At 70.9% G+C, this 55,192-nt stretch carries 53 protein-coding genes and 4 pseudogenes (1 of these 57 cut by a window edge); 33 read left to right on the plus strand and 24 right to left on the minus strand.

Features of this window, described 5'->3' with window-relative positions:
• The first annotated feature begins 105 nt into the window (after positions 1-105).
• The 8 genes from IG99_RS30545 to IG99_RS30580 all read left to right on the plus strand — a co-directional run bounded on the left by IG99_RS30545 (position 106) and on the right by IG99_RS30580 (position 6,242).
• A complete protein-coding gene (locus IG99_RS30545; RefSeq protein ID WP_037679594.1) occupies positions 106-660 on the plus strand; it encodes a hypothetical protein in 555 nt (184 codons plus the stop codon).
• Between the two features lie 278 nt (positions 661-938).
• Positions 939-2,084, plus strand: a complete 1,146-nt coding sequence (locus tag IG99_RS30550; protein WP_037679596.1) for a SchA/CurD-like domain-containing protein — start codon at positions 939-941, stop codon at positions 2,082-2,084.
• A gap of 68 nt (positions 2,085-2,152) precedes the next feature.
• Positions 2,153-2,590, plus strand: a complete 438-nt coding sequence (locus tag IG99_RS30555) for a cupin domain-containing protein (protein WP_037679598.1) — start codon at positions 2,153-2,155, stop codon at positions 2,588-2,590.
• Positions 2,587-3,855 (plus strand): beta-ketoacyl-[acyl-carrier-protein] synthase family protein, encoded by a 1,269-nt coding sequence (locus IG99_RS30560; protein WP_037679600.1) that lies wholly within the window; start codon positions 2,587-2,589, stop codon positions 3,853-3,855. The genes IG99_RS30555 and IG99_RS30560 overlap by 4 nt, the downstream gene beginning before the upstream one ends.
• Entirely contained in the window at positions 3,852-5,102 is a 1,251-nt protein-coding gene (locus IG99_RS30565) for a ketosynthase chain-length factor (RefSeq protein WP_037679602.1), read from the plus strand. The genes IG99_RS30560 and IG99_RS30565 overlap by 4 nt, the downstream gene beginning before the upstream one ends.
• 47 nt (positions 5,103-5,149) lie before the next feature.
• Complete coding sequence (locus IG99_RS30570; RefSeq protein ID WP_037679606.1) at positions 5,150-5,407, plus strand: acyl carrier protein; 258 nt, start codon at positions 5,150-5,152, stop codon at positions 5,405-5,407.
• Position 5,408: 1 nt separating this feature from the next.
• Positions 5,409-5,888, plus strand: a complete 480-nt coding sequence (locus IG99_RS30575; protein WP_037679608.1) for an SRPBCC family protein — start codon at positions 5,409-5,411, stop codon at positions 5,886-5,888.
• Between the two features lie 21 nt (positions 5,889-5,909).
• Entirely contained in the window at positions 5,910-6,242 is a 333-nt protein-coding gene (locus tag IG99_RS30580) for a TcmI family type II polyketide cyclase (protein ID WP_037679611.1), read from the plus strand.
• 75 nt (positions 6,243-6,317) lie between these two features.
• On the opposite strand, the gene IG99_RS30585 is transcribed toward IG99_RS30580, so the two are convergent.
• Positions 6,318-7,367 (minus strand): methyltransferase, encoded by a 1,050-nt coding sequence (locus IG99_RS30585; RefSeq protein WP_037679613.1) that lies wholly within the window; start codon positions 7,365-7,367, stop codon positions 6,318-6,320.
• A gap of 182 nt (positions 7,368-7,549) precedes the next feature.
• Positions 7,550-8,611 (minus strand): right-handed parallel beta-helix repeat-containing protein, encoded by a 1,062-nt coding sequence (locus IG99_RS30590; protein ID WP_037679616.1) that lies wholly within the window; start codon positions 8,609-8,611, stop codon positions 7,550-7,552.
• A 354-nt stretch (positions 8,612-8,965) separates the two neighbouring features.
• On the opposite strand from IG99_RS30590, the pseudogene IG99_RS30595 reads away from it, so the two are divergent.
• The 3 genes and pseudogenes from IG99_RS30595 to IG99_RS52070 all read left to right on the plus strand — a co-directional run.
• Positions 8,966-9,262, plus strand: a pseudogene (locus IG99_RS30595) (transposase); the annotation flags it as partial.
• A 503-nt stretch (positions 9,263-9,765) separates the two neighbouring features.
• Positions 9,766-10,848 carry a helix-turn-helix domain-containing protein gene (locus tag IG99_RS30600; RefSeq protein WP_078947997.1) on the plus strand — a complete coding sequence of 361 codons (1,083 nt, stop codon included), beginning with the start codon at positions 9,766-9,768 and terminating at the stop codon, positions 10,846-10,848.
• Entirely contained in the window at positions 10,737-11,213 is a 477-nt protein-coding gene (locus IG99_RS52070) for an SLATT domain-containing protein (RefSeq protein WP_158973270.1), read from the plus strand. The genes IG99_RS30600 and IG99_RS52070 overlap by 112 nt, the downstream gene beginning before the upstream one ends.
• Here the strand turns inward: IG99_RS52070 and IG99_RS46220 are convergent.
• The 5 genes and pseudogenes from IG99_RS46220 to IG99_RS49085 all read right to left on the minus strand — a co-directional run.
• Positions 11,140-11,793: pseudogene (locus IG99_RS46220) on the minus strand (S26 family signal peptidase); the annotation flags it as partial. The gene IG99_RS52070 and the pseudogene IG99_RS46220 sit on opposite strands and share 74 nt — an antisense overlap.
• Positions 11,790-13,541 carry an ABC transporter ATP-binding protein gene (locus IG99_RS30605; protein ID WP_078947999.1) on the minus strand — a complete coding sequence of 584 codons (1,752 nt, stop codon included), beginning with the start codon at positions 13,539-13,541 and terminating at the stop codon, positions 11,790-11,792. The gene IG99_RS30605 and the pseudogene IG99_RS46220, both read right to left, overlap by 4 nt.
• Positions 13,542-13,660: 119 nt before the next feature.
• Complete coding sequence (locus IG99_RS30610) at positions 13,661-14,212, minus strand: TlpA family protein disulfide reductase (RefSeq protein WP_037679618.1); 552 nt, start codon at positions 14,210-14,212, stop codon at positions 13,661-13,663.
• Between the two features lie 8 nt (positions 14,213-14,220).
• Complete coding sequence (locus tag IG99_RS46225) at positions 14,221-14,757, minus strand: MauE/DoxX family redox-associated membrane protein (protein ID WP_158973271.1); 537 nt, start codon at positions 14,755-14,757, stop codon at positions 14,221-14,223.
• Positions 14,758-14,858: 101 nt separating this feature from the next.
• Positions 14,859-15,059, minus strand: a complete 201-nt coding sequence (locus IG99_RS49085) for a hypothetical protein (RefSeq protein ID WP_037679621.1) — start codon at positions 15,057-15,059, stop codon at positions 14,859-14,861.
• Positions 15,060-15,643: 584 nt separating this feature from the next.
• On the opposite strand from IG99_RS49085, the gene IG99_RS46235 reads away from it, so the two are divergent.
• On the plus strand, positions 15,644-16,195 hold the full coding sequence (locus IG99_RS46235; protein WP_078948001.1) for a hypothetical protein: 552 nt from the start codon (positions 15,644-15,646) through the stop codon (positions 16,193-16,195).
• Positions 16,180-16,533, plus strand: coding sequence for a hypothetical protein (locus IG99_RS30630; RefSeq protein ID WP_158973272.1), 354 nt, complete (start codon positions 16,180-16,182; stop codon positions 16,531-16,533). Before IG99_RS46235 ends, IG99_RS30630 begins: the two co-directional genes overlap by 16 nt.
• An 80-nt stretch (positions 16,534-16,613) precedes the next feature.
• On the opposite strand, the gene IG99_RS46240 is transcribed toward IG99_RS30630, so the two are convergent.
• On the minus strand, positions 16,614-17,078 hold the full coding sequence (locus IG99_RS46240; RefSeq protein ID WP_234312024.1) for a hypothetical protein: 465 nt from the start codon (positions 17,076-17,078) through the stop codon (positions 16,614-16,616).
• On the opposite strand from IG99_RS46240, the gene IG99_RS51460 reads away from it, so the two are divergent.
• Positions 17,077-17,211 carry a hypothetical protein gene (locus tag IG99_RS51460; RefSeq protein WP_267882575.1) on the plus strand — a complete coding sequence of 45 codons (135 nt, stop codon included), beginning with the start codon at positions 17,077-17,079 and terminating at the stop codon, positions 17,209-17,211. The genes IG99_RS46240 and IG99_RS51460 overlap by 2 nt on opposite strands.
• Before the next feature lie 488 nt (positions 17,212-17,699).
• Positions 17,700-17,882: a hypothetical protein gene (locus tag IG99_RS49090; RefSeq protein ID WP_158973273.1), complete on the plus strand. Its 183-nt coding sequence runs from the start codon at positions 17,700-17,702 to the stop codon at positions 17,880-17,882.
• 36 nt (positions 17,883-17,918) lie between these two features.
• Here the strand turns inward: IG99_RS49090 and IG99_RS30640 are convergent, their stop codons facing one another.
• Positions 17,919-18,836: an SMP-30/gluconolactonase/LRE family protein gene (locus tag IG99_RS30640; RefSeq protein WP_037679630.1), complete on the minus strand. Its 918-nt coding sequence runs from the start codon at positions 18,834-18,836 to the stop codon at positions 17,919-17,921.
• An 86-nt stretch (positions 18,837-18,922) separates the two neighbouring features.
• On the opposite strand from IG99_RS30640, the gene IG99_RS30645 reads away from it, so the two are divergent.
• On the plus strand, positions 18,923-19,369 hold the full coding sequence (locus IG99_RS30645; RefSeq protein ID WP_037679632.1) for an Lrp/AsnC family transcriptional regulator: 447 nt from the start codon (positions 18,923-18,925) through the stop codon (positions 19,367-19,369).
• Between the two features lie 4 nt (positions 19,370-19,373).
• On the opposite strand, the gene IG99_RS30650 is transcribed toward IG99_RS30645, so the two are convergent.
• Complete coding sequence (locus tag IG99_RS30650) at positions 19,374-20,363, minus strand: helix-turn-helix transcriptional regulator (protein ID WP_199815641.1); 990 nt, start codon at positions 20,361-20,363, stop codon at positions 19,374-19,376.
• 103 nt (positions 20,364-20,466) lie between these two features.
• Here IG99_RS30650 and IG99_RS30655 point away from each other — a divergent pair, with 103 nt between their 5' ends.
• The gene (locus IG99_RS30655; protein ID WP_037679634.1) at positions 20,467-20,874 is read left to right on the plus strand and encodes a DUF3224 domain-containing protein; all 408 of its coding nucleotides are present in this window, start codon (positions 20,467-20,469) and stop codon (positions 20,872-20,874) included.
• 10 nt (positions 20,875-20,884) lie between these two features.
• Here the strand turns inward: IG99_RS30655 and IG99_RS30660 are convergent, their stop codons facing one another.
• The gene (locus IG99_RS30660; protein WP_037679635.1) at positions 20,885-21,373 is read right to left on the minus strand and encodes a hypothetical protein; all 489 of its coding nucleotides are present in this window, start codon (positions 21,371-21,373) and stop codon (positions 20,885-20,887) included.
• Positions 21,363-21,758 (minus strand): cupin domain-containing protein, encoded by a 396-nt coding sequence (locus IG99_RS30665; RefSeq protein ID WP_037679636.1) that lies wholly within the window; start codon positions 21,756-21,758, stop codon positions 21,363-21,365. Before IG99_RS30665 ends, IG99_RS30660 begins: the two co-directional genes overlap by 11 nt.
• 100 nt (positions 21,759-21,858) lie before the next feature.
• Here IG99_RS30665 and IG99_RS30670 point away from each other — a divergent pair, with 100 nt between their 5' ends.
• Complete coding sequence (locus tag IG99_RS30670; protein WP_037679637.1) at positions 21,859-22,782, plus strand: hypothetical protein; 924 nt, start codon at positions 21,859-21,861, stop codon at positions 22,780-22,782.
• 56 nt (positions 22,783-22,838) lie between these two features.
• Positions 22,839-23,324 (plus strand): carboxymuconolactone decarboxylase family protein, encoded by a 486-nt coding sequence (locus tag IG99_RS30675; protein WP_037679638.1) that lies wholly within the window; start codon positions 22,839-22,841, stop codon positions 23,322-23,324.
• Positions 23,325-23,413: 89 nt separating this feature from the next.
• On the opposite strand, the gene IG99_RS30680 is transcribed toward IG99_RS30675, so the two are convergent.
• The 8 genes and pseudogenes from IG99_RS30680 to IG99_RS30715 all read right to left on the minus strand — a co-directional run.
• The gene (locus IG99_RS30680) at positions 23,414-24,217 is read right to left on the minus strand and encodes an aminotransferase class IV (protein WP_037679639.1); all 804 of its coding nucleotides are present in this window, start codon (positions 24,215-24,217) and stop codon (positions 23,414-23,416) included.
• A gap of 12 nt (positions 24,218-24,229) precedes the next feature.
• A complete protein-coding gene (locus IG99_RS30685) occupies positions 24,230-25,408 on the minus strand; it encodes an FAD-dependent monooxygenase (protein WP_037679641.1) in 1,179 nt (392 codons plus the stop codon).
• Complete coding sequence (locus IG99_RS30690; protein ID WP_037679642.1) at positions 25,405-26,973, minus strand: class I adenylate-forming enzyme family protein; 1,569 nt, start codon at positions 26,971-26,973, stop codon at positions 25,405-25,407. The genes IG99_RS30685 and IG99_RS30690 overlap by 4 nt, the downstream gene beginning before the upstream one ends.
• A gap of 36 nt (positions 26,974-27,009) precedes the next feature.
• Positions 27,010-28,536 (minus strand): AMP-binding protein, encoded by a 1,527-nt coding sequence (locus IG99_RS30695; RefSeq protein WP_037679643.1) that lies wholly within the window; start codon positions 28,534-28,536, stop codon positions 27,010-27,012.
• Positions 28,533-30,650 carry an aminodeoxychorismate synthase component I gene (gene pabB / locus IG99_RS30700; protein ID WP_037679644.1) on the minus strand — a complete coding sequence of 706 codons (2,118 nt, stop codon included), beginning with the start codon at positions 30,648-30,650 and terminating at the stop codon, positions 28,533-28,535. Before pabB ends, IG99_RS30695 begins: the two co-directional genes overlap by 4 nt.
• A 30-nt stretch (positions 30,651-30,680) precedes the next feature.
• Positions 30,681-31,268, minus strand: coding sequence for a putative antibiotic biosynthesis monooxygenase (locus IG99_RS30705; protein ID WP_234312025.1), 588 nt, complete (start codon positions 31,266-31,268; stop codon positions 30,681-30,683).
• 389 nt (positions 31,269-31,657) lie between these two features.
• The gene (locus IG99_RS30710) at positions 31,658-32,668 is read right to left on the minus strand and encodes a helix-turn-helix domain-containing protein (RefSeq protein ID WP_037679648.1); all 1,011 of its coding nucleotides are present in this window, start codon (positions 32,666-32,668) and stop codon (positions 31,658-31,660) included.
• Positions 32,669-32,878: 210 nt separating this feature from the next.
• A pseudogene (locus IG99_RS30715) lies at positions 32,879-33,371 on the minus strand (transposase); the annotation flags it as partial.
• A gap of 210 nt (positions 33,372-33,581) precedes the next feature.
• Between IG99_RS30715 and IG99_RS30720 the strand changes: the two are divergent.
• From IG99_RS30720 to IG99_RS30730, 3 genes are all read left to right on the plus strand, one after another.
• Positions 33,582-33,950 carry a bleomycin resistance protein gene (locus tag IG99_RS30720; protein ID WP_037679650.1) on the plus strand — a complete coding sequence of 123 codons (369 nt, stop codon included), beginning with the start codon at positions 33,582-33,584 and terminating at the stop codon, positions 33,948-33,950.
• 283 nt (positions 33,951-34,233) lie between these two features.
• Complete coding sequence (locus tag IG99_RS30725) at positions 34,234-35,454, plus strand: MFS transporter (RefSeq protein ID WP_037679652.1); 1,221 nt, start codon at positions 34,234-34,236, stop codon at positions 35,452-35,454.
• Between the two features lie 223 nt (positions 35,455-35,677).
• A complete protein-coding gene (locus IG99_RS30730; RefSeq protein WP_037679767.1) occupies positions 35,678-38,620 on the plus strand; it encodes a glycosyl hydrolase 115 family protein in 2,943 nt (980 codons plus the stop codon).
• Positions 38,621-38,899: 279 nt separating this feature from the next.
• Here the strand turns inward: IG99_RS30730 and IG99_RS49095 are convergent, their stop codons facing one another.
• On the minus strand, positions 38,900-39,838 hold the full coding sequence (locus IG99_RS49095) for an RICIN domain-containing protein (RefSeq protein WP_037679654.1): 939 nt from the start codon (positions 39,836-39,838) through the stop codon (positions 38,900-38,902).
• A gap of 361 nt (positions 39,839-40,199) precedes the next feature.
• Here IG99_RS49095 and IG99_RS30740 point away from each other — a divergent pair, with 361 nt between their 5' ends.
• From IG99_RS30740 to IG99_RS30760, 5 genes are all read left to right on the plus strand, one after another.
• Entirely contained in the window at positions 40,200-41,270 is a 1,071-nt protein-coding gene (locus IG99_RS30740) for a LacI family DNA-binding transcriptional regulator (protein WP_078948008.1), read from the plus strand.
• Between the two features lie 309 nt (positions 41,271-41,579).
• Complete coding sequence (locus IG99_RS30745; RefSeq protein WP_037679658.1) at positions 41,580-42,971, plus strand: ABC transporter substrate-binding protein; 1,392 nt, start codon at positions 41,580-41,582, stop codon at positions 42,969-42,971.
• 1 nt (position 42,972) lies between these two features.
• Positions 42,973-43,854, plus strand: coding sequence for a carbohydrate ABC transporter permease (locus tag IG99_RS30750; protein ID WP_037679659.1), 882 nt, complete (start codon positions 42,973-42,975; stop codon positions 43,852-43,854).
• Positions 43,851-44,720 (plus strand): carbohydrate ABC transporter permease, encoded by an 870-nt coding sequence (locus tag IG99_RS30755; protein WP_051866088.1) that lies wholly within the window; start codon positions 43,851-43,853, stop codon positions 44,718-44,720. The genes IG99_RS30750 and IG99_RS30755 overlap by 4 nt, the downstream gene beginning before the upstream one ends.
• Positions 44,721-44,768: 48 nt before the next feature.
• On the plus strand, positions 44,769-46,910 hold the full coding sequence (locus IG99_RS30760) for a beta-galactosidase (RefSeq protein WP_037679661.1): 2,142 nt from the start codon (positions 44,769-44,771) through the stop codon (positions 46,908-46,910).
• 165 nt (positions 46,911-47,075) lie between these two features.
• On the opposite strand, the pseudogene IG99_RS30765 reads toward IG99_RS30760, so the two are convergent.
• The 3 genes and pseudogenes from IG99_RS30765 to IG99_RS30775 all read right to left on the minus strand — a co-directional run bounded on the left by IG99_RS30765 (position 47,076) and on the right by IG99_RS30775 (position 50,432).
• A pseudogene (locus IG99_RS30765) lies at positions 47,076-48,478 on the minus strand (NAD(P)/FAD-dependent oxidoreductase).
• A gap of 106 nt (positions 48,479-48,584) precedes the next feature.
• Entirely contained in the window at positions 48,585-48,821 is a 237-nt protein-coding gene (locus IG99_RS30770) for a hypothetical protein (RefSeq protein ID WP_037679771.1), read from the minus strand.
• 108 nt (positions 48,822-48,929) lie between these two features.
• Complete coding sequence (locus tag IG99_RS30775) at positions 48,930-50,432, minus strand: FG-GAP and VCBS repeat-containing protein (protein ID WP_037679662.1); 1,503 nt, start codon at positions 50,430-50,432, stop codon at positions 48,930-48,932.
• Between the two features lie 357 nt (positions 50,433-50,789).
• On the opposite strand from IG99_RS30775, the gene IG99_RS30780 reads away from it, so the two are divergent.
• The 6 genes from IG99_RS30780 to IG99_RS30805 form a co-directional block, all read left to right on the plus strand.
• Positions 50,790-51,254 carry a hypothetical protein gene (locus IG99_RS30780; RefSeq protein WP_037679664.1) on the plus strand — a complete coding sequence of 155 codons (465 nt, stop codon included), beginning with the start codon at positions 50,790-50,792 and terminating at the stop codon, positions 51,252-51,254.
• Positions 51,255-51,443: 189 nt separating this feature from the next.
• Positions 51,444-52,895 carry an ATP-binding protein gene (locus IG99_RS30785; RefSeq protein WP_037679665.1) on the plus strand — a complete coding sequence of 484 codons (1,452 nt, stop codon included), beginning with the start codon at positions 51,444-51,446 and terminating at the stop codon, positions 52,893-52,895.
• Positions 52,892-53,317: a roadblock/LC7 domain-containing protein gene (locus IG99_RS30790; protein ID WP_037679666.1), complete on the plus strand. Its 426-nt coding sequence runs from the start codon at positions 52,892-52,894 to the stop codon at positions 53,315-53,317. The genes IG99_RS30785 and IG99_RS30790 overlap by 4 nt, the downstream gene beginning before the upstream one ends.
• Entirely contained in the window at positions 53,314-53,676 is a 363-nt protein-coding gene (locus IG99_RS30795) for a DUF742 domain-containing protein (RefSeq protein WP_037679668.1), read from the plus strand. The genes IG99_RS30790 and IG99_RS30795 overlap by 4 nt, the downstream gene beginning before the upstream one ends.
• Positions 53,648-54,277: a GTP-binding protein gene (locus IG99_RS30800; protein WP_037679671.1), complete on the plus strand. Its 630-nt coding sequence runs from the start codon at positions 53,648-53,650 to the stop codon at positions 54,275-54,277. The genes IG99_RS30795 and IG99_RS30800 overlap by 29 nt, the downstream gene beginning before the upstream one ends.
• Positions 54,274-55,192 carry the 5' portion of a cytochrome P450 family protein gene (locus IG99_RS30805; protein ID WP_037679673.1) on the plus strand. Its footprint extends 335 nt past the window's final position, so 919 of the gene's 1,254 nt are visible here — the first part of the coding sequence; it begins with the start codon at positions 54,274-54,276; its stop codon lies beyond the right edge, outside the window. The genes IG99_RS30800 and IG99_RS30805 overlap by 4 nt, the downstream gene beginning before the upstream one ends.

Here is a 55,192-nt window from a genome sequence, read left to right on the forward strand (position 1 = left end):
CTGGAGTGGTGGGATCGGTGTGGCTGTTTGACGGTGGATCACGTCAAGACCGGGTCGTTCAGCTGACGAGGCGTCGGCTGCCCGGCCGTGACGGAAGGACTACCCATGCGTTCTGCCCGCCTGCTCCTGACCACCGCGGCGGCCTCAGCCGTCCTCGCCCTGGCCACCCCCGGCGCCTACGCCGGCGACTGGGACCACGACGACTCCTCCTCCTCGTACAGCAAGGAACACGGCAAGGAACACGACACGGCCAAGGAAGAAGACACCGAGCACGGCAAGCCCCACGGCGGCATGCACACCGGCGGCGGCGCCCTGACCGCCGTCACCGGCGACGACTGGGCCACCGCCAAGGACCCCAAGTACGACCCCGAGACCTACAAGGAGAAGGACTCCTCCTACAAGGACTCCGCCAAGGAGAAGGAGGACTGGAGCGGCAGCGGCGAGAAGGACAAGGGCGACTGGAGCGGCAGCGGCGAGAAGGACAAGGGCGACTGGAGCGGCAGCGGCGAGCACGACAAGCCCCACGGCGGCATGCACACCGGTGGCGGTGCCCTCGCCGGCACCACCGGCGTGACCGCCGGCGGCCTCGCCGTCCTGGCCGTCGCCGCCACCGGCGCCTACACCCTGCGCCGCAAGAAGACCGCGGCCGGCCTGGCCTGACCCGTGCCCGACGCGATACCCGACTGCGGCCGCCACCCGTGACCCACCGGCACGGCGTGGCGGCCCAGCCATGCCCGACATCGCCCGGACCGACCCCCTGCCTGTCATGCCTCGGTCACTCACGGGCTCTCTGAGAAGCACTCAGATCCGCACCCACGATCACCCGCGTAGTTCATACGAGTCGCGCGCTCGTGGGGACGGACACAGGATCGAGGAACGCTGACGTCGCCTCACGCGGTCGGCGTTCACCTCTGCCCCGCGAAGGAGATGTGCGCAGGATGACCACCACGTCCGCACGTGTTTCACCGCCCACCCATCAGGCGTCGCAACGTGTCTCCCAGTCCGTATTCGACGGCTCCCGGCTCCGGGTCGTGCTGCTGGTCGACGTCTACGACGGAGCCCAGCAGCAGTTCCTGGAGGCGTACGAGCAGCTGTGCAAGCAGGTCGCGTCCGTTCCCGGGCACGTCAGCGACCAGCTCTGCCAGTCGATCGAGAATCCCTCCCAGTGGCTCATCACCAGTGAGTGGGAGAGCGCCCCGCCGTTCCTCGCCTGGGTGAACAGCGAGGAGCACGTGCGGATGGTGGAGCCGCTGCACAGCTGCGTCCGCGACACCCGGTCACTGCGCTTCCACGTGGTCCGCGAGACCGGCGGCCCGGCGGCGGACGCCCACGGGGCCGCCAAGCGCCGGCTCCAGGCGTCCCCGCGGATCGGTGACGGCGTCATCCGTCACGCGCTCACCTTCACCGTCAAGCCGGGCAGCGAGGAGGCCGTCGCCAAGATCCTCGCCGACTACGCCTCGCCCGAGCCGCGGGTCGACGACACCACCCGGCTGTGCCGCACCTCGCTCTTCATGCACGGCAACCGGGTGGTGCGGGCCATCGAGGTGCGCGGCGACCTGCTCGCGGCGCTGCGCCACGTCTCCCGGCAGCCCGAGGTACGGGCCGTCGAGGAGGCCATCAACCCCTACCTGGAGCAGGACCGGGACCTCAACGACCCCGAGTCGGCCCGGGTCTTCTTCACAAGGGCGGCGCTGCCGGCCGTACACCACGTGACGGCGGACCAACAGGACCCGGCGGCGGAGCGGCACGCGCTGTACTACCCGGCCCTGCCGGGACGCGGTATGCGCCTGGCCGAGCTGCTCGCCCAGCAGGACGAGGCGGCGGCCGACGATCCGCGCAGCCCGGTGCTGCGCAGCACGATCTTCCAGCGCGACGACGTCGTGGTCCGGCTCATCGACGTACGCGGTGGTCTGGACGCCGCCGATCCCCTCCTGGCCCTCGGCCTCCCCGAGCCCGGTCGGGCGGGAGAGCCGGCGGAGCTCCTCGACACGGACGTCTCCGCACTCCAGGACGGCGACTTCGCGCGCTTCCTCGAACTCACCCGGATGGAACTCGTCACCGACCGCCGGTCGCCGGACGCCTGACCCACGGGCGCGCGGGCCGCGGCGGCCACGCCACTCATGTCGACGCAGCACACCATCGGAGGAACGTCGTGATCAAAACCCGTCCCAGAATCGTGGACTTCAGCGAGGTCGAGCCCAACACCCGGCGCGGCGGCGACCTGCGCGCCATGCTCACCCCCACCACGGTCGGCTCCACGAGCGGTTTCATGGGCGTGGCCGTCGTGCAGCCCGGCGACCGCATCGCCGAGCACTACCACCCGTACTCCGAGGAGTTCGTGTACGTGGTCTGCGGGCAGCTGGAGGTGGACCTGGACGGTGAGCCCCACCCGTTGCTGCCCGAGCAGGGACTGATGATCCCCGCCTACCTGCGGCACCGCTTCCGCAACGTCGGCAACGTGGAGGCACGTCTCGTCTTCCACCTCGGTCCGCTGGCCCCCGAGCCGCGCCTGGGTCATGTCGACACCGAGGGCGCGGACGCCGACGCGGTCGAGCCGCGTGCCGCCGAGCCCAGTGAGGTGCGCTCATGACCAGGCGCGTGGCAGTCACCGGCATAGGTGTCGTGGCCCCGGGCGGTATCGGCGTACCGGCGTTCTGGGACCTGCTCTCCCAGGGGCGTACCGCGACGCGGGGCATCACCTTCTTCGACCCGGCCGGTCTGCGGTCGCGGATCGCCGCCGAGTGCGACTTCGATCCCGCGGCGCACGGACTGGCCCCGGAGGACGTCGCGCGGGGCGACCGCTACATCCAGTTCGCCCTGGTCGCCGGGGCGGAGGCAGTGCGCGACTCCGGTCTCGACCTGGCCCGGGAGGACCCCTGGCGGGTCGGTGTCTCCCTGGGCACGGCGGTCGGTGGCACCACCCGGCTGGAGCACGACTACGTGCTGGTCAGCCATGGCGGTCAGCGGTGGGACGTGGACCACGCGGAGGCGGAGCCGCATCTGCACCGCGCGTTCTCGCCGAGCACGCTGGCCTCGACGGTGGCGGAGCGCTTCGGGGCGTGCGGGCCGGTGCAGACCGTGTCCACGGGCTGCACGTCGGGGCTCGACGCGGTCGGGTACGCCTTCCACACCGTGGAGGAGGGCCGGGCCGACATCTGCATCGCGGGTGCCTCGGACTCGCCGATCTCTCCGATCACCATGGCCTGCTTCGACGCCATCAAGGCCACGTCCCCGAACAACGACGACCCCGCCCACGCCTCCCGGCCGTTCGACAACGACCGGGACGGCTTCGTCATGGGCGAGGGCGGGGCGGTGCTGGTCCTGGAGGAGCTGGAGCACGCCCGGGCGCGCGGCGCCCATGTGTACTGCGAGCTCACCGGCTACGCCACCTTCGGCAACGCCTACCACATGACCGGTCTGACCAGCGAGGGCCTTGAGATGGCCCGGGCCATCGAGGTCGCCCTCGACCACGCCCGCCTCGACGGCTCGGCGATCGACTACGTCAACGCGCACGGCTCGGGCACACGGCAGAACGACCGCCACGAGACCGCCGCCGTGAAGCGGGCGCTGGGCCACCACGCCTACGACACGCCCATGAGTTCCATCAAGTCCATGGTGGGTCACTCCCTCGGAGCGATCGGGGCGATCGAGGTCGTGGCCTGTGTGCTGGCCCTGGCCCACCAGGTGGTACCGCCCACCGCGAACTACGAGACCCCGGACCCCGAGTGCGACCTGGACTACGTCCCGCGCGTCGCCCGCGAGCGCAAGCTGAACAGCGTGCTCTCCGTGGGCAGCGGGTTCGGCGGTTTCCAGTCCGCGGTGACCCTGACCCGGTCGAGGGAGAGGACACGATGAGCGAACCCCGTGCACGGCGCGCGGCCGTCACCGGCATCGGTGTGATCGCGCCCAACGGAACCAGCACCGAGACGTTCTGGAAGTCCACCCAGGAGGGCGTCAGCGTCCTCGACCGGATCACCCGCGAGGGCTGTGAGCACCTGCCCCTGCGGGTGGCCGGCGAGGTCCGTGACTTCGAGCCGGCCGACGCGGTCGAGGAGCGTTTCCTCGTCCAGACCGACCGGTTCACGCACTTCGCGATGGCCGCGGCCGACCTCGCGCTGGAGGACGCCCGCCTCGGCCGGGCCGACACCGGCGAGGAGCCGTTCTCGGTGGGCGTGGTCACCGCGGCCGGGTCCGGCGGCGGTGAGTTCGGACAGCGGGAGCTCCAGCAACTGTGGGGCAAGGGCAGCCGGTTCGTCGGCCCGTACCAGTCCATCGCCTGGTTCTACGCCGCCAGCACCGGCCAGATCTCCATCCGCCGGGGCTTCAAGGGCCCCTGCTCGGTCGTCGCCGCCGACGAGGCGGGCGGTCTCGACGCCCTGGCGCACGCCGCGCGCGCGGTGCGGCGCGGCACCGACCTGATCGTGGCCGGCTCGACCGAGGCACCGCTGGCGCCGTACTCGATGGTCTGCCAACTCGGTTACGAGGAGCTGAGCACCGTCGAGGACCCGGCGCACGCCTACCGGCCGTTCACCGACGGCGCGTGCGGCTTCGTCCCGGCCGAGGGCGGCGCCATGGTCGTCGTGGAGGAGGAGTACTCGGCCCGGGAGAGGGACGTACGGGTACGGGCGTACCTCGCCGGACACGCGGCGACCTTCACCGGCGCCTCTCGCTGGGACCGGTCCGGGGAGGGCCTCGCGCAGGCCATCCGCGCCGCCCTGGACGAGGCCGGGTGCGCGCCCGAGGAGATCGACGTGGTCTTCGCCGACGCGCTCGGCGTGCCGGAGGCGGACCGGGCCGAGGCGCTCGCGATCGCCGACGCCCTCGGCTCGCACGGCAAGCGGGTGCCCGTCACCGCGCCGAAGACGGGCACGGGGCGGGGTTACTGCGCGGCGCCCGTCCTGGACGCCGCGGCCGCCGTGCTCGCGATGGAGCACGGTCTGATCCCGCCCACCCCGAACGTCTTCGACGTCTGCCATGACCTCGACGTGGTGACCGTCCGCGCCCGTGCCGCCGAGCTGCGCACGGCGCTGGTCCTGAGTCGGGGGCTCATGGGCTCGAACTCGGCGCTGGTGCTCAGGCACGGCGCCGTCGACGCCTCGTAGCGAGGCGGTGCACAGCACGCAGGAAGCAGCACTAGGAGAGGATCCGCATGAGTGACCGCATCACCCTGGAAGAGCTGGCCGAGCTGATGAAGAAGGCCGCGGGGGTGACCGTGTCCCCGCAGCAGCTCCAGGAGCAGTACGACGCCGGTTTCGACACCCTCGGCATCGACTCGCTCGGTCTGCTGGGCATCGTCGGCGAGCTGGAGAATCGTTACAGCACGCCGATGCCGCCCGACGCGGAGCGCAGCAAGACCCCCCGTCAGTTCCTCGACCTCGTCAACAGTGCCTTCCTGGCAGGAGCGTGACATGTCCGGACACACCCAGAACGAGATCACCATCGCCGCGCCGCTGGACCTGGTCTGGGACATGACCAACGACCTGGCGAACTGGCCGCGGTTGTTCAGCGAGTACGCCTCGGTCGAGATCCTCGAGCAGGAGGGCCGCAAGACCACCTTCCGGCTGACCATGCACCCCGACGAGAACGGCACCGTGTGGAGCTGGGTCTCCGAGCGGGAGCCGGACCGCGACACGCTCACCGTCAAGGCCCGCCGGGTCGAGACGGGGCCCTTCTCCCACATGGACATCCGGTGGGAGTACGAGGAGGTCGCCCAGGGCACCAGGATGATCTGGACCCAGGACTTCGCGATGAAGCCCGACGCGCCGGTCGACGACGCCTGGATGACGGACAACATCAACCGCAACTCCAAGATCCAGTTGGCCCTGATCCGGGACCGGATCGAGAAGGCCGCCGCCGAGCGCGGGTCCGCCCCGGGCCTGACCGACTGAGCCGTACGGAGGACAGTCCCCATGCACCAAGCCCTGATCGTCGCCCGTATGGCGCCCGGCTCGGCCCCGGACATCGCCAAGATCTTCGACGAGTCGGACCGCGGTGAACTCCCCCACCTCGTGGGGGTCGCCCGGCGCAGCCTCTTCCAGTTCGGTGATGTGTACCTGCACCTCATCGAGTCCGAGCGGGACCCCGGCCCCGCCATCGCCAAGGTGGCCCGGCACCCCGAGTTCAGGGACATCAGCGAGCGTCTGTCGACGTACGTCAGCGCGTACGACCCGGCGACCTGGCGTTCCCCGAAGGACGCGATGGCACACCGCTTCTACCTCTGGGAGCGGGACTCCTCCGCCTGAGCCGCTCGTGCGGCCGCCGGTCGCCGGGTCCGCGGTGTCGCGGACCCGGCGACCGGCGGCTTTCTCAGCCGGTGCTCACGCGGGGACCATGCAGTCGAACGCGTGCAGGTAGGGGTTGACCGGGCTGATGTTGTCGATGACGAGGCCCGCCTCGGTCAGCCGGGAGACCATGCTCTGCGTGGTGTGCTTCGCGCCGCCGACGTTGAGGAGCAGCAGCAGGTCCATCGCGGTGCTGAACCGCATCGACGGCGTGTCGTCGACGAGGTTCTCGATGACCACGACCCTCGTCCCGGGGCCGCCCGCCTCGATGACGTTGCGCAGGGTCCGGGCGGTGCTCTCGTCGTCCCACTCCAGGATGTTCTTGATGACGTAGACGTCCGCATGGACCGGGACGGCCTCGCGGACGTCGCCGGGCACGATGCGCATCCGGTCCGCGAGCGCGCCCCCCTTCCGCAGCCGGGGGTCGGCGTTCTCCACCACGCGCGGCAGGTCGAGGAGACTGCCGTGCATCGTCGGGTACTTCTCCAGCAGGCTCGCCACCACGTGCCCCTGGCCGCCGCCGATGTCGGCGACCGACTTGCTCCCCGACAGGTCGAGGAGCTGGGCGACGTCCCGCGCGGACTGCATGCTCGAGGTCGTCATGGCCCGGTTGAAGACGTCGGCCGAGGCCGGGGCGTCCTCGTTCAGGTACTGGAAGAACTCCTTGCCGTAGAGGTCCTGCACGACGTTCCCGCCGGTGCGCACCGCCTCGTCCAGGAGCGGCCACGCGTCCCAGGTCCAGGGCTCGGTGCACCACAGGGTGATGTGGCGCAGGCTGTTCGGGTCGTCCTCGCGCAGCAGCCGGGACATGTCGGTGTGCGCGAACGCGCCGTCCTCGCGCTCGGCGAAGACGCCGTAGCAGGACAGGGCGCGCAACAGCCGTCGCAGCGGCTTGGGCTCGGTCTTCACCGCGGCCGCGAGGTCCGTCACGCTCAGGGGGCTGTCCCCCAGCGCGTCGGCGACGCCCAGTCGGGCGGCCGCGCGAAGGGCGGCGGCACACGCCGCCCCGAACACGAGTTCCCGCAACCGCATGGACGGCGGGGGCGCCGTCCGTGCGCTCGGGTCGGCAGTGCTAGCGGTCGTCATGTGCCGCCTTCCTCTTTCCGGTTCGGGATGGGCGGACCCGGTGGGTCCGGGTCTCGGGTTCTCCGGGTGCCCGGGTGTCCGGCTGGTCGGGTGTCCGGCTGGTCGGGTGTCCGGCTGGTCGGGCGTCCGGCTGGTCGGGCGTCCGGCTGGTCGGGCGTCCGGCTGGTCGGGTGCTCAGCTGTTCAGCACAGGCCCGTGGGCGAGGAGCTGTCGCAGGAGTTGTCCTGGAAGGTGTTGGTGGCCGTGGTGGTCTCCGTGTTGACCAGGTCCGCGGGCGCGTTGCGCTCCAGCGTGTTGTCGCTGATCAGGTTCCGCTCGTTCGTGGCACCGACCAGGCTCTTGAAGAGGACGACACCGCCGGACAGCGGCGAGGTGCCGGCGTTGTCCGTGATCAGGTTGCGGGTGACCAGGGTGTCCTCGGCGCCGGTCAGGACGATGCCGGAGCCCTGGAGGAAGGGCAGCCGGGCGGTCTTGGCGCAGTACTTGTTGTTGCCCACGACGCGGTTCTCGCGCACGGTGAGGGCGCCGGCCCGTGGGGGCGTCTCGTCGCCCACGACGAAGACCGCCGTGCAGTTGCCCGTGATGTCGTTGCGCGCGACGGTGAGGTTCCGCAGGCGCCGTACGGTGACGCCGGTCCGGTTGCCCTGGAGACGGTTGCGTTTGATCACCGCACCCTTGGTGTCGGTGGCTCCGCCCTCCTCCGTGACCGAGTTGGCGAGGAACAGGCCCGCGTCGCCGTTGTCCCGGGCGGTGTTCTCCACGAAGGCGCCGCGGGTGGAGCCCTGCTGGGCGATACCCCACTGGCCGTTCTTCTCGGCGGTCACCTTGCGCACGGTGAGCCGGTCGGTGTCCGTCGCCCACAGTCCGTTCTTGGCGAAGCCGGACAAGGTCAGCGAGGCGACGGTGGTGCCCACCACGGGGCTGCCCTTCGTGCCTTCCACGCAGATGCCGTTGCCGGCCCGACCGCAGCTGTCGGCGGCCTTCGTGGCCGCCGGCTTGATGACGGTGGCGCGGCCCACGCCGCGCAGGGTCAGCCCGGAGGTGGTGATCCGGACACTCTCCCGGAAGGTGCCGGGCATCAGCAGGACCGTGTCACCGGGCTGCGCCGCGTCCACCGCCTTCTGGATCGACTCCCCAGGGTCCACGAAGTGGACCATGGGACCGTAGGCGGGCGGGGCCGCGCCGAGAGCCGAGCCGACGAGGGCCGCGGTGCAGGCGAGATAGGCGAAGTGATGTTTCATCATATCCTGTACGTTATGACCTGATAAGCCGTATTACGGCCCGATGCGCCGTCCGGCGGCGTGTCATGTTCGGCCCGCCCGACGGGGCGCGGGGCCGGGGGCTCACTCGCCTCCACCGGGGCGGACCAGGGCGAGCCGGGCCGCGATCTGCGGCGACGGCGCGGCGAGCACACGGACGCCCTCGATCAGGGCCTCGGGCAGGCTGCGCTTTCATCAGAGAGCCGGCCGCGCCCGCGCGGACGGTGGCGAACACCTAGGCAGTTTTCGTTTGGATCAGTCGGTCGTTGGTCGGGGTGTGTCGTCAAGTGATGTGCAGAGGACGCGAATTGAGCCGTTACCCCCGGACCGGACGCCGAAGCGGGTGGCCGCTGGCGTGACCACCGGGAGGTGATCGACGCGATCGCCTTCATGTTCCAGACCGGAACGCAGTGGCTCCATCTGCCGGCGAAGTACGGCAATGGGAAGGCTGTCTACAACCACCTGCGGGTGTGGACCCTGGACGGCATGTTGGAGCGGGTCTTCACCGCGCTGATAGCCCAGGCCGAGGCCGACGAGGGCCTGCCCTGGGCGGTCTCGGTGGACTCCACGATCGTGCGCGCTCACCAGCATGCAGCGCGGACAGTACCCGCTGGCCGCCTGGCGCCAGTTTACTGATCAGCGGCTCCCCTTCGGCGATGTTGGTCACCAGATGCGACTGAGCGCTCCAGTGGGCACGAATCGCCAAGTCGGCCGCCGACATTCCTGACTGTCCGGGACAAAGGCCGGACACGGCGGTGACCTGCACCAATTGCCAAGGTCCTGTCCGGGACAACGAAGGAGCCTTGTGGCCCTGGCAGCCGCCCTCGGAGAGTGCGTGCTCCGAACTCAACGAAGGGACACCGAGTGAGATTACGACGCTCGATCACGGGGTCGGTCGCCGCCGTCGCGCTGCCGGCTGGATCCGTGGCCGCGCTGCCGGGGCACGCCGCGGCGCAAGACGTACAAGCCGTCCAGTATGTGGCTATGGGCGACTCCGTCGCAGCGGGAATTGGGGCGGGTTCCCCAACAGCGAACTCCGTCGACGGTTGCTGCGCCGATAAGGCTCACACCTTCAGGGTGACGAACTCCAACCTCGCCTATCCCAAACGGGTGACTTCCGCCCTCGGGGCACAGCTGGACTGCAAGGCGTTCTGTGGCGACGTCAGGACAACGCGCGTCCAGCAGACCCAGCCCCTCAATCGAGGCACAGACCTTCCAAAGTGCGCGTCTTGGAGCTAGGGGAATTACAGGTGTCCGCGCTGTCCTTCCCGCATCTGGAGAGCGCGCGGACGGCGAAGTGGATCCGCCAGTCCGATCCCGAGGTGTACATGATCAATTACATTCTCTGTGGGGAGGGGGTTTTCTCCCATGCCGGGAGTGACACGACATTGCATGCTGGCGACCTCATCATGCTGGACGGCAGTCGTCCCTTCGATGCCCACCGCCACGCCTTTCAAAGCAGCTGGTCACAACTGACCCTGCAGTTTCCTCGCCGGCTGTTGCCGCTGCCGGAGAAAACGGTGCAGCGCCTGCTCGCTGTCCCGATCGACGGGCGCAGGGGCATGGGTGGGGCGTTTACCCGCTGGCTGACCGACCTCAACGCTCGCGCCGGCGAGTTCACCCCCGCCGACATTTCCACACTCACCTCGGTCACCCTGAACCTTCTGGCGTCCGTCATCGCCCGCCGCCTGGCTGCTGACGATGCGCTGACCCCGGAGGCCCGCCGGACCGCCCTGCGGGCCAAGATCAACGCGTTCGTCGAGCAGCACCTTGCCGACCCGGTCATGAGTCCCCGGACGATCGCGGACGCCCACCACATTTCCCTTCGCTATCTCCAGCAGCTGCTCGCCGAGGACGACACCTCGCCGGCAGCCTGGATACGCCACCGCCGTCTGGAACGCTGCCGCCTCGACCTGGCCGACCCCCGCTTGAACGCCCGCTCAGTCCAGGCCATCGCCGAACGCTGGGGCTTCACCAATCCAGCGCACTTCAGCCGCCTGTTCCGGGCCACGTACGGGATGCCGCCACGGGACTACAGAAACCTGGCGTACGCGGTCTCGAACCCGCCGAGGAGCCGCGTCTCCTCTCGGCCGCCTATGTCGCGCGTCCTGTGCACGAGCGCCGCTATTCCTACCGCGACGCCATCCCCGCAGAGGTCGGGCGGCTCCGCGCCGAGGGGCGGCGATACAGCCGGTGGCACAACGGCTTCCAGTGGCTGCTAATCCTTTGCTCCGCCGCCATTCCCGCTGTTGCCGCCTTCTACGACCCGCCGCAGCCCGGCAAGGGCCGACTCATCGGCCTCGGTGCCAGCGTGTCTGTCATCATCTCCGCGATGGGCTACTACAGGTTCCGTGAGCGCAGCTTCAATCTGCAGCAGACCGCGGACTCCATAGAGCAGCACCGCGCGGCCGCCGTCCGGAGTACCGCCCCTACACCGCCCGCCGGGCCCGGCCCCGCCCACCGCTCGCAGAGGATCTCAGCGGACTGCCTGCTCGTGGCTGTGTGGCCGTCCCCAGGACACGTTCCACGGGGAGGTACCCCAGCGATCGCGAGTCGAGACTGTTGTCCGGATTGTCGCCGAGGATGACCAGCCCGCCAGGGGGTACCAGACCATCCGCAGTGTCGGGCAGACCGGGCACAGTGTCACGCGGTATCGGATCCCCCGCGACCGCGACCACTCGCTTGATGAGCCATTGGCGGCCCGCGATGGCATCGGCCCCGCCTGAACGGCTCACCGGCGGGGCGGTCCAGCGGGCACCCGGCGTCGGCCGTTCGATCACGATCACCCGGCCAGGAACGGGGCGCAGGTCCCGGCGTACTCGCACGTGGTCCCCGTCGCGGAAGGTCGGCCGCATGCTCTGTCCGCGGACGGTCACCGTGACCAGCATGCGCTCAAGTGTTGCCAGGACGGCGATACACGCGGTCAGAGCCGACGCGGCACAACCACAGACCAAGGCTGGATTGCGGGCGCCCGCGAGGAGAAGGCCTGGTACGCCGGTCCAGACGGCCGCGGCCGCCCACCGCAGCGCGGTGCGTGCGGCTCGCGGCGTGGAGGCGTCTACGGGTTCCCGGAGCATCTGGTTCCACAGGCGTGGCAGGACACGGCTGGGCACGATCGGGGAGGCTTCGCCGTCGGGCGTTCCAGCGCCACAGGGACCGGCGGTCATGACTGGCCTCCCAGAGAGACAGAGAGGTCGCCTCCGGTCCGGTAGCCGGAGGCCTGGAGCAGGAAGAGGCGCGCGTAGGCACCCCGGGCCGCCATCAGTGAGTCGTGGTCACCTTGTTCGGTGACGCGGCCGTTCGCGAGGACGACGATCGAATCCGCGTTCCTGACAGCGCCCAGACGGTGTGAGATGAGGAGGCTGGTCCGTCCGTTTCGGTACTTCGCGAGAGAGGCATGGATCTCCGCCTCGGCCTGCGCGTCCAGTCCCGCGGAAGGCTCGTCGAGGATCATCAAGTCACGCTGGTCACGGAGGAGCGCGCGGGCCAGCGCGAGCCGCTGCCACTGCCCACCGGACAAGGCGACGCCGGTCTTGGGATCGTCTTTCTCGGACTCCATGAAGAACACGCGCGACAGCAGGGTGTCGTAGCCGTGAGGCAGGGCGAGCAGGGCATCGTGGATACCGGCACGCCGGGCGGCGTCCTCCAGTCGGGCTCTGTCGCCGAACATGGAGAGATTGCCGACTCCGATGTTCTCAGCGGCTGTCATGTCGTACTGGACGTAGTCCTGGAACACCGTTCCGATCCGCTCTCTGAGTGCGGTCGGGTCGACGTCACGGAGGTCCACCCCGTCCCAGAGGATGGCTCCGCGCGTGGGATCGTAGAAGCGGCACATCATCTTGACGAGCGTCGACTTCCCCGTGCCGTTCAGACCGACCAGAGCCATGGACGTCCCGTGTGGAATGAACAGATTGACCCCACGCAGCACCCACGGGTGTTCGTCCGAGTAGCGGAACCAGACGTCGCGCAGTTCGATCCCGTGCCGGAGGGGACGAAGCGGGCACGGCGCGACGGCAAGAGGAAGATCAGGTTCTGCCGTGGTCACTGCGGCGTAGTGGTCGAACAGGAGCAGCGCCTGGTGTGTCCCCGCCACCTGCCCGGTAAGGGTGACCAGCGTTGCCTGCACACCCGCCACAGCGGCCACGAACATGGTGATGCCACCGACCGAGAAGGCCCCCGTGTTGGCGGCGCTCACCGCCCACAACAGACCCCCGCCGCTCACGAGCGCGGCTAGCACACCAAGCCCGGTCTGGACGAGCATCGTCCGCCGGTCCACGGCACGTTTGGCGGTGTCCGCGGCCCGCCGGTCGTTGAGCATGCGTCCACGCAGGAAGGCCCCCGTGCCGAAAAGCCGTACCTCCTTGGCCGAGTCGGCGCCGGTCATCAGGTGGCTGTAGAACAGCTCCCGGCGCTCGGCCGGGCCAATGGACAGCAACATCCGTGCCCGGCGCCGCGACAGACTGAGCTGGGCGAGCAGCATGGGCACCCCTGACAGCAGCACCAAGGCGGCCATCACCGGACTGAGCAGGAGCAGGGAGCCGAGAAAACCGGCGATGGTGATCGATGACCTGACGCTTCCCAGGAGGCAGTCGACCGTCTGGCTGGGCGTGCTGCGGCCGGCTTGGTCCGCTAGGCGCAGCTGGTCCACGAAGCGTGGGTCCTCAAACCTGCCCAGCCCGACGTAGGATCCGACGGCGGTGAACAATCGTTCCTGAGCCAGCAACGCCACCGCGCGGTCCAGTTCGGCGCGCACAAACTGCGTGAGATGCGGCAGGGTACCGGCGACGGCGGAGACACCGGCGAGTACCACCCCCAGGGTGACCAGCCGCCCCGCCGGAGCACCGGCGATCAGTTCATCCAGCACCGACTTGGTGAGCCATGCGGTGGCCACGGGCGCCACACCGCTGATCACCATGGTGATCGCGTAGAGTGCCGTGGCGCCGGGCGCCGCCGCACCTGTCAGCGCACAGACTGAGGCTGCGAGTCGTGCCGTCGCGCGCAGTCGGGTACGGCCTTCTGCCGCTGCCAGATGCCTCACGCCGCTGCCCGGTCCTGGGCGTGACCCATTGGCACGCTGTCGTCAGTGACCACCAGTACCCCTCTCGTGTCGCGGGCGACCTCGAGTAGGGACGGAAAACCAATGACGGAGAACGCTTGTGAAATCGGCCCACCGTGCTCCTCGACGACCACCCGGGCCACGGAGGCGAACTGAGCGGCATACGCCGCGGTCTTGTCCTCCTCGTCCCCGACGACCACCGCCACTGCCTGTCGGCGACCGCCGGGGAGGTCCTGCGCGTGCGCCAGGAATTCCGGCAGCTTTTCCCCGCACGCCTTGCAGCCGGGGGTGAAAAAGGCGACAACTGTTTCGTTCACGAGCTCCTCATGCGTCAGCCGCTCGCCCTGGACCGTGAGGGTTTCGAAAGGTGCCACCGCATCACCCCTGCTGATGGCGGGCCTCGGTCCCCGGTCGACACGGGCCAACTCCTCGGAGTGCTCACGGAGTCTCTTGATGACCCCCACTGTGAGGATCAGGTCCAGGGTGCAGACCAGCCCGACGAGAACGACGAGCCCGATCAGTAACGGCATTATGCCTCCTAGCGACGAGCAGGACGGAAAAGATCGACAAGGTCGTCAAGAACAACGGCCAGGCCACCGGTCAGCCCACCGGCACACGCGCAGACCAGCAATTCGGCCCACTGCACGCAGGGTGTGCCCGTGGTGGCCACGGCTCCTGCGAGTGCGACGACCGTGAGGCCGACATTCCGCAGGATGTGCCGGACGCCGAGCGGGCGCTTCGCGGTTCCGAAGCACCGGCAGTTCACTTGGCGCCCCTGGATGACGACGCGGGAGATGCCCGTGGCGAACGCCGCCAGAAGGCCGGCGGACAGCAGGAATCCCGCTGCTCCCAGGCCGGGCGAGAACGGTGTCGCCATGAGCAGCGCAGCTGCCGTGGCCTCGCAGCACACAACGGCGAACGCGCAGGGGCCCACCCAACTGTCAGGAATCAGATTGAAATCCTTCAGTGAACGCGAGAACGCCCAGAAAGCAGCGGCGTTGCGTGACTTGCCGATGGCCGCCACTCCGAAGACCACGAGGAGACAAGCGGCACAGGCAGCATTGATCGGGTCCACGCTTCGGGAGCCTTCCCTGGTCGGCGTGTGCTCCCGGCCGAGCACGCGCTCATCGCGTGCCCGGCCTCTGAGCGGAATCGGAACTGCTGGACCGACGTGGATCAGACGCAGTCGTCGCAGTAGAGGAACGTCCAGTTGGTCTTGCAGTTCGCGCTGTACGACCACCAGCCGTTGTTCTTGTAGTCGCATCCGGAACCGTGGAAGCACTTGTAGCAACCGGCTTGAGCCGAGGCATCAGCCTCGACTCTGGGCACGAAGCGGTCGAGGAGAGCACTCCCCACAGCCTCGATTTTCTTCAACATGCGCTGACTCCTTTGTCCGAACCTTTTTCGCCCGATTCCCTGGCGCCGCACGCTCTCAATGCGAGCTTGCTTCTCCGGGGCCTACGGCCAGCATGACAGTAGGCATTCATGCTGTAATTGCCTTTCTGCGCACGCGTGTTGACGATGCGCGCGGGAATCTGCGTGATGCCCGGATTACGCGTCGAACGAGAGCGGTTCGCGGTCGTCAACGGAGGCGGGATTATCCGCCACGGCCATACGGATCGCCCGGGTCGTCCACGTCCCCAGTGGTCGATGGGCCTTCGAAGGTCGCGTCCTTGGCTCCGGGCATCCGGCCCACGACCACTACGTCGGCAAGCCCGCCCCGAACAGCGCCCAGCAGAACCCCATCACTTACTTCGACTCCCCCTGGGCAACCGCGAGTGCAACTGCGGATGCGGCAAGTCCATCAGCCTGCGCGACTTCCTTCCCAGCCATGGCCAGCGGCCCATCCACGAGAGCATCGCCCGGGTCGGAACCGTGATGGACTTCATCACCTGGTTCGACCAGATCTGGAAGCCGGATGAGGACCAGCAAATGTCCCGTAGAAGCGAGGTGGCTGCGACATGGAGATCCTGGCCCTGCGCCACCAGCTCATGGTGCTGGAGCGGCAACTCGGCAAGGACAGGGTGCGGTTCACTCCGAGCGAGGGGGCGTTCCTGGCGGCGCTGCTGCATCGGCTGCCACAGCAGATGCTGCGCGAGCTGATCCGCCTCCGCGGCGTGCCTGCTGTAGTAAGCACTGCGATTTCCACGCTGCCCCGCACATGCCCCAGCCCGGAAGGCAAACCACTCCCCCGGTGGAGACAGCCGCGAGCTTCCAGGCCGAGCCTCGCCCGCGAGTTGGCTGACGGCCGCCGGTTCTGGAGCGCCGAGACCCCCGTTTCATCGCCGATCTCGCACCTGGTCGTTTACGACACAAACATCGAGGTGGCCCGCCACGAGAGGCTGATCGCGAAGGGCAGTTGCCGCCTGAACCTGGACGATCCTGCGCCCGGACCAGAAGCCGAACCGCGCGTCACGTTACAGCGGGGCAAAGGTTCTCTGATGCGGCACGGCTGGAGCAGCGGCTGGAGGACATCGCTGTGGAGCGCCACCGTCAGATGCCTCAGCGGATAGGACAGGACGCGGAGGCGGTCGCCGAGGTGTGCGCAGTACGCAGAGATGCGCGGGCGCGGACGAACGCGGCTGCCACCGATCAGAAGGGGGCGGACGAGGTGCTGCATCTGGCGCCGGTCGGCTGGTATGCCGACTGGTTCCTGTCCCGGGTGCCGGGGAAGGTCGACATGGACCGTGACGCCATCGTTGCGCGGTTCGCGGCGTTGGGGGAGGAGATGCCGATGAAGCGGTACCCGGACCGGCTGCGGGTAGAGACACGCGAGGAGTTCGAGGCGCGTCTGAAGCGGGAGACCGCGAAGGCGGCGAAGGAACTGCACAGGCGTCCCGTGGCCGCATAATTCCCCCGCAGAAAACACGAGAGCCCCCGTCCTCCTGGTCGCGGAGGCGAGGGCGCTGCGGTGTGCGAGGTCTGGCAGCGTCAGGTCTGGCACTGCGAGGTCGCCGCGCTGGACCAGTTCGACCAGGCGCCCCCCGCCGGCCTCACGTGGACGCGGATCGTGACTTTGACCGTGTCACAGATGCGGGACTTGGAGGCGATGGCGATCGGGCCGACCGTGGAACGCCGCTGCACGATGGTCCGGCCGCTGCCCATTTTCACCCAGTCGGCGCCGCCCGCCTGGAGGTACGCCTCGTACTCGACCCATGAGGCGTGGGAGCGGGAGTTGGTGATGAGGGCGTGGGCGGTGATGTCGCGCCAGAAGATCTCCCCGTCCTTCCAGCGTTCGGCGGAAATACAGCCGCGGGCGCCGATGTTCTGCGTCGAGACCCCGCCGCCGCAGGCGACGGCAGCGGCGTGGGCCTGGGCGGGGAAGGCGAGCGCGGCCACGGCGGCTGTCGCGACGAGGGCTCCCGTACGTTTCATGGTCCGGGCAGTTTTTGTCATGGGGGGAACCGTATCCGCTCGTTCAGTCGCCCGCCCCGGTATCCGGCACAGTCACGGTCTGGTCCTGGACGTCTTCGACCACGGTGGCACCGACCAGGCCGAGACCGAGCAGGTTAGCGGCGACCAGCAGTAACGCGCCGGCCGCTTCTGTACACCCGACAAGGTGGGGCTGGAGCCGGACCGGATCGCCCCCGCGCCGCGAGAGATCGAGCCGGAAGCCACACCGCGTAGGAAACGGCGCTGGTCATTCCTCGGTCGCTGATCCCGATACCCGCGTACTTCTCGTCTGTTCGTGCTGCACACGGGATCGCCTGGGAATACCTGCCGCAGGAACTCGGCTTCGGATCGACAGGGAGTGACCGCACCACAAGAAGTGGACCAGAGCCGAAACGATCGGGTCCGGCGGCGTCGGTAGTACGCATACGTGAGAACCAGAAGCAGCGGGCCCCACAGGTTCAACAGCCCGCTCGTCGCCATCGCGAGGATGTCCCAGCCCTCGTCGTACGGCCAGGCCGCAGTGCCGGCGGTAGCGGCTTCGTACAGCCAGTCGATGCCGAGCGCGGTGAAGACGAGGCCGCTGAGTCGGGTGGCGACGAGCACGGTGAGGATTGCCGACGCGGAATGCGCCGCGTTGCGAACTCGACGCCTGTGGTCGACCCAGGCGAACGCACCACCGCCGCCGCCCTGACGCAGCTCGCCTGGATCGCGCTGCCCTTCGTCGTCGACGGCGGCCTGCGAATCGCTGACGACCTCACCCTCTCCACATTCTTCCGCCCCGCACGACCAACGGCGCCCGACACATGACCACCTGCGAAAACGCGGGTCACCGTCGGCCGGCGTTCAGACGCGCGGCGCCCCCGTCACCGACATCATCAGCGAGTACAGGGAGGTGGTGGCCGTGATGAAGAGCCGGTTGTTCTTCGGGCCGCCGAAGGTGATGTTGGAGACGGTCTCGGGGACGCGGATGCGGCCGATGAGGGTGCCGTCCGGGTCGTAGCAGTGGACGCCGTCGTCGAGGGCCGCGGCCCACAGGCGGCCCGCGTCGTCGAAGCGGATGTTGTCGAAGTGGACGCCCTTCGGGGCCTCGGCGAAGACCTTGCCGCCCGTGAGCGTGCCGTCGTCGCGGACGTGGTGGACGTGGATCCGGGCAGCCCGGGAGTCGGAGACGTAGAGCAGCTTCTCGTCCGGGGACAGGATGACACCGTTGGGCCCGTCGAATCCGTCGGCGGCGAGGTGGACCTCCCCGGTCGCCGGATCGATCCGGTACACGTTGCACGCGCCGATCTCCGACTCGGCGCGGTGGCCCTCGTAGTCGCTGAGGATGCCGAAGTCCGGGTCGGAGAACCAGATCGTGCCGTCGGAACGTACGACGGCGTCGTTCGGGCTGTTGAGGCGCTTGCCGGCGTAGCGGTCGGCCAGGACGGTGACCGAGCCGTCGGGCTCGGTGCGCGTGACGCGGCGGTTGCCCTGCTCGCAGGTGACCAGTCGGCCCCGCCGGTCGAGCGTGTTGCCGTTGCTGTGGCCGGCCGGGGTGCGGAAGACGCCGACCGCGCCGGTGGCCTCGTCCCAGCGCAGGATGCGGTCGTTGGGGATGTCGCTCCAGATCAGCTGGCGCCAGGCGGGGATGTACAGCGGGCCCTCGGTCCAGCGGCAGCCGTCGTACAAGACCTCCAGCCTCCTGTCGCCGTTCGTACAGCGTCCGGTGTGGAAGCGGTCGTCCAGGATCTCGTACGGGTTGTCGGCGGTGTGACCGGACATGGGGTCCCCTCGGAGCGTGGTGATCAATATTTCATTCAACGTAACACGTAGACAGCCGAACCAGATATGGTTTTCCCATGAAGCGAGTGGATGATATCGACCGGCAGTTGATCGCGCTGCTCCAGCAGGACGCCACCCGGTCGTACGCGACCCTGGGCAGGGCGGTCGGCCTGTCCCCGGGTGCCGCGCACGAGCGGGTGCGCAAGCTGCGGGAACAGGGGGTCATCCGGGCCACTGTCGTCGACGTCGACCCGGCGGCGCTCGACCGCGGGGTGCTCTCCTTCGTTCTCGTCGACGCGACGGCGTGGATGGGCGACCGGGCCGAGTCCTTCGCCGCGATACCGGAGATCCAGGAGGCGCACGTCATCGCGGGCAGCTCCGCCGTCCTGGTCAAGGTCCGCACCGCGACCGCCGAGCAGCTCCAGGACGTGCTGCGCCGCCTGTACGCGATCGACGGAGTCAGCGGAACGCAGGCGACGGTGGTACTCGAGACGTTCTTCGAGCGGGCCCTGCACATCGAACAGGCCGAGTAGGGGCTCAGTCGGTCGAGTCGGGCAGCGGGGACGGCGTGTAGCGGGCCGCCAGGGCCGCTACCGCCTCGGTGAGCGCCCGGCGCAGTTCGGCAGGGGCGAGGACCTCGGCCTCCGGGCCCAGTCTGAGGAGGTCGCCGACCGCGACGGAGGGGGACTCGACGGGCAGTTCCACGTGGACCCAGCCCTCGTCGTCCGGTGGACCGGCGCCGTCCAGGGCGCGGGCGCCCGCCGCGCCGAACTGCATGGGGAGCAGCCGCTGGGCTCGGGGCGAGACACGCAGGTGCGCGGTGTCCTGGTACAGGGCGGCCTCCAGGCGCCGGGAGCCGGCCTCCCAGTAGGCGGCCAGATCGAACCCGGCCGGGCGGTCGAAGTCGTCGCCGGTGGGTTCCACGGCCAGGAAGCGGGAGACGCGGTACGTCCGGACCGCCTCCTCCACCTCTGCCACCAGGTACCAGATACCGCTCTTGAGGACGATGCCGAGCGGGCGCAGCTCGCGGTGGACCTCGCCGCGCCAGCGCCGGTAGTGCGTGCGCAGCACCTGCCGTTCCCACACCGCCCCGGCGATCGTCTCCAGATGCGGAACCGGGTCGGCGTCCCGGAACCACGCGGACGCGTCCAGGTGGAACCGGTCCTGTACGCGCCGGGCCTGCTCCGCCAGTTCGCTCGGCAGTGCCGCCTGGAGCTTGAGCTGGGCGGTCGTCAGCACCGCGCCGAGGCCCAGGTCCCGAGCGGGGCCGGGTACTCCGGTGAGGAAGAGCGAGGAGGCCTCGGCATCGGTGAACCCGGTCAGCCGGGTGCGGTAGCCGTCCACGAGGCGGTAACCGCCGGCCGGCCCGCGGTCGGCCAGGACCGGGACTCCCGACGCGCTGAGTGCCTCGACGTCCCGGTAGACCGTTCGGACCGACACCTCCAGCTCTTCGGCGAGTTCCGGGGCGGTCATCCGCCCACGGTTCTGGAGCAGCAGGAGCAGGGAGAGAAGCCGGTCGGCACGCATGGACGACATTGTCCGCCGTACCTGACAGGAGATGTCAGGTACGGCGGACAGACTCGTTCGAGCACTGCGGGAAACCCCCGCGAGACCGTTCGAGAGGACAGCCATGCCCACGCAGATCACCGGCCACTTCACCTTCGCCGACTGGCAGGAACGCACGGTCGGCCGGAGCGAGGCGAGTCCGAAGCTGGCGCACGCCTCCGTCCGGAACTCCTTCTCCGGCGGCGTCGAGGCCGCCGACACCACGTGCGAGTACAGCATCGTCTACGTCACGGAGAAGACCGGCACGTTCGCCGGGATGCAGGTGCTCACCGGCACCGTCGACGGGCGCAAGGGCACCTTCGCCGTCGAGGAGCGCGGCCGGTTCGTCGACGACGGCAGCGTGCACTGTGCCTTCGAGGTGGTTCCGGGTTCGGGCACCGACGAACTGACGGGCCTCACCGGCACCGGCGCCTACACCGCCCGGCACGGCGAGCCCACCGTGCCGTACACCTTCGAGTACGACCTGGGGTGACGGGTCGCGCTCACACCCGGCGGCGCTTGGTCCTGGCCTTCACGCGCTCGCGAAGCAGGTTTTGGTAGAAGGCCGACCCGTCGCCGCCGAGTCCGAGGTTCTCGCAGATGTCCGCCACCGTCTCGGCGTCCTGCGCGCTGCCGGTGAGTCCGATGTGGAGGAGGGTCCAGAGGCCCTCCTCCACTCCGGCACAGCACTCCTCGTCCGAGCCCGCGGCCACGAACTCCAGCGTCTGGAGGAGGACACCACGGGCCGGCGGTGAGATCTCGCCGGCCAGCGCCGACATGATCACGCGAACGGCGGGCGGTGTGCACGGGAAGGTGTTCGTACCGACTTCGACGTGGTTCTCGAGGGTGTGGCCGATCATCTCCCGTGGGGTTGCGGCGGTCAGGATCGCCTCGAACATCAGGGGCAGATGCTCGGCTGTGGCACCGCAGCCGCACTCCAGTGCGGCCCAGTCGACCCGCCCCAGTTCCGCCCTTACGAGATCACTCACCATGCGCCTCGGTCCCCTCCGTTTCGTCCCGCACCCGGTAGCCCGGGACCGACGGCCAGCGGACCGTCAGCACGACGGACTCCTCCTCGGCGTACCAGGAATGGTCCACGCCCCGCCCCCACACGACGTAGTCCCCCTGCTCGGCGAGGACGACGTCACGTCCGGGCAGTTCCACACGGAAGCGGCCGCTGATGAGGACCAGCAGGGCCGTGCGCTCCTCGCCGGTCACCCATTGGGCCCGCGTGTCGCCCCGCGGATGGACGCCCCACTTGATCTCGACGTCCTCGCTGTGCCGGGGATCGCCGACGTCCTTGAAGTGTCCGAGCAGCCAGCCCCGCTCCAGCGGCGCGTCCTTGCCCGCGTTGCCCACGTACACGCTGTCGTTCATGGTCGGGAAGCTAGCAGCAGGCCCGCCCCGCCCTCCCGGCCTCCCCCGTCGTGGCCGACCCGGCGTGCGCGACCGTCCGGACCGGTGGAGGCTGAGGGGCATGCAGCGCAAGGCAGCGAGCCGTGCGGGCTCCGGCGGCATGGACGTGGAGGCGGCGCTCGACGAGCTCTACACCACTGCGCCCGCCGACTTCGTCTCGCGCCGCGAGGTGCTGGCCGCCGCCGCCCGCACGGCGGGGCGTGCCGAGGACGCGCGCCGGATCCATGCCGCCCGCCGGCCCACGCTGGCCGCCTGGGCGGCGAACCGGTTGCTGCGTTCCCGGCCGGAGGAGAGCCGCCAGTTCCTGGAGCTCGGCCAAGCCCTGCGTGAGGCCTACCGCTCGCTTGACGCGGCCGAGCTGAAGGAGCTGTCGGCGCAGCGAGGGCGAGTCGTCGCCGCGCTGTCCCGGCAGGCCGTGGAGGTGGCCCGGGAGAACGGCCAGCGCCTCTCCGACGCCGTGCGGCAGGAGGTGGATTCCACCCTGCGTGCGGTGCTCGCCGACGCGGAGGCGGCCGACCGGTGGGCCACCGGACGGCTGGAGAGCGCCCTGACCCCGCCGTCCGCCTTTCCCTCCGGCTCGGCACGGCCCTCCTCCGCGGCACCCTCGGTGCCGCCGGAGAAGCCGACGGCTCCCCGCGCCCGGCAGCAGGACGAACTCGCCGAACGCCGCCGCCGGCGCCAGGCCCAGCTCGCCGAGGCCCGCAAGGCGTCCGCCGCGGCCGAGAGGCGTCTACGGGACCGCCGCACCCGGCAGACCGAGGCGGAGGCGGCCCTTCAGCGGGCCGGCGACCAGGAGGAGCAGGCCCAGCGGGACGTGTCCGCCGCCGAGGAGCGCCTGCGCCAGGCCCGTGAGAACCTCCGCCACTCGGCCGGGGAACACCGGCAGGCCGAGGACGACCACCGGGCTGCCGCCGACGCCCTCACCCGTGCCGAGCGGGAGGCCCGTGAGGCGGCGAAGGAAGTGAACCGCCTCCGCACGCCGTGAGCGAAATAATTCCGAACCCGTCTTCCTTTTCTCCCGCCACGGGTTAGAGTCACCGCATGGTCAAGAACGATTCCCCCTCCCGCGTTTCCCTTAAGAGCATTACTCCCGATGTATCCACAGCGATGGGCGGCCTGCACCGGGCCGCGGTTTCCGCAGCGCAGGTCGCCAAGGTCGAGGACGAGATTCTGGAGCTCGTCCGCATTCGTGCCTCACAGATCAACGGCTGTGCCTTCTGCCTGGACATGCACACCAAGGACGCCCGCGCCAAGGGTGAGCAGGAGCAGCGGATCCATGTGCTGAACGCGTGGCGGGAGACGCCGTTCTTCACCGAACGGGAGCGGGCGGCGCTGGCGTTGACCGAGGCGGTGACCCTGGTGCACGACGGGCGTGTCCCGGACGACGTGTACGCGCAGGCCGCCGCCGTCTTCGACGAGGCGCAGGTCGCGGCGCTCATCTGGGCGGCCACCGTCATCAACGCGTACAACCGGATCGCGATTGCCACGCGTATGGTTCCGGGCGCTTATCAGCCCGCCCAGAAGTAAATGGTTCACTGTTTCGAGAACGCACTTCAAGCGCCGGGTCGGAGTTTTATCCGACCCGGCGCTGTTGCGTGCGACGGCAATCAAGGAAATTACAGAGGGATCTCCGGAAGGGGTTCCGCAATTTCCTCCAGCCAGGCACGCCATTCCGCGGCGCGCGGCGCCGGGCCCGCGGTAAGGGACTGTCCCGTCCACGCCGTCACCGGGCGGATGCCGTGCAGGGCGTTCACCAGCCAGACCTCGAGACCGTCCAGTTCCTCCAGCGTCCGGTCGCGGTGGGCGACGCGGATGCCTGAGCGGGCGGCGCGTTCCTGGATGAGGCCGATGGTCACGCCGGGCAGGACGGGCAGGTGCGGGGAGGGCAGGCACAGGGTGTCGTCCTCCCACCACACGATGCTGGAGTTGGCGGCCTCCAGGACCAGCCCGGAGGGGGCGACCAGGACGGCCTCCTCGGCGCCGTGGGAGGCGGCCCGTGCACGGAGGCGGGCCAGGGTGGCGAGGTCCGGTCCCTTGCGGCGCGGCACACTGCGCGGGTCGGGCTGGCCCTCGGCCCAGACGCGCACGTCGGCTGCGAGGGGCGGGGCGGGGCGCAGCAGAAGCCGCAACCGGTGGGATTCCGCGGCCAGTTCGACTCGGGGGAACCAGTCGCCGGTGCGGGGCAGCGCCGCGGTGGCGTCCTGCCAGAACTCGATCAGGCGACGCAGCGGCGGCCCGCCGCTCTCGCCGCAGGCGCGCAGGAACCGCTCGCGGTGCCGGTGGTGGCCGCGCATGCGTCCCTCGCGCACGAGCCACGAGTCGGCGGCCAGCAGCTGCCCGCCGGTGTCCGGTTCGGCGGGGGTGAGTCCGCTGTCCGGGCGCCAGGCCAACGGGCCTTCCACGACGGCCGATCGGGTCATCGCAGCCTCCGTTCAGTACTTGCGGCCGGCGCTCGCCGGCGAGCCGTTGCGGGGACCGTAGGGCGCGTGTTCCAGCCACGCTCCGCACCATGGCAGGACCGGGGAGAGCGCGGCGGCCGCGCGCTGTTTGGCCCGGACGATCCGGCGCGCGGGGCGCAGGTGTTCCAGGGCCGTGCCCGCGGCCTCGCTGTTGAACAGGGCCGCCGCCCGGCGCAGGGCGGCGGCCTCCGCGACCGCCTCGGGAGTGCCCGTGGCGATGGCGTCGGCGGCCGCCGCGCCGTCGGCGATCCCGCTGTTCATGCCGCGCGCCCCGAACGGGGGGAAGAGGTGCGCCGCCTCCCCGGCGAGCAGCACCCGGTGGTACGGGTCGCTGAACGCCGCCGCGACCTTGCGCAGGAAGCGGTACGTCGACACCCACAGGACCCGGTCCTCGTACCCCTCCCCCACGACCTCGGGCAGCCACCCGCGGACAGCCTCCTCGGTGCCGTACGCCTCCTGGGTGTCGTCGTCGCGACACTGGAGGTCCAGCTGAAAGCCGCCGGTGAAGGGGACCCGCATGACGCTGCGGCCGCCGAGACCGGGGTGCTCGTAGTGGAAGACGCGCTCCAGCGGGAGTTCGGCGCCCGGCCGGTCGGCGATGTCGACGACGACGTGGAACCCGGCGGAGTGGACGCCCTCCAGGGGGATGCCCAGTTCGCGCCGTACGGCCGAGCGGGCGCCGTCGGCGGCGATCACGTGGGCGGCCGTCCAGGTGCGGCCGTCCTCGCCGGTGAGGACCACGGCGTCCGGCCCTGACCGTACGCCCGCCACCCGGGCGTCCCACACGAACTCCACCCCGGCGTCGTGGCAGGCGGCGAGCAGGAAACGCTCGGTCTCGATCTGGCGCAGGCTGGTGAAGGGCGGGGTTCCGGAGGGGGGCGGGAAGGTGCGGGCGTACACCTCGCGGCCTCGGTAGAGGGTGCGCTTGGTGTGCCAGGTCCGGCCGTAGGCGGTGATCCGGTCGGCCAGGCCCGGGCGCATGCCGTCCAGCAGCTGGAGGGTCTCCCGGTGGACGAACAGGGCGCGGCTGCCGGGCCGTACGCGGTCCTGCGGGTCGGCCTCCAGCAGGAGGACGGGGAGTCCGTGCGACCGCAGGGCGAGAGCGGCGGCCAGGCCCACGGGGCCGGCGCCCACCACGACGACCTGGCTCATGCGCGGGCGCTCTTGGCCAGCATGCGGGTGATCTCCACCCGTTTCACCTTCCAGGTGGCCGTCATCGGCAGGTCCTCGAACCGCCACTGCCGGGGCTGCGCCATGACGGGCAGGTCGGCGGTGGCCTCCCGCCAGCGGTCGAGGTCGAGGGCGCGCTCGCCGCGCACGCAGACGACGGGCACCGGCTCGCGGTCGACGCCGGGCACGATGACGACCTCGCGCAGTTCCTCCAGGCGGGACATGAGCGTGTCCTCGACCTCGAGATTGCTGTGCACGGAGTCGATCTGGTCGATCTCGCGGTCGATGAGGTAGAGGGCGCCCCAGCGGCTGCGGTAGCCCATGTCGCCCATCTGCCACCAGCCGCGGTCGAGTTGGCGCAGGTACTGTTCGCGGGCGCCGAGGTAGGTGAGGATGCGGCCCCTGGTGCGGGCCTCGATCCGGCCGGGTGTGCCGGGTTTGACGCTGCGGCCCGCGTCGTCGGCGACGCGCACCCTGGTGAAGCCGGGAATGCCGATGCCGACCCGGCGGCCGTCCATGCGGTCCGCGCCGCGCCGGGTGAGCCACTGGAAGGCGACCGGTCCGGTCTCGCTCTGTCCGTACAGCTGGATGAGCCACGGGGCGCGCCGCTCGGACGCACCGAGCAGCCGCCGCACGGTGCGCGGGTGGATCGCGTCGAACGTGGAGCCGTAGGAGCGCACGCGGGACAGGGGCGCTCCGGGTGCGTCCGCCAACTCCTCCCACAGTACGAAGGTGTTGGGATGGGTCTCGACGATGCCGGGGCGGTGCCGGGTGAGGATCGGGGCGACGTTCGCGGGGTCCGGGTCGGTGATCAGCACCAGCGGACTGCCGAAGCGCAGCAGGACGCCGAGCAGGTGGTAGAAGCGCGAGTGCACGAACGACATGTGCAGCGCCGCGGTCTCGCCGCGGGTGGGCCAGCCCATCGCCTTCTGCGGTACGAGCCGGTTCCACATGGTGTTCGCGCAGTGCACGGCGAATTTGGGGGTGCCCGTGGTGCCCGAGCTGTGGGTGATCAGGGCGGGTTCCCTGGAGTGCAGGCGCACCGGGCGGCGGGCCGGTGCGCCCGCGTACTTCTCCAGGGGTACGGCGCCCGGCGCGTCGTCCACGGAGAGGGTGCCCCGGACCAGCCCGGGCAGGTCGATGTCCTTCAGCGGGCCCTCCAGCTTGGCCCGGTCGGTGATCAGCCAGGGAGTGTGGAGGCGTTCGAGCAGCCGGCCCACGACGGGTCCGGCCAGGCCGGGTGAGAGCAGGGCGGGGACGGCGCCGATCCGGGACAGGGCGCAGGTCAGCAGGACGATGTCGACGTTGTCCGTCTTGTGGACGACCACTTCCTCGGCGGGGCGGACGCCCGCCTCCCACAGCTGTGCGGACAGCGAGTCGACGAGGTCGGCGAGGACGGTGTAGGTGAGGTCGACGCCCAGGCCGGGATTGACGTCGAGCGGCCGGTCGAGGGTGACGAAGACCGGGCCGTGGCGTTCCGCCGCCTGCCGGAACAACGGTCCGAGGTGGAAGCCGCGGTCGGTCAGCAGGGGCTGGTGCGTTCGCATGAGTCCGGTCCTTTCAGCTTCAGTGACGGTCATGACTCACCACGCGCCATGGCGGACGAGGTGACGGCGGAGCTTTCCGGTCGGGGTGCGGGGCAGCGACCGTACGAAGCTGACGCTGCGCGGGACCTTGAAGGCGGCGAGGTTGTCGCGGGCCAGACGGAGGATCTCCTCCTCCAGGCCCGCCGGGAGGGTGCCCGCTGGGACGACGAAGGCGCGCAGCCGACTCGCGCCGAGCCCGTCGGTGACGGAGACGACGGCCACCTCCGCGACCGCGGGGTGCGTGCGCAGCACGGACTCCACCTCCAGCGGGGAGACGGTGATGCCGCCGACCATCTCCATGTCGTCCGCCCGGCCCAGGTGGGTGTAGGTGCCGTCGGGTTCGCGGCGGGCCAGGTCCCGGGTGTTGAGCCAGCCGCCGACCAGGGTGCGTCCGGTCTCCTCGGGGCGGTTGAGGTATCCGGACGTCAGCGTCGGTCCACGCACCCAGAGTTCGCCCTCCTCACCGTCGGGCACGGGGTGGCCTGCGCGGTCGCGCGCTTCCACCTCGAAGCCCGGTACGGGACGGCCCACGGTTCCGGGGTGATTGTGCAGAAGGCTGTTGGCGCAGAAGGCGTGTCCGGCCTCCGTGGAGCCGATCTGCTCGAGGACGGGCGCGTCGAGCAGTTCGGTGAGCTGTGCCTCCAGTCCGGCCGGCATGCCCTCGCCGGCCGAGATCGCGGCCCGTACGCTCGCGAAGCAGGCGGTGTGTCCGCCGGCCCGGTCGGCCACCAGGGCGGCGTAGGCGGAGGGTACGGAGTAGAGCAGGGTGACCCGGTGCCGTACGACGAGTTCGTCCACGGCCGCGGGGGTGGGGCGGCGGTCGACGAGGACGGCCGAGGAGCCGGAGAACAGCGGGAAGACGAAGGCGTTGCCGAAGCCGTAGGCGAAGAACAGCTTGGACACCGACAGCGTGACGTCGTCGGGGGTGATGCGCAGCAGCCGGCGGCCGATGAGGTCGTGGTAGGTCTTCGGGTCGCCGTGGCCGTGTACGACGCCCTTGGGGCGGCCCGTGGTGCCGGAGGTGTACTGGATGTACAGCGGGGTGTGCGCGTCGACCGGGTGGGCGCTGGTGAGGGGCTCGGCGGTGTGGGTGAGCGCGACCAGTTGGTCGGCGCCGAGGCGGATGCGGTGCGGGAAGCGGTCGTCGAGTCCGGGACCGGTGACGCAGAGGGCGGCGCCGGTGTCCTCGGCCATGAAGACGTGGTCGTCGGCGGGGAGTTCGGGGTTGACGAGGACCGCTACGGCGCCGAGGCGGGCGGTGGCGAGGAAGGCGGTCACCCAGGCGACGGAGTCGGGCAGGGCGAGCAGCACCCGGTCGCCGGGGCGGACGCCGTGGTCGGCGAGGACGGTGGCGGCGCGGGCGGCGAGGTCGTGCACCTCGCCGTGGGTGACGGAGCCGTGGCCCTGGTGGAAGGCCGGCCGGTCCGTCCAGCCGCGCCGCTCGGCGAGGGTGGCGAGCTGGGCCGCCAGGTTGCCGGGCGCCTCGGTGTGAGCGGGCGGCAGCAGGGTCTGGGGTGTGGTCATCGGGCCGCCTCCTGTTCGGTCGGCGCGGCGGTGTGTGCCCGGTGGGCGCGCATCGGGGCGACGGTCTTGAGCAGCATCTCGTCGTACTCGGCCGCCGGGTCCGAGTCGAGGACGATCGCGCCGCCCGCCCCGAGGTGCAGCTCGCCGCCGGCGATCACCGCCGTACGGATCACGATGTTCAGGTCGGCGCCGCCGCTGCACCCGAAATAGCCGAGGGCTCCCGAGTACACCCCGCGGGCCTCCGTCTCGAGTCCGTCGATGATCTCCATGGTGCGCAGCTTGGGGGCGCCGGTCATGGAGCCGCCGGGGAAGCAGGCGCGGACGCAGTCCACGGCGTCCGTGCCCTCGCGCAGCCGTCCCTCGACGGTGGAGACGAGCTGGTGGACGGTGGCGTAGGTCTCGGTGGCCATGAGCCGGGAGACACGCACCGAGCCGGTCTCGCAGACCCGGCCCAGGTCGTTGCGGAGCAGGTCGACGATCATCAGGTTCTCGGCGCGTGTCTTGTCGTCCGCGGCCAGTTCGGCTCGCAGACGCGCGTCGTGGGCCGGGTTGTCACCCCGGGGCGCGGTGCCCTTGATGGGCTTGGCCTCGGCGACGCCGTTCCGGGTGATCCGCAGGAACCGCTCGGGCGAGGAGCCGGCCACGTCGAGGTCGCCGAAGCGCAGGAAGGCCGCGTGAGGGGCCGGGTTGACGCGGCGCAGGGCCCGGTAGAAATCGTACGAGTCGGCCGGTGCGGGCAGCCGGGCGGCGTTGGTCAGGCAGATCTCGTAGCTGGTGCCGGCGTGGAGCTCGCGCATGCAGGCGGCGATGTCGTCGAGGTACCGGGCGCGGTCGCGGACCAGCCACGGCTCGGCGGTGCCGGCGGCGGGCTCGGTGGCGGGGGGCGCGGTCGGGGCGCTCTGTTCCGCGACGAACGTGAGCCGGGCCGTGGTGGCGTCGAGCCAGTCACCGGCGTCCTGCGTGGCCTGCGGCGTGTCCTCGGCGAGGCAGACGGCGTAGGTGGCGCCCTCCTCGTGGTCCACGGCGATCAGACGGTCGGCGAACAGCCAGCAGGCGTCGGGGGTCGTGGCCCGGTGGCGGTTCGGGGAGCCGCAGTCGGCCTTCGTCTCGTAGCCGAGGTAGCCGACGTAGCCGCCGGTGAAGTCGAAGGGCAGGCCGGTGGCGTCGACGTGGCGGGTGGCCAACTGCCGCTTGAGGTAGTCGAAGACGGTGGAGCGGACCTTGCGTGGGGGCCGGCCGGGCCGCTCGATCTCGCACACGCCCGCCTCGACGTCGTAGCGCACGAACTCGGAGAGCGGGCCGCTTCCGTCGCCGAGGAAGGAGAAGCGGGCGTGGCCCTGTTCGACGCGGGAGCTGTCCAGCCAGAACGCGCGGGGCGAGTCGGCGTACATCGCCGTGAAGGCCGCCTCGGTGTCGACGGCGGTGGCCAGGCGGCGGTAGTGCAGCCGGTGGACGGGCGTGACGGCCCGCCGCTGGCGCGGGATGGACACGGCGCCCGCGGGCACCGCGGTGTTCTTCGTACGGGTGCGTCGGGCGCGTTCCGCGGTGAGGTTGCGGAAGTTGACGAGCATCCGGTGGCCGTAGTCGGTGAGCACCGACTCGGGGTGGAACTGCACGCCCCACAGGGGCCGGGTGCGGTGCCGCAGACCCATGACGACGCCGTCCTCGGCCCAGGCCGTGGCCTCCAGGGTCTCGGGCAGCGGCTCGGCGACGGCCAGCGAGTGGTAGCGCACCACGGCGAAGTTCTGCGGCAGCCCCTGGAACAGGTCCCGTCCGTCGTGGCGGACGGTGGACAGGTGGCCGTGGCGTGGCCGCGGGGCGGGCCCCACCCGGCCCCGCTCCCCCACCGCGATTCCCTGGTGGCCGAGGCAGACCCCGAGGACGGGGACCTCGGCGTGGGCGATGATCCGGGCGGCCACGCCGAAGTCGCGCGGTTCGGCCGGATGGCCCGGCCCGGGCGACACCACCACGTTGTCGAACCCGCGGAGATCGGGAATCTCCTCGACCGGGGTGTCATTGAGAACCACCGTCGGCTCCTCACCGTTCACCTCGGCGACGAGCTGGTACAGGTTGTACGTGTACGAGTCGTAATTGTCGATGAGCAGGGTCTTCACCCGCCCACCTCCCTTGCGTCGTTCTCGGCCCTACGCCGTCCGCCGTTTGTGCCGTCCACGGAGTGCCTGGAGCGGCGGATACAGCCATTTCTTGAGGAAGCGCTGGAGCCGCGGCATCAGAATCCAGGTGACAAGCGCTGTCACACACAGGCACAACAGCAAAGTACGGATCAGGGGATTGAGGGTTCCGAGATAGGGGAGCACTAATAGATTAAAAAGAAGCACGGGCGGGAAAACCGCGCTCATGTTCACGAACCACAGCTTCCACTTCGGGGGCGGCCGAGGTGCGGCCGGCGCGGCGGGCTGTGGGGCCTGGGCGTCGAACCAGCTCCGCGAGCCGACCACCGTGCGGCGTCCGCTCTCCCTGGCCAGTCCCTCCAGCCGGGCGTTCATCTGCACCCAGTCGAGGGAGTTTGCCCAGGTCCGAGCAGCTTCTGCAGTGCCGAAGCGGTAGACCACATGCCACTCCGCCTCTCCGTCGACGAGCACGCCACCCCCGAGAAAACCCGGCTGCCGCGCGCCTGAGCGCAGCACGGCCCACCCCCAGTTGTGGAAGTGGTCCTCGCGGCCCGGCACCACCGCGTAGGCGACGGTGACGGTAACGGGATTCCTGGTCACGCCATCCGATACGGGCGACCTCCACAGCGCGTTCAAATATTCAACGAACTTTTTTTACGCTGTCCGAATCGCAACTCTTTGGCGTCTTTTGGTGCGCCTTGTCATTGTCTGCCGACGAGATACCCGAGGTAACTTTCCTAATGTTTTTGAAACCGCTTGCCGCAGCTCCAAAAGGGGATGCGCGATCAGCCTCCGCTCAGAGACGAACGGAGGAGATTCATTTCCAGGCACGACTGGGAAAGGTCGGGACGGTCCTCGAAGTCCTACGCCGAAGCGGGCCAGGACTCCCCGGTGGTCCTGGCCCGCTTCCGGAACCGGTCGTACCGACCGGCGGCGCTGACAAGGATGCGCGCAAGATCGCCCCTATGTCATTGGCACACGGTCCACACCTACTTGGCTGAGAGTCCACGGTGTTGTCCGTGCGCCGCCTCCCCACCCCTCGACACCTGTGCGCGGACTTCGCTCGGCGGGATCCCGTACGCGCCGCGGAAGGCGCGGGTGAACTCCGGGGCGCGGGGGAAGCCCCAGCGGGCGGCGACGGCATGGATCGGCGTCGTGCGCAGGGCCGGGTCGGCGAGGTCGCGGCGGGCGTTCGCCAGGCGCCGGTCGCGGATGTACGAGGCGACCGTGACGCCCTCGTCCTGGAACAGACGGTAGAGGTAACTGCGTGAGATGTGGTGTGCGGCGGCGACGCGGGCGGGCGTGAGGTCCGGGTCGCCCAGGTGTCGGCCGATGAAAGTCTTGATGCGCAGGGTCAGCGTCCTCGCGCGGGTCTCCGGCGGCAGGTGGCGGTCGGCGTCCAGGGCGTGGGCGAAGGCCGCGGTGACGAGATCGGTGGCGACGGTGCCCAGCCGGGGTGCGTCCAGCGGCTGGTAGGGACGCGTGTCCGAGACCAGCTGCACGAGGAACTGCGCGAGCAGCGCGCCGACTCCCTCGCGGCCCGACAGCCGGCTTCCGATCACCCGGTCCGCACGGTGCGCGGGCAGCGCCACGAGGGCGCGCGGGACCTCGAGTCCGACGATGGTGACGGGATCGGAGCCGGTGAATATCTCCCACGACCTCGACGAGCAGTTGGTGTGGAAGTCGTTGATGCGGTACGCGGCCTGCTCTCTGCCCCAGCTGGCCGCTCCCTCGCCCTCCAGGAGGAGGGACAGATGATAGACCTCGGGGTCGGACTGGCGGACGAGCTTCGGCGTCCGGCGGAAGACCAAGGGGTCGAAGGTCGCCGGCCACACCGTCACGTCCCCGAGCCCGATCAGGCGCTGGTGGCCGTGGTAGTCCGCGCTGCGCTCACTGGCCAGCTGCATCGGAGCGTGCGTCCGCCCCATCCACTCCGTCCAGGCGTCGAACCGCTCGTCCACGGGAAGATCAAGGGTCCGCAACTCCGACTCGGGCAACACGGCCGTAGTCAACCACACGGGTCGCCGCGTCCATGGAGGGCAGGGGGCCCGGACTCGCCGGACGGAGTGAACACGCCCTGACCCGCCCCAAGTCGGTTCACTGATTCCTCATGCGGTCTGTCAAGCCGCGTGAGCACTGGGCGGGGTGAATGTGTAACACCGGCCATCGCGTAGGAGTGCCCAGCGGACGTTGACGCGGCGGCGGGCGAGGGCGAGGACGGCCTGGATCGGGACGCCTTGGCGTTTGCAGAGCCGGACGATCCGGTGGGTGCGGGCCGCGGTCAGGTCATGGGTCCGGCCCGGCAGGGCGGAGGAGATCCACAGCAGCGTCCGGCGGATCGGTGACCACCTTGACGTTCACGCCGTGGCGGCGGTGCTTGGTGGAGTAGTCCGCCCGGCCGTCGCCGAGGCGGTCGCATGCGGCGAGGGTGCCGTCGAGCAGGGTGAAGTCCGGGTCGGCTTCACGCGGGACCTTGAGCAGGCCAGGTGCCCGTGCCGTCGGCAGGTCCACCACGGTGTGGGTGTAGGCGTGGGCGGTGCCCACCGAGATGCCGAAGCCGGCGGCGATCTGCGCGAGGGCTTCATGCTTGCGCAGGTACACGAAGGCGACCAGCGCGCGCTGGTGCGGTGGAAGCTTGCAGCGGCGGTCACCCTCACGGGCGACGATGCGCACGGTGCCCCACTCAACCAGCGCGTGCGGCAGGTCGAGTGCGGCGGAGGGAAACCAAAGAGGCCCTGCGCCAACGGATTGAGACTTCGAACACCTCCCCCCAACGACTCTGGAGCCTCGTGCGTTGCGGGACCCGCCTGCGCTTCGCTCCCGGCGCCATTGCAGTCGTACTCCTGCTGAACTCTCAAGCCGGAGCGGAGGATCGCACCGTAAGCGATTTTCCCGCGTGCAACACTGCACGGCATGGCAGAAGTCGACTTCACAAGGGTTGCCCCCGTCGTCCCCGTCCGGAACCTGGATGCCGCCCTGGAGCGGTACCGTCGGCTGGGCTTCGCGGTGCGGGGCTACGAGGGGCCGGAGCGTTATGGGTTCGCCGAGCGGGGGTCGGTCTCGGTTCACCTCAGCGAGTGGTCCGAGCACGACCCTCAACGCACGGGCGCCGTCGTCTATGTGTACGTGAGTGATGCCGACGCCGTGTATGCCGAGTGGAAGGCCTCCGCCGTCGAGGGGCGCTTCGTCGAGCCGGCGGACCGACCCTACGGGCTACGGGAATTCACGTACGTCGACGCCGACGGCACGGCTCACCGTGTGGGATCGCCGTCGGCGGCTTGAGGCGCACACCGCGCTGTCGCGAGAAAAGCCCCACCCCGACTGTCCGGGGTGGGGCTTTGTCGAGCGCCGGGCAGGCCTTGCACCTGCATTTCCCCGCAGGAAGCGGGGCGTCTTTCCTTGGACCACCAACGCGTGGCAGATCTTGGGCCGTTCGGCGACCTGCTCAAGATCAACGGTAGCACATCGGCAGGGGTGGACGAGCCTCAGAGCAAATCTCTAGCTCTTGCAAGTAATATGCAACAGGCTGGGCAGCCCTTACTGGTCTCATGGACGCGGAGATGCCATGCCCCACCTGTTGCCGGACACCGGACCCCAACGCGTCCTCGTCGCCTCGAACTTCGTCTACACCGTCGGCAGTGGGCTCTATCTGACCGCGGGAGTGCTCTACTTCACCCAGGCGGCTCGTCTTCCGGCGGGGCAGGTCGGGTGGGGGCTGGGGATCGCGGGCGTCGTCTCGCTGGTCATGGGGATCACCGTCGGGCATCTCGCGGACAGGCGGGGCGCGCGGGGTGCGTACGTGGGCACGCTCGCCGTCCAGGCGGTGGCCACTGCCGGGTTCGTACTGGCGGACGGGTTCTGGCCGTTCGTGTTCGTGGTGTGCCTTGCCACCGGTGCGAAAGCGGCGGGACTGGCCGCGCGGTCTCCGCTCATCCGGTACTACGGCGGAGACCGCCCGCAAGAGTTCCGCGCCTACCTCCGTGCGGTGAGCAACGTCGGCATCTCCCTAGGTGCCGTCCTGGCGGGCTGGGTCGTCCAGGTGGGCACGCTCGGCGCGTATCAGCTCATGGTCGCGGGCAACGCGGTCGCCTTCACGGCCTCCGCGGCGGTCCTGGTGCTGCTTCCTCCGGTCGCCCCGGTCCCGGCAGCCGGCGGTCCGCGCTGGACCGCGTTGCGGGACCGGCCCTATCTGATGCTCACCGCACTCGACGGGGTCATGGCCATCCAGTTCAAGGTGCTCACCGTGGCCATCCCGCTCTGGCTGGTCGAGGCCACCACCGCCCCGCACTGGCTCATCTCCGGCACGATGCTCACGAGCACCGTCATCGTGGTGGCGTTCCAGGTGCGGGCCGGCCGCTCCGTCGACAGCCCCGCGGCCGGCGGGAACGCCTACCGGCGGGCGGGGGTGGCGTTCTTCGTGTCCTGTTCGCTCGTGTCGCTCGCCGCGGGGGTGCCGGCATGGGTCGCCGCGGCGCTGTTCATGGCGGCTGCGGTGGTCCACACGATCGGTGAACTATGGCACTCGGCCGCCGGGTTCGAGGTGTCCTTCGCCCTCTCCCCACCCCAAGCCACCGGCCAGTACCTGGGCGTGTTCGGGCTCGGCGCCGCGCTGGCCGAGGCGCTCGGGCCGGGGTTGCTCATCGCGCTCTGCATCACCTGGGGCCGGCCGGGCTGGTACGTCGTGGGGGCGCTGTTCGCCCTCACGGGCCTGGCGGCGCCGTTCGCCGTGCGGCAGGCGCAACGCCCCCGGGTCGCCGCTCAACAGGCGCTTCTCGAAGCCGCGTAGCGGAGCCGACGCTCCCGGGGTGTCCCTTGCGCACCTCTGGACTCGCCCGTCAGAGCTGCCCTAGGGTGCACCAGCAAGCGCTTTCTATCCTGACCCCGCCGACCCCTTCCCGGGTCCGGCCCGAGCCGCCGCGATCCGCGCGCGGAAAGGAAGCGTCCTCGTGCAGCGAAGCGAATCCCAGGGTCCCCCGCGGCCGTTCACCCGCAAGGCGTTCTTACGGGGGATGACGGCGGTGGGCGCGACCCCCCTCCTCCCGGCGGTGTTACCCGCGGCCGCGGCCCGCGCCGCGGCCGACGGCCGGCCCGACTTCCCCTTGGTCGAGGGCGGCGCCGCAGTCGAGGTGTACGTCGACGCGGCGGACGACCCCGCCGTGGTCCGTGCGGCCGGTGACCTCCAGGCGGACGTCGAGCGGGTCACCGGGGTCCGGCCGGTGCTGCGGCACACCCTGCCGGCGCGGGCCGCGCGACTGGTACTGGTGGGCACCCTCGGTTCGAGCCCCGTCATCGACCGGCTCGTCGCGCGGGGGCGCCTGGACGTCTCGCGGGTGAAGGGGCGCTGGGAGGCCTCGGTGACCCAGGTGGTCGACCGTCCGGCGCCCGGCGTGGACCGTGCCCTGGTGATCGCGGGCAGCGACCGGCGCGGCACCGTCTACGGCGTCTACGACACCTCCGAGCGCATCGGCGTCTCCCCCTGGTACTGGTGGGCCGACGTCCCGGTCGAGCGTCTCGAGACTCTTTCCGTGCCCTCGGCCACCTTCAAGCGGTACGAGCCGTCCGTCCGCTACCGGGGCATCTTCATCAACGACGAGCAGAACCTGACCACGTGGTCCCACCGCACCCAGGAGCCGGACAAGAACATCGGGCCGGAGACGTACAAGCGCGTCTTCGAGCTGCTGCTGCGCCTCAAGGCCAACTACCTGTGGCCCGCGATGCATCCGTACTCCGACTTCTTCAACAAGTACCGCGAGAACCCCGAACTCGCCGACCGCTACGGCATCGTCGTCGGCTCCAGCCACCCCGAGGCCCTGCTGCGCAACGGTGTCCACGAGTGGGCGCCCTGGGCCGAGGAGCACCGCGGAGCGGACGGCGGTCTGCCCGTGTACGACTACACGGTGAACCCCGGTGTCATCTCCGACTACTGGAGAGCACGGGCCCGCGAGAACGCCGCGTACGAGAGCAGTTGGACGATCGGCATGCGCGGGCTGCACGACAGCGCGCTGGAGACCAAGAACGCCACGACCATTCCCGAGAAGGTCGCGGTGATGAACGACATCATCGCCGACCAGCGCCGGATCCTCGCCGAGGAGGTCGGCACCAAGGCCGAGCCGCAGATCTTCATCCCGTACAAGGAGGTCCTGGAGCTGTACAACGCGGGCGTCCGGGTGCCCGAGGACATCACGCTGATCTGGCCGGACGACAACCACGGCAACATGCGCCAGCTGCCGAACGACGCGGAGCGCGCCCGCCCGGGCGGGAACGGCATCTACTACCACCTCTCCTACTGGGGCCGCCCCAAGAGCTACCTGTGGCTCGACACCACCCAGCCGGCCAAGGTCTGGCAGGAGCTGCGGCGGGTGTACGAGCATGGCGTGGACCGGATGTGGATCTTCAACGTGGGGGACGTCAAGTCGATCGAGACCGGTCTGTCCTTCTCCATGGACATGGCCTGGGACGTGGGCCGTTGGGGAGCGGACGGGGTCGAGGGCGCCCTCGCGGAGTGGTCGGGGCGTCAGTTCGGGCAGCGGCACGGCCGGGAGATCGCCGCGATCCGCACGGAGTACTACCGGCTCGCGGCGGAGAAGCGTCCGGAGTTCATCGACCGCGGGGTCTTCTCGCCGGTCCATCACGGGGACGAGGGCGGCCGTCGCACGGCCGCGTACGACCGGCTCCTCAGGCGCGCCAGGGCAGTGGGCGCCAAGCTGCCGGAGGCCTACCGGGACGCGTACTACGAGCTGGTCGAGTACCCGGTGCACGGCGCGTACCTGATGAACCTGAAGTACTACTGGGCGGACCGCAACGCGCTCGCGGTCCGGCAGGGGCGCGGTGCCGCGACCAACCGCTTCGCCGATCTCGCGGAGGCCGCCCACGCCGAGGAGGCGGCGATCACCAAGCGGTACAACACCGAGGTCGCGGGCGGGAAGTGGGACGGGATCGTCAATCCGTACCCGTCGCAGATCCCCAAGGCGCCCGGCCGTCCCACCGTCACCCGGGTCGCCCGGCGGGAGACCTCCGGTCTCGGAGTGGCGGCCGAGGGGAACGAGACCGGAGCGAGCCGGCCGCTGTCCTTCTCCTCCTACACCCGCGACCGGCGCTTCGTGGACGTCTTCAACACCGGCTTCCTCACGTTGGACTGGGCGGCGGAGGCGAGTCACCCCTGGGTGCGGCTGAGTTCGAGGGGCGGCTCCCTCACCGAGCAGACCCGGGTGTGGGTGGAGGTGGACTGGGAGCGGGTGCCGGAAGGCACACACGACGCCACGGTCACCGTCACCGGGGCCGGAGCCGAGCAGGACAGTGTCGAGCAGGGCAGCGTCGAGGTGCCGTTGCGGGTGGTGAACGACGGGGCGCGGGCGCGCGGACGGGCACGTGGGTTCGTCGAGGCCCACGGGTACGTCTCCATCGACGCCGTGCACACCGACCGGCGGGTGGCGCGCGGCGGAGCCCGCTGGCGGGTCGTGCGTGGTCTCGGCCGTCGTACGGGCGCGGTGGAGGCGGTGCCGTCCACGGCGGCACCGTTCGACGGTGATCCCGCCGTCCGGGCGCCGGAGTTGCGGTACCGGGTGCGCTTCAGCAGTACGGGGACGTTTCCCGTGACCGTCTTCCGGCTGCCGTCCCTCGATGAGCGCGGGCACCGGCGGGTGGCCGTCGCCCTCGACGACCAGCCGGTCACCGTGCTGTCCGGGCAGGCCGTCGCCACCGGCAACCGGGGTGACGCCTGGGCTCGCAACGTGGAGGACGGCGTGGAGCGGCTGACCGCCACCGTGACCGTCGCCGAACCCGGCGAGCACGTTCTGCGGGTGTTCATGGTCGACCCGGCCATCGCCGTCGACCAGATCGTCATCGACACCGGCGGGCTGCCCATGAGCTACCTGGCGCCGCCGGAGAGCTACCACCCGGTGTTCAACCCCGACCCGCTTTCCGGGGAGGCCTTGGAGGTGCCGGAACGGTAGTCGGAGGTACGGGCGACCGACAGCCGGCCGCGGCGCGCAGATGACGCCGCGGCCGGCTCCCCCTTTCCCCCGGATGCCGCGCGGCCGACTCACCCCCGCGGGGCCGGCCGTCGGCGCGACACGTGTCCCCGCCGATCCGGCACCACCGAGCCTGATGGGTGGTCGGTGGCCCGCCAAGGGGGCTGGACTGTCCCGGACAGCGGGCCGGTGTCCGGGCCGGTGGGAGGCCTGTCCGAAACTGCGGTCGGACAGGCGGACTCCGGTGGGCCCCGGTCCGCGTCAGTCCGCCCTGACGAAGAACCGTTGGTCGGCTGCGCCCGTGCAGCGTTCCTCGACCGCTTCGGCTCCCACGGCGGTGTCGTCGCCGGCGATGCCGACGCACCGGCCGCCGGTGGACGGCCGGAGCGAGTAGTCCCGGGCGCGCTCACCGCCGACGGGCGTCAGGCGGAACAGGGTGGCGTGGGCGCAGTCGTCCCGGGGTTCGAGCATGGCCCTGACCGGGCCGGAGCTCATGACCGTGAGACAGCCCTTCCCCAGTTCGGGATGGTGCCACTGGATGCGGTACAGGCCCTCGCCCGCCGGTTCGAGGTACGTGCGGGGCACGGTGGCCTGGGCGCAGGGGAGCTGGACGGCGACGGCGCTGTCGTAGGCGCCGGCGCGGTCGCGGCCGTCGGTCAGGCAGAGGTCGGGGGTGCGGGAGGGGCGGATGGTGACCCATCCGTCGGCGGGGGCCGAGGCGGTCGAAGTACGTGGGGCGCCGGCACCGGCGGAGTCGTCCTCGGGGTCGGAGCTGTCGGGGAGCAGCCCCCAGGCGGCCACGGCGAGCACCGGGATCAGGATGACGGCCGCGATCAACGCCGGGCGGAACCTCTTCGCCCGGGGACGCTCCGAGCCCGCTCCCCCGCTCTCTTCCGGCCCCTCCTCGGGCGGCGCGGCCGACTCGGCGGCGACGCGCTCTCGTACGGCGAGCCAGTCGTCGAGGTACCGCTCCTCCCCGCAGGCGCGGACGAAGGCGGCCACCACCTCGGGTCGGGGCAGACTGGCGCGCCGCAGGGCGTCGGCCAGCGTGCTGCGCGCCAGCACGTCACCGCTCCGGGCGGCCTGCACCTCCAACTCGCGGTACGTCAGCCCCGACCGTTGCTTGAGCCTCCGCATCGCCGCCACGAAACCGGCGGCGTCCACGGCTTCGTACGGCGGCGGCTCCCCCTGGCTTCCCATGTCTTTCATCGTGCGGTGGTCATGACACTGGGACAACGGCGGATCACGCCATCCGTCGCGCCCCGTCGTCCTGTCCGGGACAGGCCTGTCCGAGCGACTGACCAGCCCGGACAGCCTGTGTTCGGCCCGCTCGCCCCCGACGAGCCCGCCTCGGTCCCTCACCGGCGGGCTGACGCGCCTCGCCCCGGCGCAACAGGGCGGGCACGGGCTCCTGGGCCTGTACGGCCCCAGCCGTTATCTCCCGGAGTCTTGACGGACACCGCATGACTGCGTAGACATGACAGCGCAGACATGACTGCGCTGTCAGACGGAAGAGTCTGACATGATGGGCGCTCGACACATGTGGCCGCGGGAGAACACCATGACGCGAGGAACAGGACGGGGCGGAGGCTCCGCCGCACCGCGCAGTGTGGACGTGGCCCGGCTGGCGGGCGTCTCCCAGAAGACGGTCTCCAGGGTCTTCAACGACGAGCCGTACGTCTCCGCCGACGTGCGCCGGCGCGTCCTCGAAGCGGCCGAACAACTCGGCTACCGGCGGAACAACGCGGCCCGCGCGCTGGCCTCCGGACGCACCCGCTCCATCGGCGTGGTGACGCTGGGGACCGCCCTGTACGGTCCCGCGTCGCTGCTGATGGGTCTCGAGCGGGTCGTGCGGGACACCGGGTACGCGCTGCGCGTGGTCAACACGATGGAGGGCGACCCGGCGGGCATCGCCGGGGCCGTCGACTCGCTCCTCGACCAGGGCGTGGACGGCATCGTCATCTCCGAGCCGATCGACGAGGATGCGGACGGCGGCGGAAGCTCCGTAGGGGTCGACGTGCCGGTCCTGGTCCTCGGCGCGCCGCCGCCGGTCGACGCTCCCACGGTGCTGGCCGCGGGCGGGGGCGCCGACGTGATGGCGCGGGTCGCCGTGGAACACCTCCTGGACCTGGGACACGCAACGGTCCATCATCTCGCGGGACCCCAGCGGTGGTACGCCGCCAAGGACCGCCTGGAGGGCTGGCGTTCGGCACTCGTCGCGCACGGAAGACCCGTGCCGCGGGTGGTCGAGGGCGACTGGTCGGCCTCCTCCGGGCACGCGGCAGGGCGCGAGCTGGCGTCCGACGACAGCCTGACCTCGGTGTTCGTCGCCAACGACGACATGGCGATCGGCCTGATCCGCGCACTGGCGGAAGCCGGTCTGCGCGTACCGGAGGACGTCAGCGTGGTCGGCTTCGACGACGTACCGGTCGCCGCGTTTGTGACTCCTCCCCTGACCACGGTGCGTCAGCCCTTCGACTCCGTGGCGCAGGAGGGGCTGAAGCGTCTCGTGCACGCCATCGAGAACCCGGGGGCGGATCCCCTGCCGGCGACCGACCCACCGGTCGACCTCGTCGTACGGGCGTCGACCGCTCCGCCGCCCTCGAAGGGAGGTGCCTCGACACGCTCCTGAGCAGTACGTCACAGCAGGGCTCGGGCCGGACACGCGGCCCGGCGTCGAGCCGCCCCACTGGCCCCTGCTGACTTCCGCCCCTGCCGCGCCGCGCCCCCGCCGCTTCGGACGATCCCGTGACACCGGCGAGCGCGCCCTCTCCTCCCCCTTTGCCCGCGGCCCCGAGCCGAACGGCCGCGGCGCCCGGCCCGGACCCGTCGACGCCTTCCGTCGTCACGTCCCGCCACTGCTCCCCCAGCTTCCTCCATCCCTGTTCGCGCACGCCTTCGCCGGGCGTGCCGTCACCTCTGCGATCGGCGGTAGTTCACCATGCCCTCAACCGGATCCTTCCCCAGCTCCTCCTCCCTGAGCCGCCGGCTCTTCCTCACCACTACGGGCGCCCTGTCGCTCGGCGCCGCCCTGACCGCGTGCGGCGGCGGCGACTCGGGCGGCTCCTCCACCTCCGCCAAGCCGGTCAGCCAGGCCGACGTCGACAAGGCGATGAAGACGCCGACCGAGCTGACGTTCTGGACCTGGGTGCCGAACATCCAGCAGGAGATCGCGCTCTTCGAGAAGAAGTACCCCGCCATCAAGGTCAAGGCCGTCAACGCCGGCCAGGGAACACCCCAGTACACGAAGCTGCGTACGGCGCTGAAGGCGGGCAGCGGCGCCCCCGACATGGTGCAGATCGAGTACCAGGCCATCCCCACCTTCACCATCACCAACAGCCTGCTGGACCTGCGGCCGTACGGCGCCTCGGCGCTCAAGTCCACCTTCGTCGACTGGACCTGGGGCCAGGTCAGCGGCAGCAACGGTGAGGTCTGGGCGATACCGCAGGACACCGGCCCGATGGGCATGCTCTACCGCAAGGACATCTTCGACAAGCACGGGATCGAGGTCCCCAAGACCTGGGACGAGTTCGCCGCCGCCGCGCGCAAGCTGCACAAGGCCGACCCGGACGTCTACCTCACCAACCTCGCCGCCAACCAGGTCGCCGCCTGGCACGGCCTGTTGTGGCAGGCGGGTGCCAAGCCCTACGCCACCAGCGGCAAGAGCGACATCACCATCAGCGTCGACGACGCGGTCTCCCGGAAACTCGGCGCCTTCTGGGGCGGGCTGGCCAAGGAGGGGGTCATCGGGGTCGAGGCGGACTTCACCGACTCCTGGTACGCGGCGCTGAACAAGGGCAAGTACGCCACCTGGCTGACGGCGGCCTGGGGGCCGGTGTTCCTGTCCGGTTCCGCCAAGGCGACCGCGGGCAAGTGGCGGGCGGCCCCGCTGCCGCAGTGGGACGCGGCCAAGCCGAGCTCCGGCAACTGGGGCGGCTCCACGACCGCGGTCATCCGGTCCACCAAGAACCCCATCGCGGCGGCCGAGTTCGCGAAGTTCCTCAACAGCGACCCGGCGAGCGCGAAGATGTTCGCGACCGAGCAGTTCTTCTTCCCCGCGACGAAGGCGCTGCTCACGGACGCCGACTTCGTCGGGGACGCGCCTGCATTCTACGGCGGACAGAAGGTCAACCAGCTCTTCGCCGACATCAGCTCCACGGTCAACTCCTCGTTCCAGTGGCCGCCGTTCCTGGATCAGGCGGCCACCGACTGGACGGAGACCGTCGGCAAGTCCCTCGCGGACCACACCGACACCGTGCGCGCCCTCGGCACCTGGCAGTCGCGGCTCACGACGTACGCCAAGGACCAGGGCTTCACGGTCAAGGGGAGCTGAGATGGCCTCGTCCGTGAGGGCGCGTCGGGCGGCGGGGCCGCTGTTCGTCGCGCCGTTCCTGGTGCTGTTCCTGCTGCTCTTCCTCGCCCCGCTCGGCTACGCCGCCTACCTCAGTCTGTTCCAGCAACGCCTCATCGGCGGAACGGTCTTCGTCGGCCTCGACAACTACGTCAAGGCCCTCCAGGACCCGTTGCTGCTGCACGGCGTCGGCCGGGTCGCGCTGTTCTTCGTGATCCAGGTCCCGCTGATGCTGGCGCTGGCGCTGCTGTTCGCCCTCGCGCTGGACAGCGGTCTGCTGCGGCTGGCGCGGGTGATCCGGCTGGGCATCTTCGTCCCGTACGCCGTGCCGAGCGTGGTCGCCGCGCTGATGTGGGGTTATCTGTACGGACCGGACTTCGGGCCGTTCGCCCAACTCAGCCGGATGCTGGACCTGCCGGCCCCGCACTTCCTGAGCGAGGGCTGGATGCTGGGCAGCCTGGCGAACATCGTGACCTGGGAGTTCGTCGGCTACAACATGATCATCCTGTACGCCGCCCTGCGCACCATCCCGCAGGAGCTGTACGAGGCGGCCGCGATGGACGGCGCCGGCGCCTGGCGGATCGCCTGGTCGGTCAAGCTGCCGGCCCTGCGTCCCGCTCTGCTGCTCACCCTGCTGTTCTCCGTCATCGGCAGCTTCCAGCTGTTCAACGAGCCGAAGCTGCTGATGAACATCGCCCCGGACGTCATCAGCAGCTCCTACACCGCCAACCTGTACGGCTACTCCCTCGCGTTCACCGGCCAGCAGGTCAATTACGCGGCCACGGTGTCCTTCCTGCTGGGTCTCGTCATCGTGATCGCCTCCTACGCCGTCCTGCTCACCGCGAACCGCAGGAGGACCCCGTGACCTCCCTCCCGTCCTCCCGCCGCCGCAGCACCCCGCTGACGATCGCCATGCTGGCGGCCCTCGCCTACTTCCTGTTGCCGTTGTTCTGGCTGGTGGTCGCCTCGACCAAGAGCACCGAGGACCTGTTCAACAGCTTCGGCCTGTGGTTCTCGCACACTCCGCGGCTGCTGACGAACATCAAGGAGACGTTCACCCAGGACGACGGCGTCTTCCTGCACTGGCTGCTCAACACCGCCGTGTACGCGGTGGTGAGCGCGGTGGGCGCGGCGCTGCTCGCGGCCGCCGGCGGGTACGGCTTCGCCAAGTTCCGCTTCCGCGGCGACCGTCTCGCCTTCAACCTGGTCCTCGGCGCCGTGATGGTCCCCACCACCGCGCTGGCGATCCCGACCTATCTGCTCTTCGCGAAGGCGGGTCTGGTCAACACCCCCTGGGCGGTGATCCTGCCCTCGCTGGTGAACCCCTTCGGCCTGTACCTGATGCGCGTCTACGCCCAGGACGCGGTGCCCGACAGCCTCTTGGAGGCCGCTCGCATCGACGGTGCCGGGGAGGCCCGGATCTTCTTCCGGATCGCTCTCAGGCTGCTCGGTCCCGGTCTGGTGACGGTGCTGCTCTTCACGCTGGTGGCGACCTGGAACAACTACTTCCTGCCGCTGATCATGCTCAACGACCCGAACCTGTACCCGATCACGGTCGGCCTGGCGTCCTGGGCGGCGCAGGCGCAGAACGGCGGGGCCGGCTCCAGCAGCGACATGCTCGCCCTGGTCGTGACCGGCTCTTTGCTCTCGATCGTGCCGCTGGTCGTGGCCTTCCTGCTGCTCCAGCGCTACTGGCAGAGCGGCCTGGCGGCCGGCGGCGTCAAGCAGTAGGGCACGCGCACCTCGCACCACTCCCCCACTTCCCCGGAGGTTTCCTTCATGGCGGCTCTGCCTGCCCGCGTCCTCTTCGGCGCCGCGTACTACCACGAGTATCAGCCGTACGAACGACTCAAGGACGACCTGGACCTGATGGCCGGGGCCGGGTTCTCGGTGATCCGGGTCGGCGAGTCGGTGTGGTCGACCTGGGAACCGGACAACGGCCGGTTCGACCTCGACTGGCTCCAGCCGGTCCTCGACGGCGCCCACGAGCGCGGCATCTCCGTGATGCTCGGCACGCCGACGTACGCCGTGCCGCCGTGGCTGGCCCGGCAGTACCCGGAGATCACCGGCGAGTACGCCACCGGGCGGCGCCACGGCTGGGGCGCCCGTCAGGAGGTCGACTTCACGCACCCTGCCTTCCGCTTCCACGCCGAACGGGTCATCCGGAAGATCGTCGCCCGCTACGCCGACCACCCGGCGGTCATCGGCTTCCAGGTCGACAACGAGCCGGGCCTGCACCTCCTCCACAACCACGGCGTCTTCCAGCGCTTCGTGGACCACCTGCGCGAGAAGTACGGCGACGTCGAGACCCTCAACCGCGAGTGGGGCCTCGTCTACTGGTCGCACCGCCTGTCCACCTGGGCCGACCTGTGGACCCCGGACGGAAACGCGCAGCCGCAGTACGACGTGGCCTGGCGCGCGTTCCAGGCCCGTCAGGTCACCGAGTTCATCGGCTGGCAGGCGGACATCGTGCGTGAGTACGCCCACCCCGAGCAGTTCGTCACCACGTGCATCTCCTACACCCGTCAGGCGGTCGAGGACGACGAGATGACGGACCGTCTCGACGTCGCCACGGGCAACCCGTACTACGACATGCAGGACGGTCTGGCGCTGCCCGACCCCACGCCCGACGACCACGAGCAGGTGTGGAAGACCACCGGGGTGTGGGCGCTGTACCAGACCGCCGACTGGATGTTCTCCTCCCGCCAGTCGCCGTTCCTGGTCACCGAGACCAACGCGTCCTCCATCGGTTTCCCCTGGGACAACCGGCCGGCCTACGACGGGCAGTGGCGTCAGGCGGCGTGGGCGCTCGTCGCCCGCGGGGCCCGGATGATCGAGTACTGGCACTGGCACACACTTCACTTCGGCGCCGAGACGTACTGGGGCGGGATCCTTCCGCACAGCGGCCGTCCCGGTCGCGTCTACGCCGAACTCGCCCGGCTGGGCGCCGAGTTCGAGGCAGCCGGTTCGCTCGTCGCCGGGCTCGAACCGGACGCCGACATCACGATGGTCTACTCGACGCCGAGCAAGTGGCTGATGCAGAAGTATCCGCCGCTGTCCACGCCGGACGGCGAACCCGACCCGGCCGCCTACCACCGCATCTTCGACCCCTTCTACCGGGGCGCCTTCGACGCCGGCCGCCAGGTCCGCATCGTCCACGCCCGCCAGCTCCACGACCCGAGCGGTGAACGCCCCGGTATGACCCCCGAGGAGGCGGCCCGCCGGCATCCCGTCCTCGTCGTCCCGGCCCTGTACGTCGTGGACGACACGACGCTCGACTGGTTCGCCACCTACGCCCACGCGGGCGGCCACCTGGTGCTCGGCCCGCGCACCGGCTACGCCGACCAGGAGGCCCGCGCCCGGCACGAGCCGGCTCCGGGGCGCCTGACCAGGGCGGCGGGCGTCAGCTACGAGGAGTTCAGCAACCTGCTGCGGGACGTCCCGGTGCGGCCGGCCCCCGGCGGTGGGATCGACCTGCCCGAGGGCGCCACGGCGACCCACTGGGCGGACGGCCTGACCGTCACGGACGCCGAAGTGCTCGTCGGTTACGACCACCCGCACTTCGGCCGCTGGCCCGCCGTCACCACCCGCGGCCACGGCGCGGGCCGCGTCACGTACGTCGGCACGGTGCCCGGCCGTGACCTCGCCCGGGCGCTGGCCGGATGGCTCGCCCCGTCCGCCCGCCACGCCTGGGGCGATCTCCCGGCGTCCGTCACCGCGACGACCGGGACCTCGCCCGACGGACCCCGGGTGCACGTCGTCCACAACTGGAGCTGGCAGCCCGTCCGGGTCGAGGCCCCGGTGGACCTGTCCGACACCTTGGCCGGTACGTCGGTCGCGGCGGGTGCGGTGGTGGAGCTCGGCCCCTGGGACGTACGGGTGTTCACGAGCACGCCGACCGGGACGACGGAGCCCCGGTGACCTGGCGAGAACGACGAGGGCCCGGTGATCAGGGCGCAGGACCGGCCTGTACGGCCGCGGTCGCCACACTGACCGCGCTCGTCCTGGCGCTCGGTACGTGAGCAGGGCCGACGGGGATTTCCGCCCGCCCTGCGCTCCGTGCGCGGGTGCTCAGCGCGTCGCGCTCTAGCGTTCGGCCTCCGTCAGTGGTGGGCCCTGGAGGTGCGGTTTCTTCGGGCCGAAGAGCATCGGGAGGAGCATGTCGGGCGAGGAGAGGCGGATCGGCGGCTTCTCCAGGCTCATCACGTCGAGGAGGGCGCCGAGCGCGCGAGGACTGCGGGCGCCGGTGGCGACGGGACGGTCGACGAAGCGGGCCAGGAAGCGGTCCGCCGTGGTGGGCGGGGTGTCGGTGGCGCCGGGGTAGGAGGCGTCCTGGCCCACCGCCAGGTCCCAGACGACGGCGACAGGGCGGGACACGGCGCGTTGCAGGCGGCGGGCGGTGCCCGGGGCGGTGAGGTCCGTGGCGCGCAGGGTCTCGCGGACGATGACGGCGCTCCGGGCGGCGACGGTGAGTCCGTGCCCGTGGACGGGGTTGTAGCCGGCCACGGCGTCGCCGAGGACGAGGAGGCCGTCCGGCCACTGCCGGAGTTTCTCGTAGGAGCGGCGGCGGTTGGCGGTGGCGTGGGTGGTGGCGATGTCCCCGATCGGCGTCGCGTCCTTGAGGAGTTCACCGATGACGGGGTCGCCGAGGCTCAGGGTGAAGTCGACGAAGGCGTTCGGGTCGGCGGTGGGTTCGCAGCCGCGGCTGCCCGTGAGGGTGACGATCCAGCGGTCCCCTTCGACGGGCAGGATGATGCCGCCACGGCCGGGCGCCTTGGCGGGGTTGGCCTGCACGTTCACCAGCGGGAAGGCGCCGTCGCCGGTCGTGCCGGGGGGCGTGGAAGAGGCGAGTGGCGTAGGTGACGCCGGCGTCGACCTCGCGTTCGGCGGGCTCGGGCAGCCCGAGGTCCACAAGCCACCGCGGGGTGCGGGAGCCGCGGCCGGAGGCGTCGACGGCCAGGTCGGCGGTGAGGGTGGGTTCCTCGTCGCCGGTGCGCACGCGCACGCCGGTGACGCGGCCGGCACCGCCCTCCAGGGCGAGCGCGGTGGTGTTCTGGCGCACGGTGATGCGTGGGTCGGCCAGGGCGCGTCGGCGCAGGACGTGGTCGAGCAGGTCGCGCGAGCACACCAGGTTGCGGTGGTGCGTGGCGGTGAACCGGCGGAACCAGATCTCGTCGGGTGCGCGGGAGACCAGGTCGCCCATGATGTGGACCAGACGGCCGCCCTCGGCGAGGACCTCGTCGACGACGCCGGGCAGCAGGTCGTCGAAGGCCCTCACTCCTCCGCTCCACACCATGTGGGCGTGGCGGGCCTGGGGAACGCCGGCGGCGGGGTGGGGGGCCGTCCGGGAGGGTGTCCTGTTCGATGACGGTGACGTCGGCGAAGGCGGTGAGCGCGGTGGCGGCGAAGAGGCCCGCGGCGCTCGCGCCGATGACGACTGCGGTGGGCCGGAGGCCAAGTGCACTGTCAAGCGTCGGTGTTGACGTTATCGGGCCGACTGCCGGCCGCTCCCGTCCGGCGGGCGACGGCCGGATGCGGAAGGGCCCGAACGCCGTGTCTCCACGGTGTCCGGGCCCTCGGAGGGGCGGCTCGGTGTCAGCCGCCGTCGAGGCGGGAGCGAAGAAGTCCCTTGCCCAGTTCGGCACCCTTGCGGCTGTCGGCCTGGGCCTTGCGGAACAGGTCCGCGACCTCGGTGTCCTTCTCGCGTTCGGCGTCCTGGATGTAGCTCTCCAGGCGCAGCGCGTTGCTCAGGCACGCCTCCACGTACCAGATCAGGTTGTAGTCCTTGTCCTGCGTGCCGGTGACGCCGCCGGTCTCCGTTCCACTGGTCATGCGGACCTCCTCCGTCGGTTCGCGGTCTGTCGGCGCGGGACGGGTACCCGTCCCGAACCGGGCCACACGGGGAGAATCCGGTACGTCACGGGCCTACGGGCGGCCGTCTCACTCGTCGATGGCCGAGCCGTAGCGGGAGCCCACCACGGGCGCGCCCAGTGATCCGGCGCCGAACGACCACGAGCCGCTCGCCAGCAGGCCCGACGGTCCGGCGGGCAGGAACCAGGCCACTCCGTCGCCGGCGTTCTCGACGGGCGCGGCGGCGACCAGCTCGGCCCGGCCGTCCGCGTCGGTGTCCACCAGCCGGACCTGGGCGCCCCAGGAGTCCTCGGCCTCGGCGGTGCCGGGGATGTTCGCGGTGTTCTGGTCGAAGGACTGGCTGCCGGTCGCGGTCAGACCCCCGGCGGCCCCGCGCAGCAGCCACACCGCGCCGGCGTCGGCCTCGTTGCCCAGGTCCTTGCCGGGTGCGCCGACGGCCACGTCGGCGTAACCGTCGCCGTTGACGTCGGCCACGGACACGTCGGCGCCCCACGCGTCGCCGTGCCTGCCCACGCCCGGGACGCCCGCGGAGTTCTGGGTCCACCACTGCGCCGCGCCCTCCTCGCCCACAGGGCCGTCCTCACCGCCGTAGTACACGCCGATGAGTCCGCCGGTAAGGCCCTCGGCCTCGTCGTCGGGGCTGCTGACCTGACCGACCACGAGGTCGTCGTAGCCGTCCTTGTCGATGTCGCCGGAGGCGCTGGCGGTGCCGCCGCGCAGGTCACGGAGGTGGGTGAAGCTCGCGCCGCCTGCATAGACGGCCGACCATCCCTGGGCGTAGGTGTCCGCCTGGCTGAAGCCGGAGACGACGAGGTCCGCGAAGCCGTCCTTGTCGTAGTCGCCGGTGGTCAGGCCGGCAGGCTGGATGCGGTGGCCCTCGGGGTGCTGGGGCAGGGCGAGGCGGGCCGTGCGGGTGAGCCTGCCCTGGCGCAGGGTGAAGACCTGGGCCCCGTCTTCGTCGAGTACGGCGATGTCGTCGTTCGGGGTCGCCGAGGAGAAGCGGGCGGCGGCGACGGCCGCGCCGAAGCGGGCGCCGGAGGTGGGGGTGGGGGCGGTGAAGGAACCGGCGCGGGTGCCGAGGCCCTGCGCGGAGCCGTACAGGACGGTTACCCGGCCGGCGCCGGCCACGGTGCCCTCGGCCTCACCGGGAGCGCCGATGATCGCGTCGTCGTAGCCGTCGCCGTCGATGTCACCGGAGGCGACCGCGTGTCCGAAGCCGTCCCAGGCCTCGGAGGTGCCGGGGACGCCGGGCGTGGACTGGCTGAAGACGGCGGTGCGGCCCTTGGGGGTGCTGGTGTTGGTGCCGATGCCGTTCGGGGCGCCGTACTGCACGGTGACGTATCCGGCGCCCGCCTTCCCGTCGACTCTGCCTTCGGGCGCGCCGATGAGGACGTCGGCGTAGCCGTCGCCGTTGAAGTCGTTGTTGCGGTCGGCGGCGCCGGTGCCGCCGGGGACGCCCGCGTAGGAGGCCGGGGCGGCCAGGACGGCGGCTCCGGTCAGCAGCAGGAACAAGGCTGCCGTGACGGCGGCGGAAGTACCGGTGCGGCGGATCGTGCGCGGTGTGCGGGACATGCCTGTTTCCCCCAGGGGTGACGAGTGGTCGTGGTCGTGCCGGCGTTTGCGGTCGAGTGCGGGCTGCGTGCCGGATCCAACTGGAATCCGCCCGTACTTCGCCGACGCCTGGTTCGACACGGGACGACCCGGAGGAGTTGTGGTGCCCCCGGGGGCTGTGACAGGTCGGTGACAGCCGTTGCCGGAGGCGGACATTCAGCCCACGTCCCGGAGTAGGCGCTGCCGAGGTCAGCGCCGGCAAGCCGCTGCGAAGCGCCAGGGTGCGCCACCCCTTCCCTGCCGTGGAGATATCCACGAGCATGCATATGCCGGATCGACCTGCCGGGCGGGCCGAGCGGAGGGCACACGGAGCCGGACATGAGCGATGAGGCGTGGAGGCGTGGTGTGGAGTGGCTGGCGGCCGCCGCGCCGGACCCGCGGGCCTGCAAGCGGGACTGGGACCGGGGTGACGGAGTCGCGCTGCTGGAGGCGGGCCGGTACTGGGACCTGCTGAGCGTCCCCGAGCGGCTGGGCCTGCTCGCCCTGGACCTGCTGTGGCAGACGTCGTCTCCCTTGCCGGGACCGACCCTGGTGGACACCGCGGCGGAGCGGGTGGGGTTCTTCCTGCCGCCGGACCCGGGCAGTGAGTGGGTCGGGGCGGGACTGCGGCACGCCGGCAAGGGGGCGTGGGTCGCCGTTCCCCCGCCGTACCGGCCGGGCCGCTTCCTGGAGTGGCTGATCCCGCCCGACGGGAGCGGTGCGCTGTACCCGCCCGTCATCCTGGAGGCCGCGCTGCGCCGGGCCAACGGCACGCTCGCGGTGCTGGCGCCGCTGGTCGACTAGCACCAACTCGATGAACCCGTACGGCAATTCAGACAGTTGACGCAGAAACGAAGAGAGGCCGGTCACTTTCGACGGCGAAGTATCACTCGACCGTGCGAGAACGATCAATGACGGTGTGTACTGTGCTGCGAACGCCCCACTCGGGGAGCCCGGACCCCGCCCTGCCCGACCTCTGATGGAACCGCTTCGATGATCGAATTACCGGACCTGGCCGTCGGCGTCCTCGCCGCCGGCACCCTGTCCGCGCTCGCCCTCGGCGGCGGCCTGATGCGGCTGCGGCGCCAACGGGCCAGACAGCGCACCGAGATCACCGCGTTGCGTGCCCAGGTCGACGGTCTGGTCCAGGCGTTCACCGCCGAGGTGGAGCACCTCGCGGAGCGGCGCGTGCCCGCCGCCGCCCGCCAACTGGCGCACCCGCACGTCGTGGTGCCGGGCCCGCTGCGACCGCAGACCACCGGGACGCCGCTCGGTCACGCCCTCGACCTCGTGCTGCGGGGGCTGCGCGCCGAACTGCTCGCCCAGCACACCCGCGTCGACGCGGCCGCCCAGGCCGGGCTGCGCGGCGCCACCCGCGAGATCCAGGCGGCGCTGTACCGGCTCCAGGACGCCCTGCGGAGTCTGCAGCAGCGCTACGACGATCCCGAGTTGGCGCAGACGCTGTTCCAGCTGGACCACGAGAACGAGCAGTCGCTGCGGCGCGCCCAGGTGACCGCCGTGGTGTGCGGGGCCTGGGTCGGGCTCGCCCGGGAGGAGTCCCACCTGGTGGACGCGGTGACGGGAGGTCAGGCGCGGCTCGCGGGCTACCACCGGGTGACGGTCCACAACCATCTGGAGCCGGGCACCGCCCTCGTCTCGCACGCCGTCGAACCGGTCGCCATCATCGTCGCCGAGCTCCTGGACAACGCCCTTCGGCACTCCGCTCCGGAGACCGAGGTCACAGTCGGTCTCGAACACGTCCACCACGGCGTGTGCGTCACCGTCGACGACGCCGGTCTGGGCATGACGCAGGACGAACGGGCGCGCGCCCAGCGGCTGGTGGCCGGCGGTGACCCGATCCTGCTCACCGAACTCGGCGACCCGCCGCGCATGGGGCTGGCCGCGGTCGGCCGGCTGACCCGGCAGTTCGACCTGAGCGTGGACGTCTCCTCGCCCTCCCCCTACGGCGGAGTGCGGGCGGTGCTGCGTGTCGACAGCCATCTGCTCAGCCGTATCGACCCGGTCGAGAAGCCGCCCGCGGCGAGCGCCCCGCGCACCACCCGACGCGCCGCGCCGGAGGACCCGGGCGCGTCGGTGCCGGCTCCGTCGCCGACGGCTCCTGCGCCGACGGCTGCTTCGGCGGCTGCTCCAGCAGCGTCCGCCCACGGCTACGGCAGTGAGCGGGACGACCCCGCCGCCCCGGCCGCGTCGGGGCACCACGATCCGGGGGACACCGGCGGTCTGCCGCAGCGGCGCCGCCGCAGCCGGGTGACCGCCCGGCAGGAGACCGCGCCGGCCGGCCCGGCGCGGCGGCCCGAGGAGGCCGCGGCGGCGCTCGGCGCGCTGCAGGCCGGCACCGCGGCGGCCCGCGCCGCGGCCGCGGAGGGCACCGACCGGTGGCCCGACGAGACCGAACCGACCGACCACGAAGGGGGAGCGGCATGACCAGCCGCGACTTGAGCGACACGGCCTGGGTGCTGGAACCGATCCTTCAGGTGCCGCACGTCGTCGCCGCCGTCCTGCTGACCAAGGACGGGCTCGTGACGGGGTACACCGACGCGCTGACCCAGCCGTCGGCCGAGCGGGTCGCCGCGATCACCAGCACGGTGCAGGGGGCCTGTCGTACGGCGGCTGCCGCGTTCGCCGACCGGGACCGGGCCGAGGTCCGGCAGGTCGTCATCGAGTCGGACCACGGGTACGTGCTGATCGTGCCGACCGACCACGGCACCTGCGTGGCCGCGTACGGAGACGGCGAGGTGCGTCTGGACCTGCTCGCGCACCGGGTTCACTCGCAGGTGGCGCGGCTGGGCGAGAAGGCGATGGCCGCCGCGCCCCGGGAGGCCGACGGCGACGACAGCCCGGTATGACCGGCCGCCCGGGCGGCCGTCCCCTGGTCCCCGCGTACCTGTCCACCGCGGGTGTGGCCCAGCACCGTGGGGTGCGGCTGGACCGGCTCTCGGTGCTGAACCGCAGCGGCGAGGACGTGCCCGCGGGGCTGCCCGCCGCCCAGCTCGCCCTGCTGGAGGCGCTGGAGGGCGGTTCGCTGACGGTCGTGGAGGCGGCGGCGCTGCTGCGGCTGCCGGTCTCCGCGGTGCGCGTGCTCGCCGCCGACCTCGCCGAGAAGGACCTCGTCCGTGCCCGTGCGCCGATCCCGCCCGCCGCACGGTTCGACCCCGACCTGCTGAAGAGAGTGGCCGATGGCCTCCGCGACCTCAAGCGTTCCTAGCGCCTCCGTCCCCGGCCCGGACGCCCCGCACCTGCCCGACACCGCCCGCGACCTCGTCAAGATCCTGATCACGGGCCCCTTCGGGGTGGGCAAGACGACCCTGATCGACTCCGTCTCCGAGATCCGGCCGCTGCACACCGAGGAGCGGCTCACCGAGGCGTCCGCGCAGGTGGACGACCTCGAGGGGGTGCGGGAGAAGACGACGACCACCGTCGCCATCGACTTCGGCCGGATCAGCCTGCCCCACGGCATCGTGCTCTACCTGTTCGGCACCCCCGGGCAGGAGCGGTTCCGTCCGCTGTGGGACGACATCGCCTACGGGGCCCTCGGCGCGCTGGTGCTGGTCGACAGCCGCCGCGTCGACGCGTCGTTCGACGTCCTGGGGCTTGTGGAGGAGAGCGGACTGCCGTACGCCGTCGCCTTCAACGTGTTCCCGGACGCGCCGCGCCAGCACAGCGAGGAGCAGTTGCGCCGCGCGCTGGACCTGGAGGCGGGGACGCCGATGGTGGCCTGCGACGCGCGGGAGCGGAACTCGTCCGTGGACGCGCTGCTCGCGCTGGTCCAGCACCTGATCGACCGCGACCGTCCGGAGAGCCGGTGACCACACCTTCCCCCACGAGCCCCACCCCCGCGCAGGAGGCCTTCTCCCGCTCCGTGCCCGTACGGCTGTGGGAGGACGGCTTCGCGCTCGACCCGTACCGCTACTACGCCGCACTGCGCGCCCAGGGACCGATCGGCTGGGCGGAGCTGGCGCCGGGTGTCCCGGCGTACGTCGTCACGGACCGGCGGGCCGCGCTGGACCTGCTGCACGACACCGAGACGTTCTCGCACGACCCGCGGCCCTGGGAGGCGACCGTCGCCGACGACGCGCCGGTCCTCGGCATGATGCGGTGGCGGCCCAACGCCCTGTTCTCCGACGGCGCCGCCCACCTGCGCTACCGCACCACGCTCATCGACGTCTTCGACCTGGTGGAGCCGCACGACCTGCGCGCCCGGGTGCACCGGGCGGTGAACCTGCTCGTCGGCCGGGTCGGGCCGAAGGGCGAGGCCGATCTGGTCGGGGAGTTCGCGCGGCCCCTGATGGCGCTGGTCTTCAACGACCTGTTCGGAATGCCGGACAGCGACGGGGACCGGCTCGACGAGGGCCTGGGCACGATGATGGAGGGCGGTCCACGGGCCGCCGAGGGCGAGGCGCAGTACGCGGGGTACGTGCTGGACCTCATCGCGGCCAAGGCCGAGCGCCCCGGCGACGACCTGCCGAGCCGGCTCCTGGAGCATCCCGCCGGGCTGACCGTGGAGGAGGTCACCTGGCAGGTGTTCCTCACCCTGGGCGCCGGGTACGAGCCGACCGCCAACCTGCTGTCGAACGCGCTGTCGCGGATCCTGGGCAACCCGGCCTTCTACTCCACCCTCACCAGCGGCGCCCGCCCCGTCATGGACGCGGTGGTGGAGGTGCTGCACCACGAGACCCCGCTGGCGAACTACGGCATCTACTACGCCCGCAGGCCCGTCGCCT

The organism is Streptomyces griseus subsp. griseus (assembly GCF_000720255.1).
GTDB classification, from domain to species: Bacteria; Actinomycetota; Actinomycetes; order Streptomycetales; family Streptomycetaceae; genus Streptomyces; species Streptomyces griseus_I.

What these genes read in the sequence shown, in the direction of transcription:
- IG99_RS49095 (WP_037679654.1), bottom strand. Translation starts at nt 39,838, where the DNA reads ATGGGAAGCCAGGGGGAGCCGCCGCCGTACGAAGCCGTGGACGCCGCC.
- IG99_RS30750 (WP_037679659.1), top strand. Translation starts at nt 42,973, where the DNA reads ATGGCCTCGTCCGTGAGGGCGCGTCGGGCGGCGGGGCCGCTGTTCGTC.
- IG99_RS30790 (WP_037679666.1), top strand. Translation starts at nt 52,892, where the DNA reads ATGACCAGCCGCGACTTGAGCGACACGGCCTGGGTGCTGGAACCGATC.
- IG99_RS30660 (WP_037679635.1), bottom strand. Translation starts at nt 21,373, where the DNA reads ATGGTGAGTGATCTCGTAAGGGCGGAACTGGGGCGGGTCGACTGGGCC.
- IG99_RS30780 (WP_037679664.1), top strand. Translation starts at nt 50,790, where the DNA reads ATGAGCGATGAGGCGTGGAGGCGTGGTGTGGAGTGGCTGGCGGCCGCC.
- IG99_RS30800 (WP_037679671.1), top strand. Translation starts at nt 53,648, where the DNA reads ATGGCCTCCGCGACCTCAAGCGTTCCTAGCGCCTCCGTCCCCGGCCCG.
- IG99_RS30695 (WP_037679643.1), bottom strand. Translation starts at nt 28,536, where the DNA reads ATGACCACACCCCAGACCCTGCTGCCGCCCGCTCACACCGAGGCGCCC.
- IG99_RS30565 (WP_037679602.1), top strand. Translation starts at nt 3,852, where the DNA reads ATGAGCGAACCCCGTGCACGGCGCGCGGCCGTCACCGGCATCGGTGTG.
- IG99_RS51460 (WP_267882575.1), top strand. Translation starts at nt 17,077, where the DNA reads ATGGGGGGAACCGTATCCGCTCGTTCAGTCGCCCGCCCCGGTATCCGG.
- IG99_RS30680 (WP_037679639.1), bottom strand. Translation starts at nt 24,217, where the DNA reads ATGACCCGATCGGCCGTCGTGGAAGGCCCGTTGGCCTGGCGCCCGGAC.
- IG99_RS30580 (WP_037679611.1), top strand. Translation starts at nt 5,910, where the DNA reads ATGCACCAAGCCCTGATCGTCGCCCGTATGGCGCCCGGCTCGGCCCCG.
- IG99_RS30545 (WP_037679594.1), top strand. Translation starts at nt 106, where the DNA reads ATGCGTTCTGCCCGCCTGCTCCTGACCACCGCGGCGGCCTCAGCCGTC.
- IG99_RS30610 (WP_037679618.1), bottom strand. Translation starts at nt 14,212, where the DNA reads ATGCCGTTACTGATCGGGCTCGTCGTTCTCGTCGGGCTGGTCTGCACC.
- IG99_RS30690 (WP_037679642.1), bottom strand. Translation starts at nt 26,973, where the DNA reads ATGCGAACGCACCAGCCCCTGCTGACCGACCGCGGCTTCCACCTCGGA.
- IG99_RS30605 (WP_078947999.1), bottom strand. Translation starts at nt 13,541, where the DNA reads ATGGTGATCAGCGGTGTGGCGCCCGTGGCCACCGCATGGCTCACCAAG.
- IG99_RS30760 (WP_037679661.1), top strand. Translation starts at nt 44,769, where the DNA reads ATGGCGGCTCTGCCTGCCCGCGTCCTCTTCGGCGCCGCGTACTACCAC.
- IG99_RS30665 (WP_037679636.1), bottom strand. Translation starts at nt 21,758, where the DNA reads ATGAACGACAGCGTGTACGTGGGCAACGCGGGCAAGGACGCGCCGCTG.
- IG99_RS46235 (WP_078948001.1), top strand. Translation starts at nt 15,644, where the DNA reads ATGGAGATCCTGGCCCTGCGCCACCAGCTCATGGTGCTGGAGCGGCAA.
- IG99_RS30590 (WP_037679616.1), bottom strand. Translation starts at nt 8,611, where the DNA reads ATGATGAAACATCACTTCGCCTATCTCGCCTGCACCGCGGCCCTCGTC.
- IG99_RS30650 (WP_199815641.1), bottom strand. Translation starts at nt 20,363, where the DNA reads ATGCGTGCCGACCGGCTTCTCTCCCTGCTCCTGCTGCTCCAGAACCGT.
- IG99_RS30550 (WP_037679596.1), top strand. Translation starts at nt 939, where the DNA reads ATGACCACCACGTCCGCACGTGTTTCACCGCCCACCCATCAGGCGTCG.
- IG99_RS30675 (WP_037679638.1), top strand. Translation starts at nt 22,839, where the DNA reads ATGGTCAAGAACGATTCCCCCTCCCGCGTTTCCCTTAAGAGCATTACT.
- IG99_RS30570 (WP_037679606.1), top strand. Translation starts at nt 5,150, where the DNA reads ATGAGTGACCGCATCACCCTGGAAGAGCTGGCCGAGCTGATGAAGAAG.
- IG99_RS49085 (WP_037679621.1), bottom strand. Translation starts at nt 15,059, where the DNA reads ATGTTGAAGAAAATCGAGGCTGTGGGGAGTGCTCTCCTCGACCGCTTC.
- IG99_RS30575 (WP_037679608.1), top strand. Translation starts at nt 5,409, where the DNA reads ATGTCCGGACACACCCAGAACGAGATCACCATCGCCGCGCCGCTGGAC.
- IG99_RS30560 (WP_037679600.1), top strand. Translation starts at nt 2,587, where the DNA reads ATGACCAGGCGCGTGGCAGTCACCGGCATAGGTGTCGTGGCCCCGGGC.
- IG99_RS30725 (WP_037679652.1), top strand. Translation starts at nt 34,234, where the DNA reads ATGCCCCACCTGTTGCCGGACACCGGACCCCAACGCGTCCTCGTCGCC.
- IG99_RS30670 (WP_037679637.1), top strand. Translation starts at nt 21,859, where the DNA reads ATGCAGCGCAAGGCAGCGAGCCGTGCGGGCTCCGGCGGCATGGACGTG.
- IG99_RS30730 (WP_037679767.1), top strand. Translation starts at nt 35,678, where the DNA reads ATGACGGCGGTGGGCGCGACCCCCCTCCTCCCGGCGGTGTTACCCGCG.
- IG99_RS30785 (WP_037679665.1), top strand. Translation starts at nt 51,444, where the DNA reads ATGATCGAATTACCGGACCTGGCCGTCGGCGTCCTCGCCGCCGGCACC.
- IG99_RS49090 (WP_158973273.1), top strand. Translation starts at nt 17,700, where the DNA reads ATGCGCCGCGTTGCGAACTCGACGCCTGTGGTCGACCCAGGCGAACGC.
- IG99_RS30630 (WP_158973272.1), top strand. Translation starts at nt 16,180, where the DNA reads ATGCCTCAGCGGATAGGACAGGACGCGGAGGCGGTCGCCGAGGTGTGC.
- IG99_RS30740 (WP_078948008.1), top strand. Translation starts at nt 40,200, where the DNA reads ATGACGCGAGGAACAGGACGGGGCGGAGGCTCCGCCGCACCGCGCAGT.
- IG99_RS30775 (WP_037679662.1), bottom strand. Translation starts at nt 50,432, where the DNA reads ATGTCCCGCACACCGCGCACGATCCGCCGCACCGGTACTTCCGCCGCC.
- IG99_RS46240 (WP_234312024.1), bottom strand. Translation starts at nt 17,078, where the DNA reads ATGACAAAAACTGCCCGGACCATGAAACGTACGGGAGCCCTCGTCGCG.
- IG99_RS30795 (WP_037679668.1), top strand. Translation starts at nt 53,314, where the DNA reads ATGACCGGCCGCCCGGGCGGCCGTCCCCTGGTCCCCGCGTACCTGTCC.
- IG99_RS30720 (WP_037679650.1), top strand. Translation starts at nt 33,582, where the DNA reads ATGGCAGAAGTCGACTTCACAAGGGTTGCCCCCGTCGTCCCCGTCCGG.
- IG99_RS30685 (WP_037679641.1), bottom strand. Translation starts at nt 25,408, where the DNA reads ATGAGCCAGGTCGTCGTGGTGGGCGCCGGCCCCGTGGGCCTGGCCGCC.
- IG99_RS30770 (WP_037679771.1), bottom strand. Translation starts at nt 48,821, where the DNA reads ATGACCAGTGGAACGGAGACCGGCGGCGTCACCGGCACGCAGGACAAG.
- IG99_RS30655 (WP_037679634.1), top strand. Translation starts at nt 20,467, where the DNA reads ATGCCCACGCAGATCACCGGCCACTTCACCTTCGCCGACTGGCAGGAA.
- IG99_RS30640 (WP_037679630.1), bottom strand. Translation starts at nt 18,836, where the DNA reads ATGTCCGGTCACACCGCCGACAACCCGTACGAGATCCTGGACGACCGC.
- IG99_RS30585 (WP_037679613.1), bottom strand. Translation starts at nt 7,367, where the DNA reads ATGACGACCGCTAGCACTGCCGACCCGAGCGCACGGACGGCGCCCCCG.
- IG99_RS30745 (WP_037679658.1), top strand. Translation starts at nt 41,580, where the DNA reads ATGCCCTCAACCGGATCCTTCCCCAGCTCCTCCTCCCTGAGCCGCCGG.